Origin of the sequence: Rhodopila globiformis (assembly GCF_002937115.1) — a bacterium.
Taxonomy (GTDB): domain Bacteria; phylum Pseudomonadota; class Alphaproteobacteria; order Acetobacterales; family Acetobacteraceae; genus Rhodopila; species Rhodopila globiformis.
In genome coordinates, this window is record NZ_NHRY01000148.1 from 1 (window position 1) to 57,671 (window position 57,671).

The following is a 57,671-nucleotide window of genomic DNA, read 5'->3' on the forward strand; positions in this document are numbered from 1 at the left end:
GTCTGGCCTGCTGGACGAGGCCAAGTGCTATGAGCTTGTGCGTCAGCATCGTTGGCCGGATGGCGTGCGCTGCCCTGACTGCGACAGTGCCGTGGTCATCCGCAACGGCCATGATGAAGGACAGCGGCACCGACAGCGCTACCTGTGCAAGGCGTGCCATGACCGGTTCGACGATCTCACCGGCACCGTGCTGGCGGGACATCATCAGCCACTGCGCGTGTGGGTTCTGTGCCTCTACCTGATGGGGCTGAACCTCTCCAACCGGCAGATCGCTCAGGAATTGAGCCTGGATGCCTCGGATACGCAGGCGATGACCGAGCAGCTTCGGCAGGGTCTGGTCGCACGTGCTCCTGTCGTGAAGCTGGAAGGTACGGCTGAGATCGACGAGGTCTACATCGTGGCCGGGCATAAGGGCCAACCCGTTGAGGTCGAAAAAAGGGGCGTCCGGGACGGCGTCGCAGGCTTGCAGGCGCGCCGGGACGCGGCACGTTGGAAAAGGAGAAACCGCCAGTGCTCGGCCTGATCCAGCGCGGCGGGCAGGTGATCCTGCACATGCTGCCCAACGTGCGGCAAGCGACGATCAAGCCGATCATCACCCAGACGGTTGCGCCCGGCACGCTGATCAATACCGATGAATATGACATTTATGCCCGACTGCCGGCCTGGGGCTACGGCCACAAGACGGTCTGCCATGCGCACGGCGAGTATGCGCGTGACGAAGACGGCGATGGCTTTTGCGAAGTCCACGTCAACACAATCGAGGGCTTCTGGTCGCTGCTGCGCTCCTGGCTGCGCCCGCACCGCGGCATCTCGCAGGACAAACTGCCGCTGTATCTTGGTTTCTTCCAGTTCGTGCATAACGCACGCCGCCGCGGCAAAGCGCTGCTCGGCGCTCTCGTCGGAGGCTTGGTCGGGTGAGCCATCTCACCACCCTGGAACCCAATAAGAGCCTCGAGAGAATCAAAGAGTCATACCGGGGCATTGTCGGCGCGACTGACGGGCGTGAAGTGCTGGCGCGTGAACATGGGCGGGCTGGCTGGACTGGCTGAGCGGCATAGGCGCTAACTCACGCGGCCGGACGCGGCGCATCGGTCCGCCGTCATGGCGGCCATGATGACCCGCTGAACACCTCCTGAGTCGGCGTCTATAAGGCCGATTGCCCGGCTGGCGTGGCAGGACGGGCCAGATTGCGTTTCGGTGCTTGCGTCCGCCGGTGTTCCCGGCTAGGTGACGGCATCGACGCGCCACTTGCGGACGATTGCATGGAGAGGTGCCGGAGCGGTCGATCGGGGCGGTCTCGAAAACCGTTGTACCTTTATGGGTACCGAGGGTTCGAATCCCTCCCTCTCCGCCACTTCAGTCCCTGAGTGGGCACTGAATTTACGCCATTTTTTCCGGTCAGCACCTGTAGCAGCCGGGACTTCGATCCCATGATGCGGACCTCGCCGTCTGCGACCTCAACGCGCTGGGCGAGCGCGCGAAGATGGTCACGGCGATAGCCACCCCCTTCAAGGCGGATATGGCGCCGCGCGGTTTCGGCGAAGGTGCGCACCATCTGCGGGGTAATGGCCTTGCTGCCGGAGTTCTCAAGCATGGCCTGGGCGCGCTCGGCATCGGCCTTCGCCTGATCGCGGATGGCCTTGAGGCCGTCGATACGGTCCTTGAGCGCCGGGTCGTTCAAGTCGGCGACGCCTGCCTCGATGGCGTCGTAGAGGCGCTTGAGGCGCGCTTCTGACTCCGCCGCCCGCCTGTTCAGTTCGCCAATGTGCTCATGCTGGCGCTCGGATCGCTCCTGCCGCCGATCGAGCACGGTGGCGAGGATCGTTTCCAGCCGCTCGGGTTGAAGTAGGCGTTCCTCCAGATGGTTGGCGACCAGATCGTCCAACTTTTCCATCGGCACCGCCATACCTTCGCAGGCTGTCGGCCCCTGCCGGGCTTTCATCGAACAGGCGTAGTAACGATAGCGCCCGCCCTTCCCGGTGCGAATGGTCATGGCGCCGCCGCACTTGGCGCAGTGGATCAGGCCGGTGAGCATGGTCGGGCCGCTGATGACGGCGGATGGCGTCACCGTGGGATGGCGGGCCCTGAGTAGCGCCTGCACCGCGTCGAAGGTCTCGCGGTCGATAAGCGGCGGGACGGGCACGACCACGATTTCGCTGACGGGTTTCAGCTCTTTGGACTTGGCCCGCTTGTTGAACTCATGCTCGCCCATATAGGTGCGGCGGGTCAGGATGCGGTGGACTTGGCCGATGCCCCAACGGCCGCCGTCGCGCGTGAAGATGCGGTTGCGGTTCAGATGGCTGACGATGTTCTTGACGCCCATCTGGCCCTTGACGCCGTCGCCATGTAGCGCAAGCCGGTAGATCAGGCGCACCGTTTCGGCGTGGAGCGGGTCGATCTCCAGCTTCTTCTTGGTCTTGGCGCCGCGTTGCTCGGCCGCGACCACACGGTAGCCGATGGGCGGTAGCGAGCCGTTCCAGAAGCCCTGCCGGGCGTTCTCCTTCAAGGCGCGGATGACGTGCTTGGCGTTCTCCTTGGATTGATATTCGTCGAACAGCGCCATGATCTGACGCATCATGACGTGCATGGGATCATCGCCCATCTCCTGGGTAATGGAGACGAGCTTCACCCCATTCTTCGCGAGCTTCCGGACGTAGAACTCCAGCTCGAAGTGATCGCGGAAAAAGCGGCTGAACGAATGGACGATCACCACGTCGAACGGCGCGGGCTTCGACGTGCCCGCCTCGATCATCCGCTGGAACTCAGGGCGACGGTCATTGGTCGCAGACGCGCCGGGCTCCACGTACGTCTCGACGAGCTGGTAGCCGCGTGAAGCGCAATAGGCTTCACCCTGACGCTTCTGATCTGGGATCGACACATCATGCTCGGCCTGCCGCGCCGTTGAGACGCGCAAGTAAAGGGCGGCCCGTAGCGGCACGGTCATGTCGTATGTCTCCCTGTCACATCATCGGCACGACCCGAACAACTCATCGAAAAGATCGCCGAACCACGCCTCCAACACGTCCACCTCGGCTTCCGTGACCGGGATATGCTCGGGCCAGTCGTCGGTGACGGTCCAGGTCGAAAGGTCATGCTTCGGCGGCCGGCCCGGAAACGGCCAGGGTTGACCGAGCAACGCTTCAAGTTGCTCCGATGCGGTTGGGGTGCATTCCTTGCGAAGTCTGGCCATTGCGCCAGAATCGCCGAACCTGACACCTGAAAGAATAGCCTTTTCTTACGCTGGAAGCACCCGCGTACCTTGGCGCAAAAAGACTTGCGCGCGGCGGCGCGGGGCTGAAACAGCGTAGGGGGAAAAGCGGTCGTCATAGCGATATCAGGTTCAGCGCCGTCGCCACCGGCAGATAGAGGGTGCGTGGCTGCCGCACCAAGGGCGCGAAGCCGAAGGCCAAATAGAAGGCCGCTGCTTGGTCGTCGATCGCGTCGGCAAAGATGGCGTGGGCGCCGATCGGAGCTGTGGCGACGGTCTTGATGGCGTCAAACAGCAGGGCTTCGCCAAGCCCCTGTCCGGCAAAGTCGCTATGGCGGCCAAGCCAGCCGATCAGCACCGCCGGGACGGTCGGGTATCGCGGCAGTTTCTTCGCCAGTAGCTCAGGAACCTCGGTCAACGGTACGTTGCTGGATGAGAGCGTGTAGAAGCCCGCCACCCGGTCCGTCGCGATCTCCCTGGCAATGAAGCAGGTGGCGTATTTGCGCTTCACGTCCTGCGAGACGGTCTCACGGAAATAGATGTCGATCCGGTCGTTGCCGCAGGTAAAATCTGTCCGCTTGTGCGCCTTCGCCAGCGGTTCGATGGCGAAGCGGGCGCTCACCGGCGCTCGATCAGCTCAGCATGGCGCTTCGCCGCGCGAGCCAGCCGCACGTTCGGCTGGGGCGGATTTATCAGCGCTTCGGCGAAGCGGATTTGGTCCTCGCGCGCGAGGCGCATGATATCAGCGTCTTCGACGACGCGGCGCGCGTCCTCGCCGGCCGTGGAGATGAGATAACCGGTCAGGGTCATGCCGCGCAGGCGAGCGGCGCGCTGCATCTGGTCGTAGACCTGAACTGGGACGCGCGCTTCCAATCGGGCGGTCTCGGCTTCGATTTGGGGCTTGGGCATGGGGGCCTCCTTCCGCTCCATCATATACGGCATATTGCCGTATTGATCAAGGCGCTTTACAGCCCGAGTCCGATCTGCCGCTTGCGGGTAAAGCTCCACTCGATCCCGCCGTCGTCGCGACGGAAGCCGCTGATGTGCTGGTCGAGACGCTTTTCCAGAACGGGCTGCCAGGGCACGAGCTGGAAGCCGAGTCCGTCCTCAAGCATGGCGAAGCGCCCGCTGGCGAGATTGGCGACGCCCGCCAGCCGGCCGGAGACATATTCGCCGGGCCCAGACGGGCTGTAGGTCAGTCCACGCTCGGCGGCCATCTCTTTGCCGACTCGGTCGATCTCCTGGCGCTCCAGCGCGGTGACCGTGCGCCGGGGGATGGAAATGACCCCGTCCTTCACGCTGGCATGGCCCATTTCGACGAGCCGCGCGGCGCGCCGGTCGAGCGCGGCGTTGACCTCCTGGCCAAACCCGGTTCCGGCAAGGGGCAGATGGTCTTTCGCAACAAGCTCCCTGTCGAGCCAGGTCGCGCCGTCGCTGCCAACCTGCCTGTCGAGGTCGAGCGTGGACAATGTGCGGATGCCAAAATCCTTGGGCCGGCCGGGGGCGTCATAGGCCAAGCCCCGCTCGGCGATGTCGCCGGGGATTTTCCAATGGTCGGCGTCGATGCGCTCGACATGCCCGGCGCGGCGCAAGGCTTCCAGCCTGCGCACATGGGAGCGAATGAAGGCGTCCGGGTCGCCGTGGCGCTGCTCGATGATGTCCCGCGTCGCTTCCAGATGCAGGCTCGGCTGGTAGATGCCGCCATTGGCCTCCGCCATGATCTGGATGTTGACATCCGCCGGCCGGGGATCGGCCTTGGTCGGCGCCGGATCGAGCGCGACGATGTGGCCGCGCCTGACCTCGTCCAGGCGGGCAGCGTCCGCCATCTCGACATAGTGGGTGCGTCCGTCCACGCCATCGATGACGAGGTGCAGCCGGTCGCCCATCTCGTCGCCGGCCAAGCCCTTGGCGAGCACGCGGCCCACGATCGGTTCGGTGATCTGCTTGCCGTGGGTGGCATACTGCCCCGGGGCGCGTTCGTCGGCGAGGCCGTGGTCGGCCAATGCTCGGTGCATGGTCTTGATGATGTCGCCGCGCTCGCCCAGTTCGCGCAAGGTCGGCTCGGCCTGTGCTGAGATGGACCAACGGCCAACCTCCACCTCGGTCGCCAGCCCCATGCTCTCCAGCCTGCGGGCGCGGGCGATCAGCAGCGCCCGGTTCCGCCGCGCCGTCTCCAGCATGTCCTGGTCGGGGCGCAGATCGGCGAACGCGTGGCTCGCCTCCTGTTCGGCGATCAGTATGCGGTCCAGGCGGGTGAAGCGCTCGGCGTCCACCTCGCGCTCAAGCTGGCGGCTGACCTCCTGCTCGGTCTGCCGGCCCAGCTCCAGCGTGACGATCTCGCTCGCCCGTTCGCGGATGCCGTGGGCGATGTAGTCGCCGGCGATGTTGAGAATCTTCCCGTCGTCGGTAACGCCGCGCAGCAGGATGTGGGTGTGCGGGTGACCGGTGTTGTGGTGATCGACCGCGATCCAGTCGAGCCTGGTTCCGAGATCGGCCTCCATCGTCTTCATCAGGTCGCGGGTGGTCTCCCGCAAGTCGGCCAGCTCCACGCCTTCCTCGGCGGAGACGATGAAGCGAAACTGGTGGCGGTCGTCTCGGCCCCGGTCGAGGAAGGTGCTGCCGTCCTCGACGTCGCGCTCGGCCGAATAGACCTGTCCCTTCTCGCCGTCGCGGTTGACGCCATCGCGCTCCAAGTAGCGCAGGTGGGCGTCCACCGCCTTTGCACTGACGAACGACCGTCCGCGCGCCGCGCCGCGCTGCGGGTTGAGCTTCACGATCCGCACTTTCACCGTCACGCGCCGTGCGCGGGTCCGCACGCCGCTGGCGTCCCGGCTCCAGGCGCTCCGGCCCTTCAGCCCGGCGGCGGCCGTAGCGCCCCGGCCTCGCGCATTGAACCGGCCGCTTCCCTTCCCGGCCGAGCTCAGCCGATTGGGGTCGCCGCCGGCGCGCCTGATGGCCTGATGCACCTCGGCCAGGAAGGTCTTCGGGCGCTGCCGGACGGCACGCGTGGTGCGTCCGTCAGCCCGGTCGCGGACCCGGCCGGGACGGACACGGAAATGCTCTTCGTCGTTCGCCATGATGCGACGAGTGGAAGATCAAACGGCCGACACAAGGTCGAAAATGACGGCGTAGGGCTGTGGCGTAGAAATACTTGCTGTAGAGTAGACACGGCGGAACCGCGGACGCCGCACGTTGCGGGCGCCATCCAAAATGCCATTGAAAACGTTATGGAAATCGACTTCGCCGACGTCAGCGCACCTTGCGCCGTCTGCGGAAGGTCGCCAAAAAACAATGTGCAGACAAACACTTAGGAACGAAGGTCCGATAGCGAGGAATCTCGCTTTATCTTGCCCTCCTAATTCGCCCTCTTCTTCGGGGCTCATATCAAACTCAAAATGCACCCACGCCCCCCGAATCAAAACCGCAAATGCGCCGTTGCCAAAAGGAGCTATTCTGCCCTAAATGGCTGCATGGATCGCCACAGGATTCGGCCATGAAAACCATGTCGGCGCGCGAGGCGAAGAACGCTTTCGGGCTGATGATCGACACCGCGCGTGCAGGCCCTGTGCTGATCGAAAAGCATGGGCGCGGCGTGGTGGTGGTGGTCGCAGTGGAAGAATATGAGCGACTTTCCGTGCAATCCGGACGCACGGAAAAGGGGGAAACGGGGACCACGCAGGCGTCGAAAAGCGGCCGATGAAGCGATAACCCACGTCAAGATAGATTGGGTTCTGAACGGTCGTCGCCACTGGTATCAGGCGACATTGAATGAGGAGTGGGCGTGAGAACGGGACGATCGGGCATCAAGGATAATCGTAGCAGGGGAGCGGTCCACGAGTTCATCACTGAGCGCGCGGTTCCCGACAGCCGGCTGTCCGTTGTCTCGGCCTATTTCACGACCTTCGCTTACGATGGTCTCCGCAAGACATTGGACGGCGTCGCCCACATGCGCTTCCTCTTCGGCGAGCCGCGGTTCCTGAAGGATACGGACAACGCTGGCCTCGTGCCGCCAGCCTTCTCGTTCGATGAGTCTGGACTGCGCCTCACCGAGCAAATACGGCAGCGCTCTGCCGCGTGGCGCTGCGCCCAATGGATCAAGGATCGCGTCGAAATACGGTCGGTCAAGCGCTCCGGCCTGTTGCACGGAAAGCTGATCCATATCGACGACGGACGCCGCCCACACGCCGTGCTCGGCAGTTCGAACTTCACGATCAACGGGCTCGGACTGGGTGATTCGCCGAACATCGAACTCAATCTGATTGTCGATAGTGATCGCGACCGGGAGGACCTTCTGGCCTGGTTCGACGAGCTATGGAGCGACACCAGCCTGACCGAAGACGTGCGCGACGAAGTGCTGCGCGCGCTCCAAGCTAGCTATGCCCACGCCGCTCCCGAGTTCGTCTATTTCAAGACGCTGCTTCACCTGTTCGGCGACTTCCTGACCGACCAGGCGGCGGAGGATGCGCTGATCCAACAGACCGCGTTCGAGCAGACTGCGATCTGGCGCGCTTTGTTCGATTTCCAGCGTGACGGCCTCCGCGCTGTGCTTGGCAAGATCGGAAAACATGGCGGCTGCATCCTCGCTGACAGCGTCGGTTTGGGCAAAACCTTCACCGCTCTGGCGGTCATCAAGTGGTTCGAGAAGCGCAACAAGAACGTGCTCGTGCTGTGTCCAAAGAAGCTGCGCGAGAACTGGACCGACTACCTCGCCACCAACAACAGCGAGATGAACCCGCTGCGCGAAGACAGGTTCGGCTATACCGTCCTGTCTCATACCGATCTTTCGCGTGAGAAGGGCAAGGTCGGCGACATTGACCTCGCGCGGATAGAATGGGGCAACTACGATCTCGTCGTTATCGACGAGTCCCATAATTTCCGAAGCGCATCGCGCAACAAGACCGCTGGCGGGCGCCGCAGCCGCTACGAGCGGCTAATGGACGAGGTCATCAAGGCCGGCCTGCCGACCAAGGTTCTGCTGCTCTCGGCTACGCCGGTGAACAACGATCTAAGCGACCTCAAAGCGCAACTCGACCTGATTTCTGCCGACAGGGGAGATGGATTCATCGACCTGGGCGTGCCCAACCTGGGCACACTGATCGGCGGGGCACGACGACGCTTTGCCGACTGGGCGAAAAGCGGCAGCCGTGATGCCGGCGAGCTGCTGAACAAGTTGCCGCCTGCGCTGTTCGGTCTGCTCGACGGCGTCACCATCGCGCGTTCGCGCAAACACGTCGAACGCCATTACGCCGCTTCGATGGAAAAGGTCGGCGGGTTTCCGAAACGGGCCGCACCCGAATCCATATTCGCCAACATCGACAGCCAGGGCGGCTTTCCGGCTTTCGAGGACGTAGATGCCGCAATCGGCAAGCTAGAGCTGGCACTCTACGGCCCGTTGACCTTCGTGCTTCCCGAGTATCGCGCCCACTATGATAAGGGTGGGAATTTCGACCAGGCCAATCGCGAAAAATACCTCATCGCGATGATGAAGATCGGCTTCCTCAAGCGCCTGGAAAGCTCGGTCAGCTCTTTCCGCCTGACGATGGATCGTATGATCGCTCGCATCGACCAGCGGCTTGGCGATCTTGACAGCTTCGACGCGACGGCGGCCATCGACACGCCGCCGCCAGATGAGATCGAGTTGGATGACGAATTGGAAGAAGCCTTCGAGGTCGGCGGCGCGCTGAAATATAATCTCGCCCACATCGATCGGGCGGCGTGGAAGGCGGCGTTGACGCGCGATCGCGACCGGATCGCCGCGCTGGCCTCCGAAGCGCGCAATGTTACGCCCGATCGGGACGCCAAGCTGGCGCGGCTTAAGGAGATCATCCGCGCCAAGGCGGATAAGCCCACGACCAACCGAGATGGCGAGGCCAACCGCAAGATCATCCTGTTCACAGCCTTCACCGACACGGCCCGCTATCTCTACGAAGAGTTGCGTCCCCTTGCGCGCGAATGCGGGCTGCAAGCGGCACTGGTGACGGGCGACGGCTGCAAGGCGACTTTTGGCCCGGCGCGCTTTCAGGACGTGCTGGTCAATTTCGCGCCGCGCGCCAAACGCCGTGCCTTGATGCGCGGTGCCGAGACCGGCGGCGAAATCGACCTGCTGATCGCCACCGACTGCATCTCGGAAGGCCAGAATCTCCAGGACGCCGACTTGTTAGTGAATGTCGACATTCACTGGAACCCCGTGCGCCTTATCCAGCGCTTCGGGCGGATCGACCGGATCGGCAGCCGCAACGCCACAATCCGTATGGTCAATTTCTGGCCGACCGAAGACCTGAATAGATATTTGCGCCTCAAGGATCGAGTGGAGGCCCGCATGGCGCTGGTCGATCTCTCGGCCACGGGCGACGACGATCTACTCAATGCGCGGGCCGAGGCCGATGGTGACGCGCGCTGGCGCGACGAGCAACTGCTCCGTCTGAAGGACGAACTGTTCGACCTAGAAGATGCGGGGGGAGGTGTGACGCTCGCCGATTTCGCGCTCGACGATTTCCGAGCGGACCTGCTCGGCTTTGCGCGCACGAACGAGCAGGCGTTGCGCGACGCGCCGCTGGGGCTGCACGCGATTGTCCCAAATGATGTCGACGGCGCCCTCCTCGATCCCGGCGTGATTTTCTGTCTGAGGCGCCGCCCGCCCGAGCCGAGCACGGAGCAGGCAAAGATCAACCCGCTAGACCCCCACTATCTCGTCTATGTGAAGGATGACGGCCCGGTGCGCCTCGGCTTCGGTCAACCCAAGCCGATCCTGGACGCCTATCGCGCGCTTTGCCTGGGGCATGATGAGCCCTTCGAGGTGCTCTGCAATGCATTTGACGACGAGACGGACCACGGCGAGAAGATGGAGCGGTATGACGGGCTGATCCGCGCCGCAGTGGCCTCCATCGGCGAAACCTCCGCGACTCGGACATTGGCGGCGCTCACCAGCTCGCGCGGCGCACGGGTGCCCGACGGGAAAGCACAGGCGCGCGCCAGCCTGGACTATGACCTCATTACCTGGCTCATCGTTCGGCCGACTGCGGGGGCGGCATGAGCCACGCCACAGAACGTCTCGCTGCGATCCGCGACGCGGTTTCGGGGCTTGCCGGCGCGGACCTCGCGGGCGCGGGTCGGAGGCTGCTCGATGTCATGGGCTATCGTAGCCCGAAGACACTGGACACTCCCGCTGCGCCCGCCCAGTTTCTTGCTGCACTGGGCATGGATGCGGCGCGTTTCGAGACGAGCCGCTGGCGCGCGGTACATTTCCTTTTCCAGCTCACCGGCGACGAACTGCCCGCCCTGTCGCGCGGCGGCGATCCGGCGACCGGCGAGGCTTTTCAGCGGGGCGCGATCGATTCCTTCGTCTTCCTCGCCATCGACCTAGACGACGGCGGTTGGTCGCGCCGCCAGCTCGTGGCGATCGTGCGCGCCCTCAATCGCGGGTTCGCCATGCCCGTGATCGTATTGTTCCGCCATGGCGGACAAGCGACGCTGACAGTGATCGACCGCCGCGCCAACCGGCGCGACGCCGCGCGCGACGTGGTCGGCGGGCGGATCAGCCTGATCAAGGACATCAACCTTGCCAGGCCCCACCGCGCCCATGTGGAAATCCTGGCAGACCTGTCTCTCGCCGCACTCGCCGGGCGCAAGGCTCCATCGGATTTCCGCGCGCTCTATGATCTTTGGCTGGAGACGCTGTCGGCTGCCGAACTCAACAAGCGCTTCTATGAGGAACTGGCCGACTGGTTCGCCTGGGCCAGCACCAGCGCGCCGCTCGCCTTCTCCAAGGGGCAAGGCAATGGCGCGGGCGCGAAGGAAATCGCACTGATCCGCCTGCTCACTCGGCTGATGTTCGTCTGGTTCATCAAGGAAAAGGGACTCGTCCCTGAGGCGCTGTTTGATGGACCCTCGCTGGCGAAGCTGCTGAAGGAGCCGCCCGCAGCGACGCCCAGCGGTCACGGCTATTATCTTTCCATTCTACAGAACCTGTTCTTTGCCACCCTCAACACCGAAATGCCCGAACGGCGCTGGCGGCAGGACGATGCTGGACAATCAAGGGATTACCTCGGCCACCACGTCTATCGCCATGCCACCTTGTTCGCAGAGCCGGAGAAGGCGTTGGAAGCCTTTGCCAGCGTGCCATTTCTCAACGGTGGCCTGTTCGAATGCCTGGATACCGAGGTCGCCAGCGACGATCCGCGCGCGGGCGATGCCGAGCGGGAGCGCCAGCGGCTGATCCTGCGCATCGACGGCTTTTCCGATCAGCCGGACAAGCAGCCGCGTTTGCCCAACGCCTTATTTTTCGGCGGTGCGAAGGGCGTCGATCTGTCCGGCTGGTTCGAAAAGGCCAAAGCGCCGCGCGACGTGCCCGGCCTGATCGACCTGTTCGAACGCTACAAATTCACCGTCGAGGAAAACACGCCTCTCGAAGAAGAGGCCGCGCTCGATCCCGAACTGCTGGGCAAAGTGTTCGAGAACCTGCTCGCCTCCTACAACGAGGACACCAAAACCACCGCCCGCAACAAGTCAGGCAGCTTTTACACGCCGCGCGAGGTGGTCGATTTCATGGTCGATGAGGCGCTGGTCGCCTGGCTGCTGCCGAAACTGCCGAGCGAATTGGGATTGGAGTCCGATGGCGGAGACGAAACCCGCCTCCGTGCCCTGCTCAGCTTCGCCAGCCGTTCGCACGATTTCAGCCCTGCCCAGGTGGATGCGCTGATCGCCGCCATCGAGAGCTGCAAAGCGATTGACCCCGCCGTAGGGTCAGGCGCCTTCCCGCTCGGCCTGTTGCAGAAACTGGTTCACATGCTCGACGTGCTGGATCCCGGCGGGGAAAAGTGGAAGGCGCGCAACCGCCTCTATTACGAACGCCGGCTCGCTGAGGCCGAGGCCATTCCGGCCGCCAGTGAGCGCGCCGCTGAGATCGAGAAGGCCCAGGAAGCGCTCGGTGAATTCGACGCCAAGTTCGAAAGCGGCCACTATCCCGACTATACCCGTAAGCTGTTCCTGATCGACCGTTGCCTGCACGGCGTGGATATTCAACCGATCGCTGTACAAATCGCCAAGCTACGCTGCTTCATCAGCCTGGCGGTCGAGCAGAAGGAAAATCCGGGCCGTCCCAATCGCGGAATCACACCATTGCCGAACCTCGAAGCAAAATTTGTCGCCGCCAATACGCTGACGCCGCTGCACCGTCGTGGCCAGGCGGGGCTGGTCAGCCAGGACTTGCTCAGGAAGCAGCGGGCGCTGCGCGAAGCAAATCGCGCCTTCTTTGCCGCCGCGAATAGCGCCGCAAAACGGCGGGAGCAGCGCAGGATCAAGCTGCTGCGCGCGGAAATCGCCGACGAGGTTATGCGCGACCACGCCTTCGCCGGCGACGACGCCAGGAAGCTCGCAGCCTGGGGCCCGTTCGATCCCAATGCGTTCGCACCTTTCTTCGATGCGGAATGGATGTTCGGCTTTGATCCCTCCGCTACCAGCGGTTGGTTTGACATCGCGCTGGCGAACCCGCCTTACATACGTTCTGGCAAGATCGATCCCGTCTTCAAGGTCGCGCTCAAGCGCGACTATCCGGGATTCTTCGCTGGCTCTTCGGACATCCTGACCTATTTCTTCAAGATCACCGAGAGCCTGCTCGTCAAAGGCGGCGTTCTCTCCTTTATAACCTCGAACAACTATATGCGCGCGGGCTATGGTGCGGCCACGCGGGAGTTGCTGAGTAAGCAATTCCAGCCGCTAGTGATCGTCGATTTCGGCGAACTGCCCGTCTTCAAAGCCGCCGTGGACAGCACGGTCTATATTGGTATCGACGGTGCGGGCGCCGACAAGCCCTTTCGTGCGCTCACGATCAAGACTATCGATGATATTTCCCGGCTGGGCGAAATCGTTCGCGAGAGCCCGCCTTCGATCAGGCCGAGCGAACTCGACCCTTCGGGCTGGAGCTTCGCTCCGCCGGAACTTCGAGCGCTTGCGGATCGCATGGACCGCGTTCCGACCAAGGTCAGCAATATCGTCGCCGACCGATTCTACTACGGCATCAAAACGGGCTTTAACGCCGCGTTCCTTATCGATGATGCGTTCCGGCAAAGGCTGCGGGCGGATGGCGCCGACCAAGCGCTCATCCGCCCGTGGATAGACGGTGGCGAGATCGGCCGCTGGGAACACGGCTATTCGGACCAATATCTTATTGCCATAGCGTCGGGCTCCAACATTAAAGGTGGCTGGCCGTGGTCGCGGCGCGGGGAATCGGACGCCGAACGCGTCTTTGCGCGCGAGCACCCAGCATTGTTCCGGCATCTTTCCCAGTGGCGCACGGAGCTAAAGAAGCGTTCCGATAAGGGAGAGTATTGGTGGGAGCTTCGTGCCTGTGCCTATTGGGACGCATTCAAGCAGACCAAGATCGCCTACAATGAAACCTCGGCAGAGTTGCACGCCTTCGTCGATGAAGATGGCTTCTGCTTCAACAAGACCGCCTTCATTCTCCTGCCGGAAGACCCGTGGTCGCTGCTCGCGATTCTGCTCTCCAAGCCGCTCGACTTTTACTACCGGATGCGCTTCCCCAGCCACGGTGATCCATTCAACGGCGGGCGCCCGCAATTCCGTAAAGACCGGATGTTGACTGTGCCAGTGCCAGTGACGACGGCTCAGCAGAGGTCCGGGCTGGCGCTACTGGCGCAGGCGGTAACACGTTGCCACGAGGCGGAGCTTCTCGCAGTTGCGGCGCGGCTTGAAGCCCTGATCAACGCCCTCGTCTACGAGTTGTTTTTCGCCGACGAGTTGCACGCGCGCAATCTGCTCCCCTTCGTCGCCGCGCGCGATGCGGGGCTGATGAACCTCGTGGCCCTTGAAGGCCCTGCGCTCGCCCGCGCCGCCGAAGACTGGTCCCGCTGCCTCGCCGACCCCGCCCACCCCCTCTACGCCACCCTCTTCGACCTGCAATCCATCGACGCGGTCAGGATTATCGAGGGGCGGGCGTGACCGATCCGCTCTGTCAGTTTTCTCGTAGCTTCCCCGATCTGGCCGCGAGCATTCTTCACCGCGACCGCCACAAGCGCCGCAACTTCCGCGAGGAGACGATCACAGACATTTTGATCGCGGGTCTGACGGCGTTCGAGCCCTTCGGCGTGCGGGTCGATTTCCCGGCGGATGAATCGAAGACCGGCGACGACATGGACTGGGAGTTCGTCGCTCCCCGCGCCACTAATGGCCGACGCTATCTTCGCCTACACATCCAGGCCAAACGCGCCATCTTCAAACAACGGACGAGAAAACCATCCTATTGGCTCTATGAACAACTCGATCATGAAGCGCAGCTGCACGCGGGGTACGGTAGCCAGGCGGAGCGGCTGATCAACAGCGCGAGGGCGCAGCCCTGCTGCGTGCCGCTTTACATGTTTTATCATACGCTGGGCGGGCTTCAGCCTTCGGGCAGCGGGCTGCCGGCGATCGAGGGAGTGAACGCGATCTTTGCGGATTTGCTCCGACCGTTGCTTACCGCCAATCCGCCTGCCAGAGGCAACAGTGGCTGGTCAGTAGACGACAAAAAGGTCGAGAAATGGCGCCCCCATTTCATGCCGCTGTCAGATTTGCTCTGTTTTGGCGGCATTGCCGCCCTTCCAGTCTCTTCCAATGACGGGCGTGTGGCCTTTCTCGTGCGATGGATGAATGGGCTCATCTCGCCCGGCATGTTAGCGGACCGGCTGAATGCCCGTAAGCGACGTAGTATTGCTGAAACTGAGCTGGTTGACACCGCCTCCATAGAGGCAGTCGAACAGATTCCACAAGCCACGCTGCGCGCCATCGAAACGCCCGGCGCCGGCCGTGGAGGGGCGGAGATTGAGCGCCCGCGAGCGATCTTCCTTAGCGGCGATGGTGGCTGATCGTGGAGGACGGCGGGAAGTCCGCATCGCAGCCACTCAGGATCGAAAGTCTGTCGCTTCGCGCCTATCGGGCGTTCAGCGCCGAGTTGGAAATCCCGGTGCATGGCCGCAACCTGATCGTCTATGGCGAGAACGGCGCGGGCAAGTCATCGATATACAAAGCGCTTCGCGACCTGTTTGCCCGGCGTCCGCGTCGGGACGCTTTGAAGAGCAATGCCCATGTCCACGCGCTCGACCCGCTCTTGACCCCGCGCGTTAACGTCACCTTCAATGATGGCAGGCCGTCGCTCGAATGGACGGAGACGCGGCATCCCGGCCTGCCGACAGCGGACCCGCGCGTCGCGCTGGCGGCGTTGCGCAGTTCCTTCCTCGACTATCACGCGCTCCTGGAAACCAACGCCTTCCATGGTCAGCACCGTCCGAACCTGTTCGACCTCGCCATCGAAACCCTGCTCGCCGATTTCGCCGACGCTACATCCGGCAAGACCCTCGCCGAACGCTGGACGGAGACCGAACGCGCCAGGCCGCACGTCCATCGCTCGAATACCAATTATCTGACCCACGTCGAGGCGGCCTGCGCGGCCTTCAACGCCGGCCTAGAAGAAGCGCTCGACGCCATGCTGCCGATCATCAACACCCTACTTGCCGATCTCGGCCGTCACGAAATGAGGATCGAGGCCTTCGAGCGCGGAACCGTACGCTACAATAATTCGCGGCTGAAAAAGGATCGCGGTTTCGCGGCGAAGGAACTCTACGCAAAGCTGGAGTTTCGAGGATATTACCCGCAACAGCCGCAGCATTTCCTGAACGAAGCCCGGCTTTCAGCCTTGGCGCTGGCCTTCTATCTCGCCGGCCGTCTTGCCTGCGTTCCCTCGGCGCCCTCGCAGGCGCTCAAGCTGTTGGTGCTGGACGATGTGCTGGTTGGCCTCGACTACGCGAATCGCCGGCCGCTCCTGGCCGTATTGGATAAGCATTTCGCCGATTGGCAGATCGTGTTGCTCACCCACGACCGCCATTGGTTCGAAGTGATCCGAGCCGCCATCCCAACCGATCGCTGGACCTGCCATGAGATGTACGAGATGGTCGCGGTGACGGGCGAGGCCACGCCCTATCTGCGTCCCGTTCCGTCTGACATCGTTAAAGCCACGCTCAAGCAGGCCCGCGATTTCATCGCTCAGAAGCATCTGCCCGCCGCCGCCAATTACGCGCGCTCCGCCTGCGAGTTGTTGCTCCGCAAGCAGTGCGAGGACAAGAAGGTTGCGTTTCCTTACAAGCCTGATCCGAAGAAAATCACGTTCGAACAACTCAAGACCGGCCTTGAGAATAAGTTCGCCGGAGATCAACCGAAACTCGACGCTCTGGCGGCGATCACCCCGCACCAGGCCCGCATACTCAACCCGCTGTCGCACGACCCCACGACCTCGCTCAATGAGGCCGAGGTAGTTGCGGCCATAGACGCGGTCGAAACCCTCACGACGGCGCTGCGAACCCCGTGATCGACTTGGCGCGGAGCGTCATAGGGCTATGGCGTAAACGTAGTGATCATCGCTATCGCTCGCGGCCCGCCAGCGCATTGACCATCATCCCAAACGTCCCACAAGGATAAACCGGTCAAGTCGGCTCAGGCTCTGAGTGGTTGCCGCCCGCGATCGGATCGTCGCAAACCACCCTACCCCGATCTTCAAACCGGCCCGCCGCCAAACCGACGTCCTCCTTGCGCCGCACGAAAAACCGGCGCAAAGAGATTCCCGTTTCGGGGACTGAACACGATGAACGTACAGGCCAGGCCGAAGGCGGCCGATGACCTCCTTCCGCTGATGGGCAACGAGGCCATCGCGCGCGGCGCGTGGGAAGCGGGCGTCAAGGTCGCCGCCGCCTATCCCGGTACCCCCTCGACCGAGATCCTCGAATCCCTCGCCCAGTACCCGGCCTCCGACCTCTACGCCGAATGGTCCACCAACGAAAAGGTCGCGCTCGACGTCGCCATCGGTGCCGCGCTGTCCGGCGTGCGGGCGATCTGCTGCATGAAACATGTCGGACTCAACGTCGCGGCTGACTCCCTGATGTCGCAGTCCTACATCGGCGCGCACGCCGGCCTCGTGCTGGTCGTCTGCGACGATCCCGGCATCCATTCCTCGCAGAACGAGCAGGACACCCGCCTGTTCGCGCGCTTCGCCGGCGTGCCGGTGCTGGAGCCGTCCGACGCGCAGGAAGCCTACGACTTCACGTTCCTCGCCTTCGATCTGTCGGAGCAGTTTGACACGCCGGTGATCGTGCGCTCGACCACCCGCCTGTCGCACACCCGCTCGGTCGTGCGCGTCGGCAACCGGGCCGCGCCGCCGGCCAAAGGCTTCGTCGACGCGCCGGGCAAGACCGTCACCATTCCCGCCAACGCGCGCCGGCTGCACCCGAAAGTCATCGAGCGTGAGGCGAAGCTCGCCGCCTGGCTCGAAACCGCGCCGCTCACCCGTTGGGAAAAGGGCGACACGACCTTCGCCATCGTCACCGGCTCGACGTCGTATCTGTATGTGAAAGAGGTCGCGCCGCGCGCCTCGATCCTGAAGCTCGGCGCGGCCTACCCCCTGCCTGAGGCGACGCTGCGCGCCTTCGCCGCCTCAGCCGATCGGCTGCTCGTCGTCGAGGAGCTTGAACCGGCGCTGGAAACGCAGATCCGCGCGCTCGGCCTGCCCGCCGAGGGCAAAGCGTTCTTCCCGCGCTCCGGCGAACTGTCGCCGGAACTGGTGCGCGCGGGCCTCGCCGCCGCGGGCCTGGCCGAGGCGCCGCCCGAACCCGTCCCGCTCGACATCCAGCCGATGGCGCGCCCGCCGGTGCTGTGCGCCGGCTGCCCGCACACCGGCGCCTTCTTTGCGCTGCGCGGGATCGACGCGCGGGTCGCCGGCGACATCGGCTGCTACACGCTGGCCGCGGTCGAGCCGCTGCGCTCGATCGATACCACCATCTGCATGGGCGCGAGCATCGGCAACGCCGTCGGCATGGCGGCGGCCGGGGAGAAAAAGCCGATCGTCGCCACCATAGGCGATTCGACATTCCTGCACTCCGGCATCCCACCGCTGATCGACGCGGTCTACAACAAGGCGAACATCACCGTCGTCATCCTCGACAACGCCATCACCGCGATGACCGGCGGGCAGGACCATCCGGGCACCGGGCAAAGCCTGCGCGGCGAGCCCGCGCCAAAGGCCGACTACGAGGCGATCTGCCGCGCCGTCGGGGTAACCTGGATCCGCCGCGTCGATCCGTACGACGTCGGCCACATGTACCAGACCCTGCGCGAGGCGATCGTCCACAAGGGCGTCTCGGTCGTCATTTCCGAGCGTCCGTGCGTGCTCGATCCGGTCCGGATCAAGGGCACGCCGCTCGCGGTGAGGCAGGACGGCTGCGTCGCCTGCCAGTCGTGCATGAACCTCGGCTGCCCGGCGCTGCTCTGGTCGGACGAACTCTATGAGGGCCGGCACAAGGTGCGGATCGACGCCGCCGCCTGCATCGGCTGCACGCTGTGCGCCCAGGTCTGCACGTCCGACTGCATCCAGCCGGTGGCCGCCGCATGAGCGCCGCGTCGCACACCGAGACAGCCCCGGCCGCGCTGGACACGACGCGTGGGCTGAACGTGATGGTCGTCGGCGTCGGCGGCCAGGGCGTGCTGATGATCTCGAAGGCGCTGGCGCTGATTGGCCAGAGGCAGGGCCTGCAAGTCAAGCAGAGCGAAGTACACGGCATGGCCAAGCGCGGCGGCGTGGTGTTCAGCCATGTGCGCTTCGGCGCGGAAGTCTGGTCGCCCACCATCGCCAGGGGCGAGGCCGACGTGCTGATCGCGCTGGAATGGGCCGAGGGCCTGCGCTGGCTGGAATTCCTCCGCCCGCAGACCGGCGTGTTCATTGCCGACACCCGCCGCATCGTGCCGCCGTTCGCCTGCCGCTCGCGCCGCCACGGCGCCCCCATGGCCTATGCGCGCGAGACGCCGGCCGAGGTGCTCGACAAGGTTGGCGAAGGCTACGCGCTCGACGCGACCGCGATCGCCCGGGGACTGGGCGAATCCCGGGCGGCCAACACCGTGCTGCTCGGCGTGCTGTCGGCCTCGATGGACGTGTCCGCCGCCGACTGGCTCGCGGTGCTGGAGACGCTGGCGCCGCCGAAGTCGCGGGCGATCAACCTGAAGGCGTTCGAAGCCGGCCGCGCCTGGGCGGACGCGGCGCGCGGCGACCCGTCGCTGAGCTTCGACGCCGGCTTCGACACGCATGTCACACAGGCGGACCTGCCGGACGTGTCGGTCCGGCACACCATCAACGCCGCGTGGTGCAAGGGCTGCGACATCTGCGTGAAGCTCTGCCCGGAACGTTGCCTTGCGCTGAATGAGCATCAGGTCGCGTATCTCAAGGCACCGCAGGCCTGCACCGGCTGCCATGTCTGCGAATGGCTCTGCCCCGACTTCGCGATCGACGTGCAGACGACCCTCGGGACCTGATGCAGAATAGTCGTTCCAATTGCCGCCCGGACGTTTCAACCGTCACGGCGGCCGTTCTCTCATCGTCATGGCCGGGCGTGTCCCGGCCATCCACCCCCTTCCGTCGAAGCGCGGATGGCCGGGACACGCCCGGCCATGACGATGGGGAGACGACCTTGCTCCGTCAGTTCCCCTATCTTGATACGGAAGGGCCTGTGCCCACCATGACGCGGAACGGCCGGTGCCCGCCTCCGGCGAACCGGTTGTTTCTCCCGCAATCCTTGATGTCCCCATGATGGCCTCCCAATGACGACACCCTCGCTCGCCTCGCTGCACGGCAACCGCGCGTGCGCGCTCGGCGCCATCGCCGCCGGCTGCCGGTTCTTCGCCGGCTATCCGATCACGCCTTCCTCTGAAATCGCCGAGCAGATGTCGCGCGAGATGCCGCGCGCCAACGGCGTCTTCGTGCAGATGGAGGACGAGATCAGCTCGCTGGCCGCGGTCATCGGCGCGTCCCTCGGCGGCGCCAAGGCGATGACCGCCACCAGCGGCCCCGGCTTCTCGCTGATGCAGGAGAATCTCGGATATGCCGCGATGACCGAAACCCCCTGCGTCATCGTCAACGTGATGCGCGGCGGACCCTCGACCGGCATGCCGACGCGGCCGTCGCAGGCGGACATCATGCAGGCGCGCTGGGGCACGCACGGCGATCATCCGGTCATCGTCGTCGCGCCCGCCTCGGTGCAGGAGATCTATGACGAGACCATCCGCGCCTTCAACCTGGCGGAGGAGTTCCGCACGCCGGTCATCCTGCTGTACGACGAGGTGATCGCGCACCTGCTGGAGTCCGTCGTGCTGCCGCAGCGTCATACGGTGGCGACGATCACGCGCAAATGGGCGACGGGGGACGAAACGGCGTTCCTGCCCTATGCCGAGACGGAAGATGGCGTGCCGGTCATGGCGCGGCCGGGCGGTGGGCATCGCATCCACGTCACCGGCCTGACGCACACGCAGGATGGCTTCCCGACCCAGAAGCCGGACCTCGCCGCCAGGGCGACGCAGCGCCTGCTCGACAAGATCGAGTTCAACCGCGACCGCATCGAACGGGTTGAAACCTTCGACACCGAGGACGCCGAAATCGTCATCGTCGCCATCGGCATCGTCGCGCGGGCCGCCCGCCGCGCCGCCCAGGACCTGCGTGCCGCCGGGATCCGGGCCGGCCTGTTCCGGCCGATCACGCTGTGGCCGTTCCCCGAGGCGGCGCTGCGCGAGGCCACGGCGAAGGCGCGGCGCGTGCTGGTTCCCGAGATGAACGCCGGCCAGCTTGCGCTGGAAGTCGAGCGGATTCTCGAGCCGGACAAGGTCGCGCGCCTCAACCGTATCGACGGCGAGCCGATCGGCCCGGGCGACATCGTCCGCAGAATTCGGGAGACCGCGGCATGAACGACCTCATGCAACCGTCGTTCGACGTGAAGGACTACCTGCGGCTGCAGATGATGCCGCATTTCATGTGCCCGGGCTGCGGCCACGGCATTGCGCTGCGCAGCCTGCTGTGGGCGGTGCACGAACTCGGCATCGACAAGAACCGGCTCGCGGTCGTGTGCGGCATCGGCTGCTCGGGGCGCGTCGGCGCCTATGTCGACGCCAACACGTTCCACACCACGCACGGCCGCCCGCTGGCCTTCGCGACCGGGTTGAAGCTGGCCCGGCCCGACCTGACGGTGGTGGTTATCACCGGCGACGGCGATTGCCTCGCGATTGGCGGCAACCACCTGATCCATGCCTGCCGCCGCAATCTCGACCTGACGTGCCTGATGCTCAACAACGAGGTCTATGGCATGACCGGCGGCCAGGTGTCGCCGACGACGGCGGTTGACCGCCTGACCACCACCACGCCGCACGGCAACGCCGAGCCAACGTTCGATGCCTGCCGCCTGGCCGACGCCGCCGGGGCGAGCTTCGTCGGACGGGAGGTGACGCGCCAGGCGCCGGCACTGAAGAACGTCATCAAGGCGGGCCTCGCGCATGAGGGCTTCTCGTTCATCGAGGTGATGTCCGACTGCACCGAGATCTACGGCCGCAAGAACGACCTGGGCGAGTCGCCCGAGATGATCCTGTCGCAGAAGAGCGACATGCGCCCCGAGGCGTTTGGCAACGTCGCCGACGAACCGTTCCGCCCCAACCGCCTGCGCGCCGGCGTTCTCGTGCAGCGTGACCGCCCCGAATACGGCCGCATCTACCGCCAGCGTGCGGCGGCCGAGCAGGCGAAAGCGAAGGCAAAGCCATGACTGTCCACGCCCATCGTGCCGAAATACGCCTCGCCGGCAGCGGCGGACAGGGGCTGATCACCGGCATGCATATCCTGTTCCGCGCCCTGGCGATCGAGGGCCGGCGCGCGGCGCAGTCGCAGAGCTACGAGCCGACCTCGCGCGGTGGATTCTGCTATTCGGACCTGGTGGTGTCGGATGAGTCCGGTGATTATCCGCTGGCGACCGGTCTCGACATGGTTGCCGCGCTGTCGCAGGTCGGCCTCGAGCGGTCGCTGCCGCTGATCAGGCCAGGGGCGTTGCTGATCGTCGATGAGCGGCTGGTGCCGGAGCCGCCGGCATCCGGTTTCGACCTGCATGTCCTGCCGATTGCCGCCCGGGCGGTTGAGGTCGGCAGCCCTCGCATCGCCAATGTCGTGGCGCTTGGGGCGCTGGCGCATCTTGGCCGGCTGGTGAGCGAGGAAATGCTGGAAGAGGCGGTGCGGCTGGAGACGCCGCCGAAATTCGCGGACCTCAATCTCGCGGCGGTTCGGCAGGGGTGGGGGTTGGTCGGCGCGCGGGTTGGGGTTCGATGTTTGTCCGCATCGTGTCCGCCTATGTGTATCGGATAGGGCTGATTATACACATGTCGTGCGGCGCGTGGCAACGTCAGCCGTGACAAGCGAGGGGCACCGCGGCGGTTGGACTTCGCAACTGACAATTGCCTGAATGGGCGGGCGTAGCGGTAATGGGGACAGACTTGTAGGTGCGCTCTGCGCCCATGTTGGGCATTCAGGCGGTGGTGGCGGCACCGCCGAAGCGGACTCTGCCCAGCAGCCGTCGGATGGTGGGAGTGGGTAGAGAACTCAGGCATCCCCTCATTTTGGCCATAGCGTGACATTGACATACAAGAATTGGCAGCGCGGTCGGGGATTCTGAAAAGAATCGCAGTCCCAGCGCTGACGCAAGGATCTTGCGTCTTGAGCCGCCCCACTTTCCGGCGCGGCGATCTGGCCGAATCTGCTCTGCAACCATCAACACGGTCCTGCGGAGCGCGCGTCATGACCCTCACCCACCACGTCTCGTTCGACGAGGTTCGCCAGGTTCTTGGCGGCGTGCTTGGCCCGGATCTGCACGCCAAGCGCATCGACAGCCTGTGCGACGCCGCCCTCGGCGTGCTGCGCAGCGGCTCGCTCGCAGTTGCCGCCATCGGCCACGGACTGGCCGCCGCTCGTGGCGCACTGACCAAGCATGCCATCAAACAGGTTGACCGCCTGTTATCCAACCCCGGCATCAAGATCGACGACATCCAGGTCCTGTGGGTGCCCTATGTCGTCGGCGCCCGCACCGCGATCGCGGTCGCCATGGACTGGACCGACCCTGAGACCGGCAATCGACCTGCCCAACGACCCCGGCAGATCCTATGCCAGGACGCCATTGCCGAAGCCGCCGAATTTCCCGGCTCCTGCGTCGCTGGACTACGATCCTTCGAAGCCTGTCGCGACGCGCGAGGCCTACGGATTTGCCCTCAAGCGACTGGGCGCGGTGAATCCGCACATCGTGGCTGTTTCGGGCGACGTGAAGAACTCGACTTTCTCGGAAATATTCGGCGACGCCTTCCCGGATCATTTCTATCAGGGCTACATCGCCGAACAGAATCTCGTCAGCGCGGGTGTGGGACTCGCCGCGCGCGGCAAGGTGCCTTTCCTTGATACCTTTGCGTGCTTTCTGGCTCGCGCCTATGACCAGGTGCGCATGGCAGCCATCAGCCGGAGCAACATCAACCTGTGCGGATCGCATTGCGGCGTTTCCATCGGTGAGGACAGCCGGTCTCATATGGCGCTGGAGGATATTGCGATGTTCCGCGCCGTTCATTCCTCGACGGTTCTTTACCCGGGCGATGCCATCTCCACGGAGAGGCTGGTGGAAACCATGGCGGGGGCGTGCAGGCATCAACTACCTGCGGACGTCCCGGCCGAAATTTCCGATTCTCTGTTCGCAGGACGAGAGGTTCCCGATCCCCGGATTCAAGGTGCTCCGACGATTCTCATCTTGATTGTCGCGCTACACAAAGCACCGATAACGCATCCACCTCGCCCGATCCATCAGCTCGCGCAGGATCAGGCCAACCTCGATTGTCTTGCCGATGTCGGCATCATCTGCGATGAGCAACCGTGGCACTGGCAAGCGAAGGGCCATCAGCAAAGGTACGAGCTGGTAGGCCCGAGGTTCGAATGCAAGTTACGCGGCCGATCTGAAGGGATCTGCGCCGCGACGCAGCGTCGGATGCAATGCATCCGCGAGCAGTGCGGCCTTCGCCTGAACTGCTGTGGAGGCGTCGGCAGGCAGATCAAATCGGGCAGGCTCAACCGGAATGATTTCAAGCTCTGGGAAGGATAACCGTGTCGTTCTCCCCGCCTGAGAGAGGGCGGAGAGCCAGAATGCCGTCTTGCCAGGATGGCAGCGCGACCCACTTGCGCCCACGGGCGCGGACCAGATCTCCGGGGGCAAAGTTCATCGTCACCGGGTCATTCCCTCAAACATCGAGACCATCGCTTCAGGAACGCCCGCAGCAACTGCTTCTGGGAGCCCGAACAGAGACCAGCCTTTGGTTTCCGCCGCCATTCGCGTCGCGTCGCTCAGAGGAGCGACGCAGGCGGCGACAAAATGACTACGCCAGCAAAGGTCATCTCCTGGCCAGAGAAGCTGACGGTAGAGGCATCGGGGGATCAGCTTTCCTCAGCCCATGAAATGGTCCTATGATGTCTTCTGCATTCATCGAAGGCGCTTCAAGGATCCACCCTTAAACAGCAACCGGGAACAGAGATGCCGCTATCTCCGACTGTGACTCCAATAATAAGTGGCGCAGGATTGGGGGCCCGTGGCGTTACGGGATTCCCAACTGGCACCCGCATGGAAAGCTGGACTACCAGCCCCGCCCCCTGGCTGAGTTCCATTCAAACAGCCGCCGCCGTGGCATTGCCCACCGCAAGTGCAGCAACCTCGGCGCTGGGGCCATGGGGGATCGTGGCGGGTACCGGGCTCGGCATGGTTTGCGGCACCATCATGGATGGCGTCGATGCTTACGATACGCAGAACACCGTTGCGCAACTCAAAGAATATCGGAATCTTGTGATCAACTCGCGTCATCTGAACCTGACCGATGACCAACGGACGAGCCTTTTGACGGTGATCAACTTCGCGCTGACGAAAAAGCAGCGCCATTTCAACATCGCCGTCGGCCAGGCCGCAACCCTGCAAGTTGGAAGGATCGGGACAGCCGCCTATCGTGCTGGGCGGGCGGTATACAAGTCCGCCAAAGGTATAAAGGGGGCGGCCCGCGATGACGCAGCGGACATACTCCTTAATCTTGCTCAGCAGCAAGGCGGTGCCGGGACAGTGGCAAGAGCAATAATTCGGGTCATTGCAAAGAGGAATTTCGAGGATATTCTGAAGCACTCCATCAAGGAGTCGCTGAGAAGCTGAACCCTCCTTACTCTCGAACACGACTATTCGCGGCCCTGTAGCCGCGCAGGCGAATTCCTGAAGCGGGCGACACGCCAGGGCAGTAGGCCGGTTTCGGTACTGAAGATCGGCATCATGAACCGCCAGATCGCCACCATCTGGCAGGATGACATGGTCGCCGCCCTTGCCAGGCTGATGCTCGACCGCGGTGTCCCCGCGCCGCCATTCTTTGACGAAGGCGGAACGCTGCTTGGTACGGTCAGCAATATCGACAGACGGCGCATGCTGATCCGTTTTGAATGCGGCAAGGAATGGCGTTCCCGCCTGAAGAGGCGAAGCGGAGCGCATGAACCGCCACGACAAAAAAAACGACCGCAGCTGCCGGGGATGCCGGTCCCTCAGCGGACGGTGCGCGCCGCATTGCCGGCTGCGGCGCTTGCTCCATCCGCGCATGAACAGGATGACACTGCAACCCGACCGGCAGTTGCGCGGCTGCGCCAGTGCCCGACCCAAGATCTCCGCCGAACAGGACGGCCGGCGGCCTGGAGCCTGTGCCCGGGCTTGTCCTGGGTAGCCGCCATGACGAGGGGGGCAGACCGCCGCGCCCCAAGCGCCGTCTCGATCCCTGTGCGGTTCGCTGTCGCACGCGCCGGGGCATCGGCTTGACCGTCTTCTTGATATGACGCGCTGTTGTATCCGGGCTTCACCTTCCGGAAACGAGTTGTCTTCTCGGCTCAACCGAAGGTGCCAACCGGATTTCACGAAGTCGATGAAGCGCTCAGGCAGATCAAGGCAATCATCGCACCGGGGCCACCAGTGCCTATAAACAGATTGTTATCCAACGACCTCCAGCGCAGCCAAGAGCCACCTGTGTCGAAAGCAACCACTTGCAATTACGCATATTTTTGACGCCTTCCCGCCTGCGAACGCCGGTGCGGATTTCGGCTTCATCCCGCCACCGCATTGCTAAAATGGAACGCACGAGGTTTTCTGCGTATGTAACACGTTGATCCGAACGTGACCGGGTTCGGGAGCGGGACGCCCAGTGAACGCCATGAATGCTCGATTGCCGCAACAGGACGCCGAACTCGTCGATGTGGCCCGGCTCGGCGCCGCGATGGCTCCATCATGGACCGTTCGGCTGCGGCGGCTCCGGTGATGAGCCGCATGGTAAACCGATGGCGCAACGGCCCAGCATGATCACAGGCTACGTCGTTCGAACATGCCCGGTCACGATGCTGTCCCGTAACGGAAACGCGGCGCTCGTGCATCGACGACCGGCCCTGAAAAGACAGCGGGCCTGATCATGGTCATATGGTCCCGCGCCAAAGCCACACTTGCCATGACATCGCCACTCGGGGGCGAGGTCCTGATCCCGACTCGCCTGTCCGCTCAGGAAGGTATCAGCCAAACTTTTACATTTGAGGTCCAGGTTGTCAGCCAGGCCGGTGCCGTGGACCCGAATGCGCTGCTCAGTCACGCGGCTTGCGTCACCCTGCAGTCGGATAATCGCCCGATCCGCTACTTCCATGGCATCGTGCATCGCATCAGCAGCGAGGGCATGGTCCGCGGTCGTTCCAACGACGAATATCACGTCTATCGCCTTTTGCTGGTCCCCCGCCTGTGGTTCCTGGATCAAACGACGGATTGCCGTGTCTTTCAGGAACTGTCCGTCCCCGATATCCTGACTCAGCTGTTCAATGATGCCGGATTGAAGGACTTCAGCCTGCCGAGGTCGGACAAGAAGCGCGAGTACACGGTGCAGTTCAACGAAACCGACTTGGCATTTGCAACCAGGTTGATGGAAGAAGAGGGATACTATTATTTCTTTGAACACAGTGCATCCGGCCACAAGCTGATCGTCGCCGACCAGGGTGTCGCATTCAAGGACATTCCGGACGCCGCCCTGCACCTGTCAGGCGCCAACGACCCGGCCACCATAACGGCCTGGTCCCATGTCGCCCGTACGGTCCGGGGCAAGATGCGGCTGAAGGACTATGACCCCGAAAATCCGGATGCCCTGCTGCAGGCCGACAAGAACACAAAGCTGAAGACCAGCGGCAAGGAGCAGAGGGATGATTTCCGTTGGCCGGCATACACCGTCCAGAGCGGCACGCTGGACAACCGGACGCAATGGGAAATGGAAGCGGCCGAGGCCCAGGCCCACCAGTTCCAGGCCACCAGCCACTTCGGAACGCTGGTGCCCGGCGGCAAGTTCAAGCTTTCCAGCCGCCCCGCCAGCCAGTATGACGGAACCTATGTCGTGCGTTCGGTGAACCACGAGGCCACCGACGACAGTTGGCTCACCCAGAACGGCACTGTTTCGTACGAGAACAGTTTTATCTGCTTCCCGGCGACGATTACCTGGCGCCAGCCCATGGTGACGCCGCGCCCGCGCATGCAGGGAATTCATGCCGCCCTGGTCCTCGGCCCGCAGCACACCAGGGGTACCGAAATCAGAAGCCAGGACGGCGAGGAAATCCACACCGACTCCTTGGGGCGGGTGAAGGTCCGCTTCTACTGGGATCACCGGGCTGATGCCGCAGGCGGGCAAGCGATCTGGGCGCGCGTGGTGCAGCCCTGGGCCGGAAAGGGCTGGGGTGCCCAGTTCATCCCCCGTGTGGGGACCGAAGTGGCCGTCTCGTTCGTCAACGGCGACCCGGACTGCCCGATCATCGTTGGGGGCCTGTACAACGGCCGCGATACCCCGATCTTTGCCGAGGGCGAGAAGACCAGGCTTGGCTTTCGGACGCGAAGCACGCTGAAGGGCGGCAAGTCCAACTTCAGCGAATTCAGCATTGACGACAAGTCCGGGCAGGAACTGGTCTTTCTTCATGCCGAAAAGGACCTGACCACCGAAGTCGAAAACGACCAGGCCACCAAGGTCGGACACGATCAGACCCTGACGGTTGACAACTGCCGCATCGTCACGGTCAAGAAGGATGAAACGATCGAGATAACGCAGAACCGCTCGGTTACGATCGACCAGGGCAACGACGCGCTCGACATCCGGATGGGCAACCTGTCGATCAAGGCTGACGCCGGCAAGATCGAGATTTCGGCGTTGCAGTCGGTCACGCTGACAGTCGGCGGAAATTCAATTAAGATCGACCAGGAGGGGGTGGCCATCAACGGCATTATGGTCAAGGTCGCCGGCCAGGCTATGACAGACGTCAGCGCGCCCATGACCAAGATTTCAGGCGATGGCATGCTCACTCTTAAGGGCGGCATCATGATGCTGAACTGACATGTCGGAAACACTGGCGAAGTTCAATGCAACCGATCTGGCCACGCTACTGCCGCGCCTGGCGCTGCCCGCGGATCCGGCGAGCGTGATCCATGACTGCGCCACCGTGCCCAAGGCTCTTGCGGCGCTGGAGGCGGGAGGCTTCCGGATCGAAGCGGTCCGGCTGGTCGCGCATGCACTGCCGCGGCGGGAGGCCGTCTGGTGGGCTTGCATGTGCGCCATTCATACCGCGCCGCCTGACCTGCCCGCAGCTGACCGCGCGGCGCGGGAAGCCGCGGAAGACTGGGTGCGCCAGCCAACGGACCAGGTGCGGCGCACTGCCATGGCGCGCGCGCAGGCCACCGCGTTCGGCACGCCGGAGGCCTGGGCCGCCGTCGCGGCGTTCTGGAGCGGCGACTCCATGGCGCCGGAGAGCCAGCCCGCCGTTCCGCCTCCGCCTCATCTCACCGGCACCGCCGTCGCGGGGTCCGTTGCATTGTCCGCCGTTCGCGGCGATGTATCCCGCCGCCCGGCACGCCTGGAACGCTTCCTGGAAAGCGCCCGCAACATCGCATCCGGCGGGCCCGGCCGCCTGGCCGTTGAAAATGCCTGATCCCAGCCATTGGCAAAGCCTGCGCACCCATCCGGGCAGGAGGCTGCAGCTGTGCAACTGACCCTGAACGTCCTGCGATGCCCGCCGGCGGTGACACCGGAAACCCGTGTCCTGACCGGCGGCGAGTTCTCCCTTGGCCGGGGTCCGGGCGTGGACTGGGTACTGAGCGACGTGAACCAGATGGTTTCCCGCCAGCATTGCACGCTGGCATTTCGTTCCGGCGAATGGCAACTCCTGGACAACAGTGCGAACGGGACCTTCGCGAACAACGATGAGGCGCCGATCGGCAAGGGCAACAAGCGTGTGCTTCGCGACCACGACCGATTGCGCATCGGGCCGTATGAGATCGAGGTGCTGCTCGACCAGGGCGAGCGTCCCGCCGATCCCGGGCCTTTCGTCGCCAGGCGGGAGCCCGGCATCCCGTACGACGATCCGTTCGGCGATCCGCTTTGGCCGGAAGATCCGAAGGCATCCTTCGCAGGTCGGACGCAGGACGACCATTCGTCGGTGCTGGATGACGCGCTCTACCCACCCAGCCCGGTCGAGCAGGTGTCGGTGCCCGGCGGGGGCCTTATCCCGGCCGGTGACCTGTTGCCGGAAGGCTGGGACAATGATCTGCTGCCAGGCGTGCCGGATCCCGAGCCGGCACCATCCGGCACGCTGCAGCCGGAACCGGTGTTCGCGCCGCGCAGCCCGCCCCCCCAGCTGCCATCGCAACCGCCGCCTGTGGTTGCACCGGCGCCGCAGCCGGCCGCCGATGGGTCGCTGCTGGCTGCCTTCCTCGCTGGCGCAGGCTTGCCGAACGCAAATGTCGCCGACCCGGCCCTGGCAATGGAACGCTTGGGTGAGGCCTTTCGCGCTCTTGTCTCCGGGTTGCGCTCTGTCCTGATTGCGCGCGCTTCGATCAAGAGCGAGTTTCGCATCGAACAGACGATGATCCGGGCACGCAACAACAATCCGCTGAAGTTCGCCGCCAACGATGACGACGCGGTATCCGCTCTGCTGAACGCCGGCCGACCGACCGATACGACGCCGGCGCGGGCGGTATCGGACGCGCTGCGCGATATCCGGCTGCATGAACTCGCCACCATGGCGGCGATGCAAACCGCCGTGCGCGCCCTGCTTCAGCGCCTGGACCCGGACAGGATCAGCGCCACCCAAGGGCAGGCCCGGTCCATGCTGCCGGGGCACAGGAAGGTCCGTGCATGGGACATGTATGAGGCCCTGCACGCCGAGATCAGCCAGGCGCTCAGCGACGATTTCGACAGCGTCTTCGGCAAGGCGTTCGCCCGCGCCTATGAAGAAGCGCTGGAAGATCTCGCCCGGGATCGACCAGGGGGACGCAGGTGAACGTCACCGGGAGGAAACCAGGCAAGCGATACGGCGGCTCCCGGGCGCGTCTGTTGGCTGCCCGCCGCGGTCTGCTGCTGATCTGCGTGCAATTGTCCGCATGCTCGTCGGATCAGAAGTCGCCTGAACCGCCTCCGCCACCTGTGGTAATGCTTTCTTTGGCTGGCAGCACGGACCAGAATCCTGACATCAACGGCGCGGCCTCGCCTGTTGACGTGCGCATCATCCAACTGGTCGAGCCGCATCGCTTCGAATACGCCGACGCCTATGCGTTCCTGGACAGCGAGCGGAAGGCACTGGGTTCCGACGAGGCCGCCACCCAGGATGTTTTCGTCAACCCGTCGGAACGGCGCAGCATCAGGATCGACCCGAAGCCGGGGGTCACGGCCATCGGCATCGCGGCACTGTACCGCGACATCGACAATGCGCAATGGCGCGCCGTCGCCCCGATCGCCACCCATGGCACCACGAAGCTGTCGGCCACCATTGGCCGGTTGGCCGTAACCTTGCGGCCTGCGCCATGACGCCTCTGCCGTGCCCACGCCAGGACGCATGCGAGCCTCATGCCGCAATGACGGAGTTCAACGCCGTGATGTCCGCCCCCGAGCCGCCAGAGCGAACCGCAGACAGATTGGGATGCATTGACCGCGCCGCCCTCCCGCCATGGCGCGATTTGTCCGGGCCACCTGTCGCGGTACGTGCCGCGAGAGGTGGCCGGATGCGGCGAACGGCCTGGTCGTCATGGCGGCCGCAGGGCCGCCATCCACGCCCTTCCGCGGCATCAACGCCGCCAGCCGTGGATGCCGGGCCTTCACCCGGCATGATTAAATGGCAGTGCGGCCAGCCCGCTATGTCAGCGCCTATGCGGCTTGTCCGGGCCGCCTGTTCAAGCACTCGTGCTGCGATAGGCGGCCCGGACAAGCCACACCATGACGGTGGAGGAATGCGCCTGGCCTGTTTGCAGCCTTCGGACGATTTCCACCCATGAGCTGGACCAACCGCGTGATCTGGCAGGAAGGCATGTTCCTGCGCACGCAGCACTTCCAGCAGCAAGACCGGTGGACCGAGCAGATCATCCAGGGCTGGGTCAAGGCGCTGCGCCTGCATGGCTGGGGGCTGGTCCAGTACGCGCTGAACCGCGATCTGCTCGCCAGCGGGCGGTTCGCCCTGAGTTCCGCGGCCGGCGTGTTCGAAGACGGCACGCCGTTTTCTCTGCCCGGCGACGCCGATCATCCGCCGCCCCTCGAGGTACCGGAAAATACGCGCAATGTGCTGGTTTACCTCGGCGTGCCCATCCGCCAGGCGGGCGCGATCGAGGTGGGAGACGGCCCCACCATGGGCCGCTATTCCTCCTGCCCATTCGAGGCATACGACACCCATTCCGCCTCGCCCCAACCCGCGGACCTGCAGGTCGGCCGCCTGAACCTGCGCTACCTGCTGGAAACCGACGACCGCGCCGGATTCCTGGGTATCGGACTGGCCCGCGTGACCGAGGTCACCGCCGATCGCCGCGTCGTTCTCGATGAACGCTGGATACCGCCTGCCATCGTATGCTCAGGTGTCACGCCGCTGTCGGGCCTGATCACGGAACTTACGGGCATGCTGAACCAGCGCGGCGAGGCGCTGGCGGCGCGCATGACCGCGCCCGGGCAGGCCGGTGTCGCCCAGGTGGCCGATTTCCTGCTGCTGCAATCCGTCAATGGCTGGCAGAACGTTCTGGCGCACTGGGCCGATGCCGCCAATGTCCACCCGGAAGCGCTGTACACGACCCTGGTGCAGATGGCCGGCGAGTTCGCGACCTTCCTGGAGACGCGGCGGCCGACGAAATACCCGGCCTATCGCCACGACGACCTGCAGCGCAGCTTCGCCCCTGTGGTGGCCGATTTGCGGCGCGCGCTGTCCACCGTGCTGGAGCAGACGGCAATCCCGATCCCGCTGCGGGAAGCCCGCCACGGCGTGCGGGTCGGCCCGATCAGCGACCGCAGCATTCTGCGCGCCTCGGGCTTCGTGCTGACTGTTCAATGCGACATGCCGACCGAAACGCTACGCCGCGCATTCCCGTCACAGGTGAAAATCGGCGCCGTGGAGCACATCCGCGAACTGGTGAATGTCGCCCTTCCCGGCATCGCCGTGCGCGCCCTTCCGGTGGCCCCGCGGCAATTGCCGTTCTACGCCGGCGCCACCTACTTCGAGCTGGATCGCGCCAGCCCGCACTGGCAGCAGATGCAGAATTCCGGTGGCTTCGCGATCCATGTGTCCGGCGATTTCCCCAACCTGCGGCTGGAACTCTGGGCGATCCGAGGATGAGCGACAATCCCTTCGACGAGGACAGCGATCGCACCGTCATCCGTCCGGTACCCGGCGGAATACGCCCGACCCGGACGCCGCCGCCCGATTTGTCGGCGACGCGCGCGCCCCCGTCCGCCGCGCCGCGTTCCGCGGCCGACGCCACATTGGCCGGCCGGCCCGCGACTGCCGCCGTCGATGCCGGTCCGATCGTCCTTGGCCTCAATCCGCTGGTTTCCGCGGCCGGCCCCTTGCTCGCCCTGATTGCCCGGCTTTCGCGCACCTTTTCCCAGCCCGACCCGGCAGACCTGCGGGAACGGACGCTGCGCCAGATCCGCGATTTCGAGCGCGAGGCCCGCACCCACGACCTGCCGCACGACCTGGTCATCAAGGCGCGGTATGTGCTGTGCGCCGCGCTCGATGACGTGGCGCAAAACACGGAATGGGGCAGCAACGGCGAATGGGCGTCGCGCCCATTGCTGGTGGGATTCCGCGAAGGGCTGCGGGGCTACGAGGGCATCCAGAGCGGCGTCGGCTTCTTCCGCCTGCTGGATGATGCCAAGCGCAATCCCGGCGCTGAACTGCCGCTGCTGGAACTGATCTACCTGTGCCTCAGCCTGGGCTTCCTGGGTGAGCTTCGGGTCAGCCAGAGACCCCTGGCGGCTCTCGACCGCGTCCGGCAGGATCTGTACACGGTCATTTCCAATCATCGGAAGCCGGCGGAAGCTGCCCTCTCGCCGCACTGGCAAGGGGTGGGCGTGCCATATGTGCCGCCGCGCCGGGCGGTTCCCGTATGGGTCATCGGCACGGCCGCATTGGCTGCGATCGGCAGCCTGTTCGTCTGGTTCACCACCGACCTGAACGCCGCTTCCAACACGGTATTCGAACGCATGCTGTCCGCCCCTGTCGCGCAGCAGCCGCAGATCGTGCGCGCAAAGCCGGTGCTGCCGCCCGCCCGGGTTGTTGTGAGTCAACCGCAGCCGCCCGAAACGCTGGCGACCCTCCTGAAGCCTGAAATTGACCGCGGCCTGGTCAAGATCCTGGGAGATCATGCCATGCCCGTCATCCGCATCACCAACCGCGGCATGTTCGCCTCGGGCAGCGCCACTGTCGCCGGCGCATACGTTCCCCTGCTGCGGCGGATCGGCCAGGCGCTGAACATGGAACAAGGCCCCGTGCAGGTTGACGGGTACACGGACAACCAGCCAATCCATACGGTGCGCTTTCCGTCGAACTTCCAGCTGTCCGCCGCTCGGGCCGAGGCCGCGGCGGCGATCATCGGGCGTGAGTTCAAGCAACCCGACCGGCTCACCGCGCGCGGCCACGCCGATGCCGACCCGATTGCCTCCAACGACACGCCCGAGGGCCGGGCGGAGAACCGGCGGATCGAAATCGTGCTGCACAGGCAGGACTGACCATGCGGTCGATCGTTCGCATCCTTGGTTCCCGCTGGTTCCTGAGCTTCATCGGTATCGTCCTGCTGGCATTGCTGGTCTGGTGGTTCGGGCCGTTCCTGCCGGCACTGGAGGGCTGGATCCCCCGCGCGGCGATCATCGCCGCCATGGCGCTGGCCTGGGCCGGCGCGAATCTGCTGCTGGACCTGCGCCGGCGCCGCCGGGACGCGGCCCTGGTCGCCGGCGCCACCCAGGCTGAACCCGACCACGGCGCCCTGGCCTCGGCCGAGGAAGAGGCGGCGCTCCACGACAAACTGACCGCCGCCCTGACCATGCTCAGGAAGGCGTCGGGCTCGCGCGGCTATCTGTATGAACAGCCTTGGTATGCCATCATTGGCCCGCCCGGCACCGGCAAGACCACGGCGCTGCTGAATGCTGGCCTGAAGTTCCCCCTGGCGGCGGAGATGGGCCAGAAGGTGGCGGGGTTCGGCGGCACGCGGATGTGCGACTGGTGGTTCACCGATGATGCGGTGCTGATCGATACCGCCGGCCGCTATACCACCCAGGAAGACTCGACGGTGGACAAGGCGGGCTGGAACGCCTTCCTGTCGCTGCTGCGGCGCACCCGCACGCGCCAGCCATTGAACGGATTGATCGTCGTGTTCGCGCTGCAGGATGCGCAGCAGCCGGAGAGCAGCATCGGCGGGTCCACCCCGGCCCAGCGCTCCGCCCATGCCGCCACGATACGCCGCCGCATCAAGGACGTATATGAGCAGCTTGGCGTGCGGGTGCCGGTTTATGCGGTCTTCACCAAGGCCGACCTCGTGGCCGGCTTCGTCGATTTCTTCAGCGACCTGGATCGCGAGAAACTGGGCCAAGTCTGGGGCATGACCTTCCCGCTGGCGGTCTCGAGGGGCGGCGCTGCCAAGGATTTCGCAAACGAATACGCCCTGCTGATGCAGCGCCTGAACGACCGGCTGCTGGACCGGCTGCAGGCCGAGCGCGGCGCCGACCGCCGGCCCCTGATCGCCGACTTCCCGGCGCAGATGGCAAGCCTGCAGCAGCCGCTGAGCGAGTTCATCACGGAGGCCTTTGGCGCCTCTCGCCTGGACGCCGCCCCGATGCTGCGCGGCGTTTATTTCACCTCCGGCACGCAGGAGGGAACGCCGATCGATCGTCTGACGGCGGTGATGGCCCGAAGCTTCGGCATCGATCAGGTGCGCGCCAGGCCACTGACGCCGGAGCGCGGCCGCAGCTATTTCCTGACGCGCCTGCTGAAGGACGTCATCTTCAACGAATCGATGCTGATCTCGCGCAATCCCGCGGCAGTGCGGCGCAACCGCCTGCTGCGCGCGGGCGCCGCTGTGGCCGCCGTGCTGGTGGCCGCAGCCGGCGCCGGCGCATTGTTGCAGACCAGGGCGGTGAATAACGCCGCGACGGCGGATGCCGGCCGGGCGCTGGACGACTACACCGCGGCAGCGCAGGCCTTGCCGCTGGATGCGGTGCGGGATGCCGACCTGCGGCGGATCCTGCCTGTGCTGGACAAAGCCCGGGCTCTGCCGTTCGGCGATCGGGACAGTGACGCATCCGTGATGCAGTTGTTCCCTGGACTGTCCCAGATCCCGAAGCTGCGCGCGGGCGCTGAAACTGTCTATAGGAACGCGTTGCGGAACGTCCTGCTGCCGCGGCTGATCCTGCGCCTGGAAAACCAGATGCGGCAGAACTTCGATAAGCCCACCTTCCTATACGAGGCAACCCGGATCTACATGGAGCTTGGCTCGCTGCATTCGCCGGAGCCAACGTTGATCAAGCAGTGGATGCACTACGATTGGGCTTCTGCCTTCAGCAGCCCGGCTGACAGCGGTGTCCGTCACCGGCTTGAGCAGCATCTGGCCGCGCTGCTGGACGAGCCTTTGCCGAAATACCCGCTGGACGGCGCCCTGATCGACAGTGCCCGCAGCACTTTCAGCCGTGTCAGCCTGGCCGACCGGGTGTACAGCGCGATCCGGACCTCCCCGCAGGCCGCTGCGCTGCCGCCCTGGCGGCCGAGTGATGCGGCTGGCCCGGCGGGTGTGCGCCTGTTCCATCGCCGCTCCGGCCTGCCCATGACCGACGGGATTGCGGGCTTCTTCACCGTCGAGGGCTTCTACAAGGTCTTGCTGCCGCAATTGCCCAGTGCCACCCGCCAGGCCGAGAGCGAAAGCTGGCTGCTCGGCCCCCAGGCGGAAATCGATCCGACGAGCCCGCAGGCGCTGTCGCTGCTGCCCGACGTGATCGCGCTGTATGAAAAGGATTACGAGAAGACCTGGGACGCGCTGCTTGCCGACATCGACATCGATCCGCTCGACAACATGCAGCAGGCCATCCAGGCCCTTTATATCCTGTCCTCGCCGCTGTCGCCGATGCGCGACCTGCTGAACGGCATCGTTCGTCAGTTGACCCTGTCCGTGCCCCCGGCATCCGGTCCCGGCGCCGCGACAGGTGTCGCGGCGGCTGCGAACGCTGTGGATTCGCGCCTGCAGAACCTGTTCAAGAAAGCCGAGCCGTCGGCGGAGCCGCCCGGCAAGGCAGTTGAGACCTACTACGCGCCGCTGATCGCCTATGTTGGCAAGGGGCCCGGCGCGCCCATCGACATGCTGCTGAAGCTGCTGAACGACCTGCAGCAGCAGTTGGCGCGCCTGTCCGCTACGCCACAGGGCGCATCCGTCGCCTCGGTCGTGGGAAGCGACCCTACCCAGCCGCTGCTTGCCGAGGCATCCCGCGCGCCCGAACCGATCCGTCGCTGGATAACTGTTCTGACCGGCGGCGGCGATACGCTGCGCAGCCGCGATGCGCAGAAAAGCGCAACCGCGGCGTTTAACGCCCCCGGCGGTCCCGCTGCGTTGTGCCGGCAGGCGGTGGCCGGGCGTTATCCGTTCTCTCCGTCGTCGCCGAACGGCATTCCGCTGGACGATTTCGCGCGCCTGTTTGCGCCGAACGGCTTGCTGGATCAGTTCTTCACCACCCAATTGCGCCCGTTCGTGGACACGTCCGGGCCCGTGTGGCGGGCCCAGGCGGTGGACGGCGTTGCCCCACCCGTGTCGCCTGGCGCGCTGGCGCAGTTCCAGCGCGCCGCCGCCATCCGCGACCTGTTCTTCGCCAACGGCGGCAGCGAACCAACGGTGCGCTTCGACATCCAGCCATTGACGCTGGACAGCGGCGCCACGCAGGTGACGCTCGATTTCGACGGCAGGGAACTGGTCTATGCGCACGGGCCGTTGCGCGGCATGTCCGTCACCTGGCCGGGGCCGAACCATATGAACAATGTCCGGCTGGTCTTCGATTCGTCCGGGGCCGGCGGTCCCGCCGCGCTGCAGGCCACCGGCCCCTGGGCGTTGTTCCGGCTGTTCGGCCAGGGGCATCTGGCGCGGGCAGGATCTGCTGACGAATACGTCCTGAGCTTTGACGTGGGCGACCACCACGTGACCTATCAGATCCGCGCCAGCTCGGTACTGAATCCGTTCATGCCGGGCGTGCTGCGGGATTTCCGGTGCCCCTCGCTATGACCCTGCCGCTGGCCACGGGGATCTTCGGCAAATTACCGGTGCGGGGCGATTTTGTTCGCCTGGGGTTGCCGCGCGACTGCACGGATGGATGGGACCATTGGCTGTCGGAGATGACGGCGGAGACCCAAAGGCGGGCGGGTGCGGCGTGGCTCGACGCCTTGCAGGATGTCGTGTCACCCGAAGATGCCAGGAGGATGATGGATGTCCCGGACCTTCATCTGGCTGTCGTTTCGGCTTCACGATGGTGGACCGACGGTTCCGCGCTGGTTGAGCCCACCGGGATCACTTTGGACGGTCTGCCGGGCGCCCCGGTTTTCGCGGCCATGCTGGGCTGCCGCCAACCTGGCGCGACCCCACCGGATGAAACGCCCGGGCGGGCCGGGCCGCCGGAACGGCTGCTTCTGAGCGACCGCCCTGAGAACATGTGACACGAGAACATAGGAAACACAACCAAGGCGAAGATGCCAGGAGGAGCCGCCGATATGACAACGCCGCAATTCCTGTCCTGGGCGGCCACGCATCCAAGCGCAGGCCGCTCGTACAACGAGGATGCGTTTGTTGACCGGCCGGCGCTTGGGCTATGGGCGGTCGCTGACGGGGCGGGGGGGCACGAGGGCGGGCAGATGGCCTCGGGCATGCTGCGGAGCGCGCTGGAAGCCATTCCCGAGTCTGTATCGGCCGCGGAACTTCTGGCCGAAGTGCGGGCAGGCATCGAAGCCACGCATATCTCGTTGCGCGCTTTGGCAGAGCGGGACGGGCGGCCGATCCTGGGCGCCTCCACGATTGTCGTGCTGATGCTGCGGGATGAGCATTTTGCCTGTCTTTGGGCCGGGGACTCGCGATGCTACCTGCTGCGCGACGGCGTGCTGCAGCAGATTACCCACGACCACAGCCTTGTGCAGGAACTGGTGGACAGCGGTGCCATCCATCCGGAGGACGCGGAGGCTCATCCGCAGGGGAATGTGATCACCCGCGCTGTTGGTGCCGATATGGACGAACTGGTGCTGGACAAGGCGAGTAACCGGACCCAGCCGGGGGATCGGTTCCTGTTGTGCAGCGATGGGCTGTACAAGAGTGTGCCCGAAGTGGAACTGGCGCGTTTGCTGGCGGAGGATACCGGGGTGCCACCGACGCAAGCGATGATTGCCGCGGCGCTGGCGATGAATGCGAGTGACAATGTGACGGCGGTGGCTATCTTGATCGGCGGAAGACTTGAGTGACCCGGTGTCACCGCCGATGCAGCGTGCCAGTCGGGTACCCTTCACCGCGGGAGAGCAAGTTACGATTGATGCTTTGGAATCCACAGACGAGTATTGGCCAAACAGCTATACGTTGGATGACGTTCCACCAACTCGTGATACATAACCGGATTGAGATTCTACACCTTCGACATCTGCGTCAGATCATAACCCACCGTATCCGGACTCCCCTGCGTCTGCGGTGTCAGCCCTGTATATGTAATCATGATCTTGGTGAAGTTCAGCGACAACGACTCCGTCGGGTTATCACCTCCAGTGGACACGCTGTACCCGCTGATGCCGGTGTTCGACAACTTGTAGGTCAGAAACGTCGTGACCGTATCCTTCGTCGTCGAAGTCATTTTCAACATCACGTCGTTGGCAAGATTGCCCGCAACCGCGTCCTGAAACAATTTATTGGAGGCGACGTCCATCACCTTTGTGACCGTGACCTCGCTGATGCTGGGCTCCGAACCTTCGCGCGATTCGGGTGAGCGTGACGCCGAACCGATCGCACGTCCGACGCCCCATTGCAGCGAGTGCAACTCGATCCACTTTTCGAAGCCCTTCGTGGTGACAGCCCCGTCGATGGATCCGTACTTCATGTAGATCGCCATTGCGCCCCCCCTATCGCCGTAAGATCCAGTCTAGTGAATATCGTAGTAAAACGAACTCCGGCCGTCCACTCCGATCCGTATCATTTGTACGGCGGAGCCCTCGGCCAGCCGAGCCAGAACCAAGGCTGACAGTTCAGGCAGCAGCGTGCGCGACAGTATCTTCTCGATGTTGCGAGCGCCGGACGATGTCTCGGTGCATCGCGCCGCAATCGTGTCCACAACGTCGGGACCCCAGGCCAGGTCGGCCTTGTAGGCCTCCGTCACCCTCTGTCTGACGCGTCCCAACTGCAGCGTGACGATCTGCCTGATGATATCAGGCGAAAGCGGGAAATAGGGCACCAGCGTCACGCGCCCCAGGAAGGCCGGTTTGAAGTGTTTCATCAGTTCCGGCATCAGGGCATCCGCCAATCCGTCCGCATCAGGCGCCGTGTCCGGGTCCGCGCACAGCCGGCCAATCAGGTCCGTAGCCGCATTCGACGTCATGATGATAACGGTGTTCTTAAAGTCGATGTCGCGGCCTTCGCCGTCCTTCATGTTGCCCTTGTCGAACACCTGGAAGAACACATCCTGCACCCCGGGATGCGCCTTCTCCATCTCATCCAGCAGGATCACCGAGTATGGCCGCCGCCGCACCGCTTCGGTCAGAATTCCGCCTTCGCCGTAGCCGACGTAACCGGGAGGACTTCCCATCAGCAGGCTGACTTTGTGTTCCTCCTTGAACTCCGTCATGTTGATCGTCGTCAGGTTCTGTTCGCCGCCATACAGCAGATCGGCCAGCGCCAGGGCGGTTTCCGTCTTTCCGGTGCCTGATGTGCCAACCATCAGAAAAACCCCGACCGGCTTTCGCGGATCCGTCAGCCCCGCGCGGCTTGTTCGGATCGATTGCGAAACAGCCTCCAACGCATGAGGCTGCCCGACGATCCGCCGCTCCATCGCCTCCTTCAACTGCAGCACCGTGCGGATTTCATTGGATCGCATCCGTCCGGCCGGGATGCCGGTCCAGCTTGCGACAACCTCTGCCACCGCCTGTTCGTCCACAACCGGATGAATCAGCGGTTCCTCGCCCTGCAACGCATGCAGTGACCGGACAGTCTCGATCAGCCGGTTCCTCGTCGCGTCGGCCGTTCCCACGTCCGTATCGTTTTCGATAGTCCGGCGCAGTTCGGCCATCTGCGCAACCAGCGCCTTTTCCTGTTGCCAGCGATCGTACAGCGCGGCGCGGACATCGGAGAGTTCCGCCCGCTCCGTCTTCAGCGCCGCGCGCCTGTCTGCGTGGTCCTCGCCCGCCGCGGTCTCTCGCTCCAGGATACCCAGTTCCGTGTCGATCAGGCCAATCCGCCGCTCGCGGTCCTCGATCGGCGCCGGCACGGCGGCCTGGCTCATGGCCACGCGGGCACAGGCGGTATCGATCAGGCCGACAGCCTTGTCCGGAAGCTGCCGCGAGGGGATATAGCGTGCCGAAAGACGCACGGCGGCACTGACGGCGTCGTCCAGGATGCGGACCTTGTGGTGCTGTTCAAGCGTTTCGACCAGGCCGCGGATCATTGCCGTCGCAACCGGCTCCGACGGTTCCTCCACCTTCACCACCTGGAAGCGACGTGTCAGCGCCGCATCCTTTTCCACATACTTCTTGTACTCGGCCCAGGTGGTGGCGGCGATCGTCCGCAATTCCCCACGGGCCAGGGCGGGCTTCAGCAGATTGGCCGCGTCGCCTTGTCCGGCCGCGCCGCCCGCGCCGATCAGCGTGTGCGCCTCATCGATGAACAGGATGATCGGCCGTGGGCTTGCCTTCACTTCGTCGATAACATTGCGCAGACGGTTCTCAAATTCTCCCTTTACACCGGCGCCTGCCTGCAGAAGGCCGAGATCGAGGCTGCGCACCGCGACGTCCTTCAGCGCGGGAGGCACATCGCCCTGGGCAATCCGCAGCGCAAAACCTTCCACTACGGCGGTCTTTCCGACCCCGGCCTCGCCCGTCAGCATCGGATTGTTCTGCCGCCGCCGGGTCAGGATGTCGATCACCTGCCTTATTTCCGTGTCCCGGCCCAGGATCGGGTCGATCCTTCCGGCCGCCGCCTGGGCGGTCAGATCGGTGGTGAACTGGTCCAGCGCCCCTGTGGCGGGCCGCGCCATGGCGTCGGACCCGCCGATCTCCGGTCCTGCAGCCTCCGGTCGTTGGCCGGTTGGCGCGGCCTCGGCACTGTTGGCGGTGATGGCGGCGAAATCACGCTTCAGCAGATCGGGCGGAATCTTCAGCAACTGGCTGGAGGCATCCCGCGCCCGGCGCGCCAAGGTTTCGTCGGCAAGCAAGGCCCAGATCAGATGCCCGGACCGGATCATCGTCTGCCCGAACTCCACCGAAGCCAGCAGCCACGCCTGCTTCGTGAGTTCCACCAGTTCCGGCGCCAGCGACGGCGCGCGGCCATTGCCGGTCCGCATCCTGTCCAGCGCTTTGTTCAGATCCGCCGACAGCCGGCCGGAATCCACTTCGTAATGGCGCAGGATCGCGGCCACATCGCCGTCGGTCCGGTCCCACAACGTATGCAGCCAGTGTTCTATTTCGACATTGTAATGTGTGCGCGACAGGGTCAACCCGGCTGCGGCTTCCAGCGCCCGGCGGCAGGGCTCGTTTAGTCTGGAAACCAGCTGTTTCAGGTCGATGCCGGCCATGTCGCTTCCCGTTCCACGGCAGTGATGCCAGATGACGGCATCTGGTCGCTCTTCTCAGTGATCTACACTATGTGCTAGGTGAAGAAGTTGTCCAGTGCCGAGTCACGCTGGCCGTCCCGGCATCCAGCCCGGTGGACCCAGCCTCGTGAACCCAGTCCAGTGAACCGGTTCCGGAACGCGCGAACACATAGTCTGTGGAAGCACGTGGCCCTGTCGATCAGGATGAAACGGCTTCGAGACAGGGGACGAAAGGACCAGGGATTTTGAACCTGCCGGAGGGATTCGATCTCGATGCGCTGTTGGCGCCGATCTCGCCGGACGCCCCGCAGGGTATCGACGTCCGGGAAGATCGTTCCGCACAATTGCTCTATAATCGGATGCGCGATGCCCGATCCGAAGCGCGCGCCGTGGAACGTGAGCTTGAATCCTACGATACCGGGATGTCCGCCTCGCCACCGGACCCCGCGCCTCTGTGGCGCATGTTGCGCGACCTTGGCACGCAATTGCTGACAGAGCGGACCAAGGACCTGGAAATCGCGGCCTGGCTTACCGAATCCTTGGTCCGCAGCAACGGCTTGCGTGGCCTTGCCGCCGGCAGCCATCTGATCGAAGGCCTGGCGACCCGCTACTGGGATGTTCTGTATCCTTCGCCGGACGAATACGGCATGGAAACGCGCGTCGCGCCGTTGGCAGGGCTCTGTGGCCGTGGCGGCGCCGGTACGCTCGCCGCGCCGTTGTTCCGGCTTGTGCTGTTCCGGCGGCCGGACGGCTCCCCGGTGGCACTTTATCAATACCAGGCGTCCGCAAGACTGCCGACGATGGAACCGGCGGTGCGCCAGCAACGGATCGACGCCGGCATAATACCCTTTGAGGACCTCGAGAACGACGCGCGCACCGTCGGCCGAGCCTCGCTCGCCGAACTTTCCTCGGATGCCGCCGTGGCTCTCGCGTCCTGGAGCGCGATGGCCGCCGTCATCGACGCGAAGGCGGGCGCCGACGCGCCCGCGATGTCAAGTGTCCGTGACATCATCCAGGAGCTTGGCCAGATCGCAGGCCGATACGTACCGCAGGTTGCCCACGCGGACAGCTCCGCCGTCATGGACGTAAATGCGCATGCCGAAGCGCCGGATCAGCCGGCGTTGCCGTCATTGTCCTCGCAATTATCTTCGCCGCAAAATCTGACGCGGGACAGCGCACTGCAGATTCTCGATACGATTTCGGACTTTTTCCGGCGGACCGAACCGCACTCCCCGCTTTCCTACACCCTGGCCGAGGCGGTGCGCAGGGCCCGAATGCCCTGGCTGGAACTGCTTGATGAGGTCATCGCGGATCGCAGCAGCCGTGATGCTTTCCTGACAAACCTTGGCATCCGGCCACCGCCGTCGAACGAATGAAACCGCCAGACGGCCTGCCGCCGGACTGCGGGATGACACATTTTCGCGTTTCTGCTCCGCGTCACTTGAATTTTCGATTTTCTTCCGTTGTTGACCGCATTGCATCACCCGCTAGTATCCTGCCACCTGGGAAAAAATGTGCCCCTAGCGGGCTGAACCATGGGAAATGGGCATGAGTGGAAGCGTCCACGATAAACTGAGCCGGGTGCGCAAGCCGCGGGTTCACATCACTTATGAAGTGGAAACTGAAGGCGCTCAGGTTGAGCGGGAACTGCCCTTCGTGATGGGCGTCATGGGCGATTTTTCCGGTGACCCAACCGCGCCGCTGCGCCCATTGGCGGACCGGAAGTTCATCCAGATCGACCGGGACAACTTCGACGATGTCATGGCCAGCATGATGCCCGGACTCAAGCTGAAGGTGGACAACAAACTGTCCGACGACGGCACGCAGATGGCGGTCGAACTCGCCTTCCGCTCGATCGAGGATTTCGAACCCGCGCGCGTCGCCCAGCAGGTTCCGGCGTTGCGCACACTTCTGGAGACGCGTGCCAAGCTGCGCGACCTGATGTCCAAGGTGGACCGCTCAGAGGAGCTTGAAAATCTCCTTGAGCAGGTTTTGCAGAACGACAACGAAATGAAGGCGCTTTCCAGCCAGCTCGGCCTCGACAAGCAGGGGGATTGAAGCAGTGTCGGGAACCCAGTCCGTACCCTCTGCAGCCGGCGCTCCGGCCGCCGAGACCGTCTCCATACTCGATCAGGTCGTATCTGCAACGAAGCAGACAGCCCCGGACCAGGCCCAGGATCTGGTCAGGAACCTGCTGGAACAGGCGATGGCCGGGACGGTCACGTTCGACAAGAATCTGACCCGTACCTTCGACAAGGCTATCGCCGCCATCGATCACAAGTTGTCGGCGCAGCTCAACGCGATCATGCACGATCCGAAGTTCACGCAGTTGGAAGGAAGCTGGCGTGGGCTGCATCACCTTGTGCAGAACAGCGAAACCGGCACCAGCCTGAAGATCAAGGTGCTGAACATTTCCAAGCGTGACTTGTCCCGCGACCTGCAGCGCGCCGTGGAATTCGATCAAAGCCAATTGTTCAAGAAAATCTATGAGAATGAGTTCGGAACCCCTGGCGGCGAGCCGTATGGTGCGCTGATCGGCGATTATGAGTGGAGCCAGCATCCGGATGATATCGAAACCCTGCGCCTGATATCCAACGTCGCGGCGAGCGCCTTCGCACCGTTCATCTCCGCGGCCGGACCGGGAATGTTCGGCTTTGAGTCCTGGACCGAGCTGTCCCGCCCGCGCGACCTCGCCAAGATCTTCGAGTCCGCTGACTATACGAAATGGCGCAGCTTTCGCGACAGCGAGGACTCCCGCTTTGTCAGTCTTGTCATGCCTCGCACCCTGGCACGGCTTCCATACGGAAGGGCGACGAAACAGATCGACGAGTTCGATTATGAGGAAGCGCCTCGGGACACATCCGGCGCGGCCAAGCCCTTGCAGCACGATGAATATTGCTGGATGAACGCCGCCTACGCCATGGGCGCAAGAATGACCGACGCATTTGCCAGGTACGGCTTCTGTACCGCCATTCGCGGCGCGGAAGGCGGCGGCAAGGTCGAAAACCTGCCAACCCATGTCTTCATGTCGGACGATGGCGATCTGGACACCAAGTGCCCGACCGAAATCGCCATTACCGATCGCAGGGAATTCGAACTGTCGAACCTCGGCTTCCTGCCGCTCTGTCACTACAAGAATACGGACTATTCAGTTTTCTTCGGTGCGGCGTCGGTACAGAAGCCCAAGAAATATGATCGTCCCGAAGCCACCGCCAATGCCGCCATCTCCGCTCGCCTGCCATATCTGATGGCCTCCGGCCGCTTCGCGCACTACCTGAAGGTCATGGCCCGCGACAAGATCGGCAGCTTTCAGGAAGCCGCCGATGTCGAAATGATGCTGAACCGCTGGATCGCCAATTATGTGAACACCAATCCAAATGCGGGCCAGGAGATGAAGGCGCAATACCCGCTGCGCGAAGCCCGCGTCGAAGTCAGGGAAATCCCTGGCCGGCCCGGGTCATACAACGCCATAGCCCATATCCGCCCCTGGCTGCAAATGGAAGAATTGACGACCAGCCTACGCATGGTGGCCCGAATCCCGTCCGCCGCAGCCTGAGCCCCGGCTTGCCGCCGGTGGGGCAGAGGATATGAACAAGGCGTCAGCTTCCAGTCACAAAGCGCCAGCCGAGCAAGGCGCCACCACGCGGCTTCGCGCATCCGTGCTGGCCGGGACGTTTGTCGGCCGTGCCGACGAAGATCTGGCAGAAATCTTCGCCACTTTCCTGTCTGCGGATCACCACGCCGCGCTGAAGCTATGGTTCGGCACCGAGCGGCCTGATGTCGATACAGTGGCAGTGCGAGGCGCCCTGGATCGCGACATTGCCGCGATCGACGCAATGCTGTCGGAACAGATCGATGCCATCCTGCATCATCCCGGCATGCTGCGACTGGAAGGCAGGTGGCGCGGCCTGTCCTGGCTGGTGAACGGCGCGGACCTGAACGCCCGGCTGAAGATCAAGCTGCTCAATGTCACCTGGCCGGAAATCTGCCGCGACCTCGATCTGGCGTTGGAATTCGACCAAAGCCAGCTGTTTCGCAAGATTTACGAGGAAGAATTCGGCTCCCCCGGCGGCGAGCCCTATGGGCTGATCATCATCGACCACGAAGTCCGTCATCAGGCCGGTGGCCACGCACGCAGTGACGATGTCAGCGCACTGGCATCGCTTTCCAGCGTCGCCGCCGCCGCCTTTTCACCGATGATCCTTGGTGCCTCGCCGGCACTGCTGGAAGTCGATCACTTTTACGAACTAGCCAATGTTCTGGATGTCACCGCGCCTTTACGCAATACCGACCACGCCCGCTGGCGCGGCCTGGGGACCCGAACCGACATGCGCTTCGTCGGCGTCGCCCTGCCGCGGATGCTCGCGCGTCCGCCCTGGCAGGATGACGGAACACGCGACGACGGCTTCCGTTACGCCGAATACGCGCCGGGCCCGGAACATCGCGTCTGGTCCAATGCGGCCTACGGGTTCGGGGCCGTCGTCGCCCGCGCGTTCGCCACTTATGCCTGGCCTGCCGACCTGCGCGGCGTGGAAGTCGACCGGATCGGCGGTGGGCTCGTGCAGCACGCACCGGCGGAACCGTTCCGGACGGAATTCGATCTGGTCTGGCCTCGCATCCCGCTCGAGATTGTCTGGAACGATCGCCAGGAACGTGAGTTTGCCGCGAACGGCCTGATCCCGCTGGCATCCGTGCCCAACACCGAGGAACTGGTCTTCGGTGCCGTCGGCAGCCTGCTGATCCCGCCGCGCCGAACCGGCAGGAATGCGGCGCCGGTCAATGCCAACGCCCACGTCTCCTCGCAGCTCAATTCGATCTTGTGCGCATCCCGTTTCGCCCATTACCTGAAGCTGATGGGCCGGCAGATGGTCGGTTCGTTCCGGACTGCCGACGAAATCGAGCGCCAGCTGCAGGGCTGGCTTACCCGCTACGTCAATGGCAACCTGTCCGCCGCCGCGGAAAGCCGGGCGCGGCATCCCTTGGTCGCGGCACAGGTAGAGGTCCGGGAACAGATCGGCAGGCCCGGCAGCTTCGGCTGCATCGTGCGCCTCCAGCCGCACTATCAGCTCGATGATCTCGCGGCGACGTTCCAGCTCGTGACGGATTTCGGCGGGGCACGACTATGAGACCGGCCACTCTGGCATTTGACCGTCGGACCGCAGGCTTCCTGGTGTCACGGCGGGTGCAGGCCGTTGCTGCAATGTCATGCCGGGCGCAGGCCCGGCATCCACACCTTGCGGTGCCGATACCGGCAGAAGGCGTGGATGGCGGCCTTCCCGACCTTCGCTGGGGACAGGATTCATCCACCATGACGAATTGGCAGCGGCCGGGATCAACGGCTGTTGGTATGAGAGAGCAGGATATCGTTCCATGAGCGATGAGACCGTCGCATCGTTGCTGCGGCAGGGCCGGCTGGCTGACGCCATCGGCGCGGCGCAGGCCACCGTTCGCAAGGCGCCCACCAATCTCGACGCCCGGGTGCTGCTGGCCGAACTGCTGCTGGCGGCTGGTAATCTGGAACGGGCCGATGTGCTGATGGACGCAGCCGCGGCGGTGGATGCGACCGCGTCGCTGGTTGCCGCCGAGTTCCGCCAGCTCATCCGTGCCGAAACCGCGCGCCGGCAATTGTTCCAGGATGGCCGCTTGCCGGAATTCCTGTCCGGTCCAACGCCCGCGCAGCGGCTTCAGCTTGCCGCCATTGTCGCGATGCAGGCCGGGGATGGAACCGAAGCCGCCCGTCAGTCGGACCTGGCCGAGGCGACGCGCCCGCGCGTTCCGGGCTACGCGGGCGACGCCACGTTCGACGATTTCCGGGATGCCGATGACCTTCTGGCGGGCAGCCTGGAAGTGCTGACCACGACAGGCAAATACTTCTGGATCCCGACCGAGAGGGTCACCAGCGCGGTCTTCCATCCGCCGGCCCGGTTGCGGGACCTGATCTGGCGCCGCGTGTCCATGGCCGTGGCCGAGGGGCCGGAGGGCGATGTCTATATGCCTGTCATCTACCCGGTCGCCGATGCGGTTTCCGATCTGCAGCGTCTCGGGCGGGAAACCGATTGGCGCGAAATGCCCGGCGGCCTTGTGCGCGGGGTAGGCCAGAAACTGTTTCTCGCCGGAGAGGACGGCATTGATGCCATGGCCCTGACAGCCCTGCGGTTCGGCGCATGAGCCGCCGCCCGGGCATGGATCCGCGGAATCAATCGCTGCGCTTCCAGGCGCCATTGCTGGACCGTCTGATCGATCTCAACCCCGGCCAGCGCAGCGACGGGGTTTCGTTTCCCGGCGATTCGCTGACCGCGCTGCGCAATGCCGTGCGGCGCGATCTTGAAGCCCTGCTGAATGCCCGCCGCCGCTGGCGTTCCTGGCCGGCGTCCCTCAGGCACCTCGCCGTTTCGCCCATCGGCTACGGTCTTCCCGATTTCAGTGCCGGCGCTTTCAACGATCCCCGGCAGCGGGAAGAACTCCGGTTTGAGGTCGAGGACACGATCCGCCGGTTCGAGCCCAGGTTCCTGTCGCTCACCGTGTCCCTGCAGAACGCCGATGCACCGCTCGACTCGGCGTTGCGACTACGCATCGACGCCGTCCTGCATGCCGATCCGGCCCCCGAGCCGATTTCATTCGATACATTCGTGGATCCGTCGGCCGACGAGGTGATCGTGGTCGCCCGCGATGCGCCCTGAGGACAGGGCCTGTGTCTGAAACGCTGCTGCCCTATTACGATCGCGAGCTGAACGCCATCAAGCAGCTGGCAGGCGAGTTCGCCGAGGCGCATCCGAAGATCGCCGGACGCCTGCGCCTTTCGCCCGATGGCGTGGACGATCCGCACGTCTTGCGGCTGCTGGAAGGCATGGCGTTTCTCGCGGCGCGCGTTCAGCATCGCCTGGACGATGAATTTCCGGAACTCACCGACGCCCTGCTTGGGCTTCTGTACCCGCATTATCTGGCCCCGGTGCCGTCCTGCATGGTCGCGCAACTGGCCTGCCAGCCGGACCTGCTGACGCCGGCCCGGTTGCCCGCCGGTCTTGCCGTCGATACGGAACCGGTGCGGGGCGAAACCCTTCGCTATCGCACCACGACCCCGGTGACGCTATGGCCGGTCACGGTCGAAGCCGTCCGCCTGTCCGGACAGCCCATCGTTGCGCCCGCCAATCCCGCCGCGGCGGGCGCTGCCGCTGTGCTGCGCATCACCCTGGCGTGCCTGGTTCCAGAGGTAACCTTTTCGCAGCTTGCCATCGACCGTCTGCGTTTCTTCCTGCGCGGCCCGCCGAACCAGACCCTGCCGCTGTACGAACTCGTCTGTGGACACGTGATCTCGGTCGCCCTCGCCGACACCGCCGCCGATGCCAGCCCGGTCATTCTCCCGCCCGGTGCGGTGCAACCCGGCGGCTTCGGCCCCGACGAAGCCCTGCTTCCCTGGTCGGCCCGTGGGTTTTCCGGATTCCGGCTGATGACAGAATACTTCGCCTTTCCCGAGAAGTTCCTGTTCATCGACATCGGCGAACTCGATCGCAAGACGCTGCTGCCCTGCGGCAACCGCCTGGAAATCTTCCTCTATCTCGACCGCCCCGCGCCAGAACTTGAACGCACAGTCGGCCAGCAATCGCTGGCCCTTGGCTGCACGCCGCTCGTCAACCTGTTCCCGCAACGCTGCGAGCCCATCCCCCTGACGCACACCGATATCGAATACCGGCTGGAACCGGACGCTCGCCGCCCTCGCGCGACCGAGGTATGGGGGGTGGAGCGGGTGCGTGAAACGCTGCCCGATGGCACCCAGCGCCCCTGGTATCCGTTCCATCGGCTGACGGAGTCCGCCATCCGGACCGAAATCGCGGGCGGCCACTACCACGTCGCCCGGCGCGAGGCCGCGTTCGGCGTCCCGGGAACCGAGGTCTTCCTGGCTCCGCATGACCCGGGTTTCGATCCCGCCGCCGCCGCGGACACCGTGCTGTCCGTCGATGCGCTCTGCCTGAATCGTGACCTGCCCACTGATCTTCCTTTTGGTGGCGGCCATCCGACGCTTCGCCTCGTGGAAGGCATCGCCGCGGTTTCCGCGATCACGGCAGTTTCGCCTGCAACGAATACCTTGCGCCCACCGCTGCGCGACAGGAAATTCTGGCACCTTATCTCCCACTTGTCCCTGGGCCATCTGTCGGTCACCGGCGGCCCCGATGGCGCGGCGGTGCTGAAGGAGATTCTGCGGCTGTATGACCTGCGCAACACGGCGGAAACGCGGGCCGCGATCGATGCAATCACCGCGATCAGCAGCCAGCCTGGCGTGGCGCGCGCGCCCGAACCGCCGCAAACCGGTCAACATCGGCGTCGTGTCCCCCCTGTGTTCTGCCGCGGCCTCGACATTACCCTGGAACTGGAGCCCCGGGCATGGCAGGTCGGAGGACTTTTTCTGCTGGCATCGATTCTGGAGCGGTTCTTTGCCCTGAATGCGACGATCAACAGTTTCACGCGTACCCGGATCGTGCTCCGTGGCCGCCCGGGGGACGCCGCGTCCTGGCCGGCGCGCAGCGGGACACGGCTGCTGGGATGACCGCCGATCCGGCTGAACCCGCTCCCCTGGTCCGGCGGCCACGCAACGCGCCGCTCGCCCGCTTGCAGCGGCAGCCGCGCCGCTTCACCTTCGATGCGATGGTGCGCGTGCTGATGCGCGCGGCATCGACGGACGAGCCATCGTCCGCAGTCCGCTTCCGCACCCCGCCGGGCCTCGCTTTCCCGGCAGCGGACGTGCAGGAGGTACGAGACGCCGCATCCAGGCGGGACGTGGTCGTCGGCGTGATGGGCCTGACCGGTCCATCCGGGGTGCTGCCGCGATATTATTCTGAAATGATTGTGCAGACGCTGCGCGGCGGTTCGACTGCGCTGCATCAGTTCCTCGATCTGCTCGGCGAGCGCTTCGTCGGTTTTTTCGCGATGGCCGCGACGAAGTACCGCCCCTCCCGTGCCGCGGATGTTGCCCGGTTGCGGCGAACCCCGCAACCTGACGCCATTTCCCAGGTGCTGCTGGCGCTGACCGGGCATGCAACACCGCATATCGCGCCTCGCCTCGCCACCGGCGTCAACCCGCTGCTGCACTACGCCGGGCTGTTCGCCATGCGGCCTCGTTCAGCCGAACGCCTGGGTGCCATGCTGACGGACTGGCTCGGCACATCGGTGCAGATCATCGAATTTGCCGGCGCCTGGCTCTGGCTGCCTCCCGACCAACGCAGCCGTGTCGGCGTCGCCGGCAGTTTCCGTCAACTCGGGATCGATGCCGCGCTCGGCGTGCGTGCCTTCAGCCCGGAGGCACGGATGCTGCTGCGCATCGGCCCGCTCAGCCGGGCGGATTTCGACCGGATGTTGCCCGACCGGGAAATTCTGCAAAGTCTGGTATCCCTGGTCCGCGCATTTGTCGGGCCCGAGCTCGGCTTCGCGGTCAATCCCGTCCTTGCCGCCGCCGACGTGTCTCGCGCGGATACGCCCGGTGCCCTGCAACTTTCCCTCGACGCGGCTGTCCGGCCGCGCCTGGGCTGGAACACGTGGCTGCCCATCGACAGCGGCAGCTTCCTGCCGCAGCGCGACGCGGCCGATGCCATTTTCGATGCCGATGCGATCGAGGCGCAGCAAGCCCGAAGCAGCACGGCTCATACCAACCAGCGTACAGTCTGACCGTTGGGCGTCGGCGCCTGATCGTCATGGCCTGGCTTGTCCGCATAGGCGCCAACATAGCGGGTGCCGGGCCATGACAGGAGGGCAACGGTCACTCTCAATGCCGACTGGTATCAAAAGGAGCGTAGCATGAACGGCTGGAACAGCGGCTATGTCACCGACGTTCCCTACACGGCCGGGTGGTACAGCCAGCAATCGCCGGTGATGATGGCGCTGGCCTGCCAGTTGTGCGGCGTCGCTGTTCCGTTTCCGCGGGATGCAGACCCGGTGCATCTTCTGGAACTCGGTTGCGGTCAGGGCTACGGCGCACTCGTGCAGGCGGCAAGCAACCCGGGGTGGCGGGTCACCGCCATCGACTTCAATCCGACCCATATCGCTGCCGCGCGGGCGTGGGCGGTGGAGGCCGGCTTGACGAATATTTGCTTCATCGAAGCCGACCTTGCGACATTTGCCGAAGATCCGGTGGGGCGGGACATCCCCGAAGCCGATTTCGTCACCATGCACGGCGTCTGGAGCTGGGTGCCCGATTCCGTGCAGTCCGGCATCGTTCGCCTCTTGCGGCAAAAGCTGCGCGCCGGCGGTGTGCTGCACCTCAGCTACAACGGGCTGCCCGCCTGGGGTCCGGTCCTTGGCATGCAGCGCCTGTTGCGCGAAGCCGGCCGCCGCCTCGCCTGGCGCAGCGACCATCAGGCCGAGGAGGGCATGGCGGTGGTGAAGGCGTTGCTGGCGGCTGAGGCGCGCCATCTCGATCGTGCGCCCATGGTCAAGGCGCTGCTTGCGCGTCTAGAGGACGTGCCGCGTGGCTATCTCGCCCATGAATACATGAATGAATTCTGGCGCCCCTGCTTCCTGGCCGATGTCGCGGCGGCGCTGTCGGGTGCGAAACTGGAATGGATTGGTTCCTCGCAGCTGATCGAGAACTTTCCGGCGCTGACCATGACCGATGCCCAGCGGGCGATTGCCAACAGGTTCGAGGACCCGCTGATGCGCGAAATGGTCAAGGACCTGTGCGTGGAACGGTCACTGCGGCACGATCTGTTCGTCCGCGGCGCCCGGCGCGTCGGCAATGCAACCCGCGACGAGATGTTGATGGACGTCGTCATCGGCATGGGCGTCCATCCCGACGAGCTGCCGGCGGAGGTCGAGGTTCCGACCGGGCAGGCGCGGTTCAACGCGGCGTTCTACGGACCCGTGGTCGAAGCCGCGAGCCGGCAGGCCAGCCGCGTCGGCGACCTGCTGCGGTTGGCGGAGGTCGAGGGCAATCGCGACAATCCCGCAGAATTGCTGGGCATGTTGGTCGGCGCAAACCTGGCCTATCCGGTCCTGCGGCCGGATGCCGATCCCGATCCTGGCGCCATGCACTTCAACCGGATCGCCGCGCGCCGCCTTGCCCGCTCGGAAAGCCTGAACCGAGTCGTGGGCCTGGCGAGTCATCGCCTTGGCGCCGGGGCGCATGGCAGCCTTCTGGATCTGCTCGTGCTCGACCGGCTCGACGCCGGAGATGCGGTCGTACCGGACCTGCTTCGGCTGATCGCGCCTCCGTCCAACGCCGTCTCCGCGCTGCGGCAGGCGATCGAGCACAGCCTTCACCGCAGAATGCCGATCCTGCGCGCGGCCGGCGTTTACTGACGGCGACAGCAAAGCCGCACGCAGTTTGGGATTGGTGGACGGCGTATCTTCCGCGTCATGGCCGGCGCAGGCCCGCCATCCAGGCATTTGCCGTGATCGGCATCGCAAGGCGTGGACGGTCCGCCTTCGCGGACCATGACAAGGAGAGGACGGTGCCCTGCACCCAATCAGGCGGTGATTCCCGGATGGGCCCAAGGGGCGTCCCAACCTGCTTGCGGTTTGCTGTCACCAGTGTCGCGCACAACGGCCCGACGGCGGCATGTTGCGACGGGAGACTGTCCGCGCAGGCGCCGAACTGGCAAATTTCCGCGGCTTCGTCCAAAGTCACCGGAATTCAGCGAGAAGCGGGCGGGTGGCGATGGGCCTGAGGACAAAGTTCAATGTGGCTATCGTGGCGGCTTTCCTGATCGGTTTCGCCGCCGCGGGCTTCTTCCTGCGGAACCTGTTCATTGAGGATGCACGCCAGCAGGTGCTGCAAGAGGCCGGCATCATGATGAGCGCGGCCAATGCGATCCGGAAGTTCACGGATACCTATATCGGACCGCTGGCGGCACAGCAGAACAACTCCGGCCAGCAGTTCGTCGCTGCGTCCGTCCCGTCCTTCGTCGCGCAGACGACGTTCAAGACGCTGCGGGCACAGTACCCCGATTTCACCTACCGGGAACCCGCGTTGAATCCCACCAATCCCACGGACCGGCCAACCGACTGGGAAGCCGACTTCATCAATGCATTCCGCGACAAGTCCGGATTGAAGCAACTGACCGGCGACCGGGAAACCCCGACCGGACGCGTGCTGAGCCTCGCGCGGCCGATCCCGATCGACAGTCCCGCCTGTCTGCGATGCCACAGCACGCCGGCGGAAGCGCCGCCGGCCATGCTGGCCACCTATGGCCGCGACAACGGGTTCGGCTGGAAACTGCATGAGGTTGTCGGCGCGCAGGTCGTGTCGGTGCCAATGTCGCTGCCAATGCAACGGGCGGAAGCCAGGTTCATGGCCTTCATGATCATCCTGTTCGGGGTGTTCCTGCTGGTTTTGATCATCCTGAACGTATTGTTGCACTACACCGTCATCCGGCCCGTGCTAACGCTATCCCACATCGCCAACGCGGTCAGCCTGGGTGATTCAAGCGTGGAGGAGTATGAGCGGAAGGGTCGGGATGAAATCGCCATCCTGTCCAGTGCGTTCAACCGGATGCGTCGCAGCCTGGACAGCGCCATGAGGATGCTCGAGTGATGACCGGTCAGCTTCCATGAACGGCCCCGGCAAGCCGTCGGCGATCGGCCGATACCGGGTCGTGGATGTCCTTGGCCGTGGTTCGATGGGCGTGGTTTACCGGGCGCATGATCCGGTCATCGACCGCGATGTCGCGATCAAGCTGGTGCATCTCGATGCGGAGGATGCAGAGCAGCAAGCAGACTCGCTCCTTCGCTTCCGCAACGAAGTTCAGGCGGCAGGCCGGTGCGCTCATCCGAGCATCGTCGCGGTCTATGACTTTCTGGAACAGGATGGCGACCCGGCCATCGTGATGGAACTGGTGGAGGGCGGCAGCCTGCATCGCCTTCTGCGCGATCCCGGCCGGCGCGCAACGCTGTCACCGCAGGACGTCTTGCTTCCGGTGCTCGACGCACTGGGACACGCGCACGGGCTGGGCATCATCCATCGCGACATCAAGCCGGCGAACATTCTGCTCACGGCAGACGGCAAGGCGAAGATCACCGATTTCGGCATTGCCCGCGTTGCAGGAGGCGTCCACGCCACGCGGTATGGCATGATGCTGGGAACCCCGAGCTATATGGCGCCCGAGCAGGTGGAGGGCGACAAGGTCGATGCCCGTACGGACCTGTTTTCCATCGGCGCTGTACTGTTCGAAATGGTGTCGGGCAAGCCGCCGTTCGCAGGTTCGACCCTGACCGAAACGATTCTGCGCCTTTCCGGGCCCGATCCGGTGGATTTGCAACCGGTTCTGGTGGCCGGGGCCTACGCCTATATCGACATCCTGCGATGTGCGCTGGCCAAGAATCCGGCGCATCGGTTTCAGAGATCCGACGAATTTGGCGCTGCGTTGCGGGCAGTTGCCGGCGATCAGCCGGACGTTTCACAGGAAACCGTGATTTTCTCGCACCGGACAGGGCGTTCCTGGGATCCCGCTTTTCTGCAACAGGTCGAGCGGCAACTGGCTACGCTCACCGGGCCTATCGCGAGAACGGCCGTCTTGCGTGCCGCCGCGAGTTCCAACAGTAACGACGAGCTCTATGCGACGCTGGCACGCGGCCTGCCCAATCCGTCCGATCGCGTGCGATTCCTGCGCGCCGTCGGAGGCGGCCGCCGCGAGCCGACATTGGGCGCGACATTGGGCGCGACACTCGGTGCGCCGCTGAGCGGCAATACGTCCTTCGGAACAGCCGCATCGCAGGCGCCACGGCCGCCATCGGCAGTGTGCCCGCAGGCATGGACTATTTCCCGCGAGGCGATGGCGGCGGCGCAGGCTGTCTTGGTCGTCTATACCGGCCCGATTGCCCGCATGCTGGTGCGGAAGGCGGCAGCCGAGGCTGTCTCAAGCAAGGATTTCATTGAGCGCCTGTGCGCCCATGTCACCCGGTCGGATGAGCAGGCAAAGCTCCGTCGCCAGTTGCGGTCGGAAGTCGAGCCAAAGCTGAACTGATCGCCTGTCGGAGATGATCTGGAATGCAGGCAACCGGATGCAAAGATTCCGGAAACGGTTCGCCGCGACCGTAGCTCATACCGTCCTGACGATAAGGCAACGTCTACGCAGTCTGCCCGGTCTGCGATATGTTGTAAGTTGGTGCCTTCGGCTCGCCCTGGCTATTACGGCTAATAGATATTCCCGGCCATCGGGCAAGAGCCTGATTTTGCGGTCGTTTCCGAGATCTGTGCATCCGGTGGGGGATACAGGCAGCCGCGCCGCTTCATGACGTTGTTGATCACGTCGTGCGAACTGGCGGCGCTTCCATCTCCGGTCCAGGCGCCATTCCGCCGTCGCGTGACAAGAACAGGGGGCGCTATGGCCGGTAAAGGTTCGTGCGGCTTCGCGCCGGCAGCGTACCGCGCGCACGCGCCATCCCCAACGGGTACCTGAAGACACATCTTGGTGAACGAGCACTGCTACTTTTACGTTGTCTGGCTTTTTGGCTATGAGTGGCTGTTTTAGTCGAATGATAAGCTTAGGTTTGGTGGCAGCCGGACGCGAGCAGCGCGGGTTGTCGGCGAACAATCGGCCAACTGCCAGTGTTGCCAGGGGAAAATGCGTACAACAATCGAACGTATCGGCAAATATGAGTTGAAAGCCCCCCTTGCGCGCACCCCCACGAGCACGGTTTACGAAGCCTGGGACACCGTCATCGCCCGTCGTGTCGCCTTGAAGCTGATGCCGCTGTCCGCCGTGGAAGAGTTCGATGAGCGGGAGGCGTTTGCCCGGTTCAAGCGCGGCGCACAAGCCGCCGGGCAACTCAATCACTCGAATATCGTCGCAGTCTATGACTTTGGCGAGACCGACTCCTATGCCTATCTGGTGATGGAGTTCGTTAGCGGCACGACACTGAAGAATGTCTTCGATGGCAACCAACGCTTCGCCTTGCCGGAGATCTGCAGGATTATCGGATCGGTTCTGGACGCCCTTCAGTACAGCCACGACCGCGGTGTGGTCCATCGGGACGTCAAGCCCGCCAACATCATGCTGACCAAGGAAAAGCAGGTCAAAATCACCGATTTCGGCATCGCGCGCCTGGAGGACAGCCAGATAACCCAGGCGGGGATGGTCATCGGCACGCCCGCGTACATGTCCCCCGAGCAGTTTCTTGGCGAAAACATCGACTGGCGCACGGATATCTATTCCGCCGGCGTGGTGCTGTACCAGATGCTTACCGGGGAGCGCCCGTACGAAGGCAACCTGGCGACGATCATGCATAAAGTCCTTTATGGATCGCCGCTTCCGCCATCCCGGGTGTCCACGCTGGTGACGCCAGCACTCGATGCAGTTGTCACCAAAGCAATGGCCCGCGACCGGGAGAACCGTTTCAAAACAGCAAGCGAGTTCCATGAGGCGTTGCTGACGGCCGCGATGCCTGCCGCGCCGGATGCCGGGAAAGCTGCCCCGATCCCGCTCCGCCCGAATGGTCAGGCCCGTCCGCAGCGGGCGAAAAAGTCTGCACCGGCCATCGGCGTCGTTGC

The 57,671-nt window shown here is 64.4% G+C and carries 44 protein-coding genes and 1 tRNA gene (1 of these 45 running past the window's edge); 37 read left to right on the forward strand and 8 right to left on the reverse strand.

The features are described from left to right. The 3 genes from CCS01_RS34680 to CCS01_RS14670 all read left to right on the forward strand — a co-directional run. Window positions 1–523 (forward strand): transposase (locus CCS01_RS34680; RefSeq protein ID WP_204848285.1); only part of this gene is annotated, 523 nt, incomplete at its 5' end. Beyond that, window positions 490–918, forward strand: a complete 429-nt coding sequence (locus CCS01_RS14665; RefSeq protein ID WP_239992165.1) for an IS1595 family transposase — start codon at window positions 490–492, stop codon at window positions 916–918. The genes CCS01_RS34680 and CCS01_RS14665, both read left to right, overlap by 34 nt. A gap of 346 nt (window positions 919–1,264) precedes the next feature. Further along, a tRNA-Ser gene (locus tag CCS01_RS14670) sits at window positions 1,265–1,354 on the forward strand. Here the strand turns inward: CCS01_RS14670 and CCS01_RS14675 are convergent. The 5 genes from CCS01_RS14675 to CCS01_RS14695 form a co-directional block, all read right to left on the reverse strand. After that, window positions 1,316–2,944 (reverse strand): recombinase family protein, encoded by a 1,629-nt coding sequence (locus tag CCS01_RS14675; RefSeq protein ID WP_104519551.1) that lies wholly within the window; start codon window positions 2,942–2,944, stop codon window positions 1,316–1,318. The two genes, CCS01_RS14670 and CCS01_RS14675, sit on opposite strands and share 39 nt — an antisense overlap. A gap of 21 nt (window positions 2,945–2,965) precedes the next feature. Further along, on the reverse strand, window positions 2,966–3,190 hold the full coding sequence (locus CCS01_RS14680; protein WP_104519552.1) for a hypothetical protein: 225 nt from the start codon (window positions 3,188–3,190) through the stop codon (window positions 2,966–2,968). A 133-nt stretch (window positions 3,191–3,323) separates the two neighbouring features. Next, window positions 3,324–3,830: a GNAT family N-acetyltransferase gene (locus CCS01_RS14685; protein ID WP_104519553.1), complete on the reverse strand. Its 507-nt coding sequence runs from the start codon at window positions 3,828–3,830 to the stop codon at window positions 3,324–3,326. After that, entirely contained in the window at window positions 3,827–4,117 is a 291-nt protein-coding gene (locus CCS01_RS14690) for a type II toxin-antitoxin system TacA family antitoxin (RefSeq protein ID WP_104519586.1), read from the reverse strand. Before CCS01_RS14690 ends, CCS01_RS14685 begins: the two co-directional genes overlap by 4 nt. Window positions 4,118–4,173: 56 nt before the next feature. Continuing rightward, the gene (locus CCS01_RS14695) at window positions 4,174–5,922 is read right to left on the reverse strand and encodes a DUF3363 domain-containing protein (RefSeq protein ID WP_204848286.1); all 1,749 of its coding nucleotides are present in this window, start codon (window positions 5,920–5,922) and stop codon (window positions 4,174–4,176) included. 779 nt (window positions 5,923–6,701) lie between these two features. On the opposite strand from CCS01_RS14695, the gene CCS01_RS14700 reads away from it, so the two are divergent. The 10 genes from CCS01_RS14700 to CCS01_RS14745 all read left to right on the forward strand — a co-directional run bounded on the left by CCS01_RS14700 (window position 6,702) and on the right by CCS01_RS14745 (window position 22,406). Beyond that, window positions 6,702–6,908 carry a type II toxin-antitoxin system prevent-host-death family antitoxin gene (locus CCS01_RS14700; RefSeq protein ID WP_035229069.1) on the forward strand — a complete coding sequence of 69 codons (207 nt, stop codon included), beginning with the start codon at window positions 6,702–6,704 and terminating at the stop codon, window positions 6,906–6,908. Window positions 6,909–6,989: 81 nt separating this feature from the next. Next, window positions 6,990–10,241 carry a helicase-related protein gene (locus CCS01_RS14705; protein ID WP_204848287.1) on the forward strand — a complete coding sequence of 1,084 codons (3,252 nt, stop codon included), beginning with the start codon at window positions 6,990–6,992 and terminating at the stop codon, window positions 10,239–10,241. Further along, window positions 10,238–14,164 (forward strand): Eco57I restriction-modification methylase domain-containing protein, encoded by a 3,927-nt coding sequence (locus CCS01_RS14710; protein ID WP_104519555.1) that lies wholly within the window; start codon window positions 10,238–10,240, stop codon window positions 14,162–14,164. Before CCS01_RS14705 ends, CCS01_RS14710 begins: the two co-directional genes overlap by 4 nt. Continuing rightward, complete coding sequence (locus CCS01_RS14715; RefSeq protein WP_104519556.1) at window positions 14,161–15,066, forward strand: DUF6615 family protein; 906 nt, start codon at window positions 14,161–14,163, stop codon at window positions 15,064–15,066. The genes CCS01_RS14710 and CCS01_RS14715 overlap by 4 nt, the downstream gene beginning before the upstream one ends. A 2-nt stretch (window positions 15,067–15,068) precedes the next feature. Further along, window positions 15,069–16,562 carry an AAA family ATPase gene (locus CCS01_RS14720; protein WP_104519557.1) on the forward strand — a complete coding sequence of 498 codons (1,494 nt, stop codon included), beginning with the start codon at window positions 15,069–15,071 and terminating at the stop codon, window positions 16,560–16,562. Window positions 16,563–16,835: 273 nt separating this feature from the next. Then, window positions 16,836–18,635, forward strand: coding sequence for an indolepyruvate ferredoxin oxidoreductase subunit alpha (iorA, locus tag CCS01_RS14725; RefSeq protein WP_104519558.1), 1,800 nt, complete (start codon window positions 16,836–16,838; stop codon window positions 18,633–18,635). Next, window positions 18,632–19,549, forward strand: coding sequence for a 2-oxoacid:acceptor oxidoreductase family protein (locus CCS01_RS14730; protein WP_104519559.1), 918 nt, complete (start codon window positions 18,632–18,634; stop codon window positions 19,547–19,549). Before iorA ends, CCS01_RS14730 begins: the two co-directional genes overlap by 4 nt. A gap of 285 nt (window positions 19,550–19,834) precedes the next feature. Further along, complete coding sequence (locus CCS01_RS14735; RefSeq protein ID WP_104519560.1) at window positions 19,835–20,971, forward strand: 2-oxoacid:acceptor oxidoreductase subunit alpha; 1,137 nt, start codon at window positions 19,835–19,837, stop codon at window positions 20,969–20,971. Then, entirely contained in the window at window positions 20,968–21,816 is an 849-nt protein-coding gene (locus tag CCS01_RS14740) for a 2-oxoacid:ferredoxin oxidoreductase subunit beta (RefSeq protein ID WP_204848288.1), read from the forward strand. Before CCS01_RS14735 ends, CCS01_RS14740 begins: the two co-directional genes overlap by 4 nt. Further along, a complete protein-coding gene (locus tag CCS01_RS14745; RefSeq protein WP_104519561.1) occupies window positions 21,813–22,406 on the forward strand; it encodes a 2-oxoacid:acceptor oxidoreductase family protein in 594 nt (197 codons plus the stop codon). Before CCS01_RS14740 ends, CCS01_RS14745 begins: the two co-directional genes overlap by 4 nt. A 402-nt stretch (window positions 22,407–22,808) precedes the next feature. Here CCS01_RS14745 and CCS01_RS14750 read toward each other — a convergent pair whose 3' ends face one another. Beyond that, complete coding sequence (locus CCS01_RS14750; protein WP_146101772.1) at window positions 22,809–22,991, reverse strand: hypothetical protein; 183 nt, start codon at window positions 22,989–22,991, stop codon at window positions 22,809–22,811. Between the two features lie 112 nt (window positions 22,992–23,103). Between CCS01_RS14750 and CCS01_RS34685 the strand changes: the two genes are divergently transcribed. From CCS01_RS34685 to CCS01_RS14810, 12 genes are all read left to right on the forward strand, one after another. After that, window positions 23,104–24,174: a hypothetical protein gene (locus CCS01_RS34685; RefSeq protein WP_239992166.1), complete on the forward strand. Its 1,071-nt coding sequence runs from the start codon at window positions 23,104–23,106 to the stop codon at window positions 24,172–24,174. A gap of 513 nt (window positions 24,175–24,687) precedes the next feature. Continuing rightward, window positions 24,688–25,260, forward strand: coding sequence for a hypothetical protein (locus CCS01_RS14765; RefSeq protein WP_104519563.1), 573 nt, complete (start codon window positions 24,688–24,690; stop codon window positions 25,258–25,260). Window positions 25,261–25,374: 114 nt separating this feature from the next. Then, window positions 25,375–25,905, forward strand: a complete 531-nt coding sequence (locus tag CCS01_RS32860; RefSeq protein WP_146101773.1) for a CBS domain-containing protein — start codon at window positions 25,375–25,377, stop codon at window positions 25,903–25,905. Window positions 25,906–26,581: 676 nt separating this feature from the next. Beyond that, on the forward strand, window positions 26,582–28,486 hold the full coding sequence (locus tag CCS01_RS14770; RefSeq protein WP_158258401.1) for a type VI secretion system Vgr family protein: 1,905 nt from the start codon (window positions 26,582–26,584) through the stop codon (window positions 28,484–28,486). A gap of 1 nt (window position 28,487) precedes the next feature. Beyond that, the gene (locus CCS01_RS14775) at window positions 28,488–29,078 is read left to right on the forward strand and encodes a DUF6931 family protein (protein WP_104519565.1); all 591 of its coding nucleotides are present in this window, start codon (window positions 28,488–28,490) and stop codon (window positions 29,076–29,078) included. A gap of 51 nt (window positions 29,079–29,129) precedes the next feature. Beyond that, window positions 29,130–30,428, forward strand: coding sequence for a type VI secretion system-associated FHA domain protein TagH (tagH, locus tag CCS01_RS14780; protein WP_104519566.1), 1,299 nt, complete (start codon window positions 29,130–29,132; stop codon window positions 30,426–30,428). Beyond that, window positions 30,425–30,952 carry a type VI secretion system lipoprotein TssJ gene (gene tssJ / locus CCS01_RS14785; RefSeq protein WP_104519567.1) on the forward strand — a complete coding sequence of 176 codons (528 nt, stop codon included), beginning with the start codon at window positions 30,425–30,427 and terminating at the stop codon, window positions 30,950–30,952. The genes tagH and tssJ overlap by 4 nt, the downstream gene beginning before the upstream one ends. Window positions 30,953–31,412: 460 nt before the next feature. Continuing rightward, complete coding sequence (gene tssK, locus CCS01_RS14790) at window positions 31,413–32,735, forward strand: type VI secretion system baseplate subunit TssK (protein WP_104519568.1); 1,323 nt, start codon at window positions 31,413–31,415, stop codon at window positions 32,733–32,735. Beyond that, entirely contained in the window at window positions 32,732–34,129 is a 1,398-nt protein-coding gene (tssL, locus tag CCS01_RS14795; RefSeq protein ID WP_104519569.1) for a type VI secretion system protein TssL, long form, read from the forward strand. The genes tssK and tssL overlap by 4 nt, the downstream gene beginning before the upstream one ends. A 2-nt stretch (window positions 34,130–34,131) precedes the next feature. Then, window positions 34,132–37,653 (forward strand): type VI secretion system membrane subunit TssM, encoded by a 3,522-nt coding sequence (gene tssM / locus CCS01_RS14800; protein WP_104519570.1) that lies wholly within the window; start codon window positions 34,132–34,134, stop codon window positions 37,651–37,653. Then, window positions 37,650–38,081, forward strand: coding sequence for a type VI secretion system-associated protein TagF (tagF, locus tag CCS01_RS14805; RefSeq protein ID WP_146101774.1), 432 nt, complete (start codon window positions 37,650–37,652; stop codon window positions 38,079–38,081). The genes tssM and tagF overlap by 4 nt, the downstream gene beginning before the upstream one ends. A gap of 54 nt (window positions 38,082–38,135) precedes the next feature. After that, entirely contained in the window at window positions 38,136–38,873 is a 738-nt protein-coding gene (locus CCS01_RS14810) for a PP2C family protein-serine/threonine phosphatase (protein WP_104519572.1), read from the forward strand. A 158-nt stretch (window positions 38,874–39,031) separates the two neighbouring features. Here CCS01_RS14810 and CCS01_RS14815 read toward each other — a convergent pair whose 3' ends face one another. Continuing rightward, window positions 39,032–39,508, reverse strand: coding sequence for an Hcp family type VI secretion system effector (locus CCS01_RS14815; RefSeq protein WP_104519573.1), 477 nt, complete (start codon window positions 39,506–39,508; stop codon window positions 39,032–39,034). A gap of 30 nt (window positions 39,509–39,538) precedes the next feature. Continuing rightward, window positions 39,539–42,178: a type VI secretion system ATPase TssH gene (gene tssH, locus CCS01_RS14820; protein WP_104519574.1), complete on the reverse strand. Its 2,640-nt coding sequence runs from the start codon at window positions 42,176–42,178 to the stop codon at window positions 39,539–39,541. A 263-nt stretch (window positions 42,179–42,441) separates the two neighbouring features. On the opposite strand from tssH, the gene tssA reads away from it, so the two are divergent. The 12 genes from tssA to CCS01_RS14880 all read left to right on the forward strand — a co-directional run. Beyond that, window positions 42,442–43,572 carry a type VI secretion system protein TssA gene (gene tssA, locus CCS01_RS14825; RefSeq protein ID WP_158258402.1) on the forward strand — a complete coding sequence of 377 codons (1,131 nt, stop codon included), beginning with the start codon at window positions 42,442–42,444 and terminating at the stop codon, window positions 43,570–43,572. Window positions 43,573–43,744: 172 nt separating this feature from the next. After that, window positions 43,745–44,254, forward strand: a complete 510-nt coding sequence (gene tssB / locus CCS01_RS14830; RefSeq protein ID WP_104519589.1) for a type VI secretion system contractile sheath small subunit — start codon at window positions 43,745–43,747, stop codon at window positions 44,252–44,254. A gap of 4 nt (window positions 44,255–44,258) precedes the next feature. Further along, on the forward strand, window positions 44,259–45,752 hold the full coding sequence (tssC, locus tag CCS01_RS14835; RefSeq protein ID WP_104519576.1) for a type VI secretion system contractile sheath large subunit: 1,494 nt from the start codon (window positions 44,259–44,261) through the stop codon (window positions 45,750–45,752). A gap of 31 nt (window positions 45,753–45,783) precedes the next feature. Further along, a complete protein-coding gene (tssC, locus tag CCS01_RS14840; RefSeq protein ID WP_104519577.1) occupies window positions 45,784–47,322 on the forward strand; it encodes a type VI secretion system contractile sheath large subunit in 1,539 nt (512 codons plus the stop codon). A 244-nt stretch (window positions 47,323–47,566) separates the two neighbouring features. Further along, window positions 47,567–48,364 carry a type VI secretion system accessory protein TagJ gene (locus tag CCS01_RS14845; protein ID WP_104519578.1) on the forward strand — a complete coding sequence of 266 codons (798 nt, stop codon included), beginning with the start codon at window positions 47,567–47,569 and terminating at the stop codon, window positions 48,362–48,364. Next, the gene (gene tssE / locus CCS01_RS14850; RefSeq protein WP_239992167.1) at window positions 48,361–48,876 is read left to right on the forward strand and encodes a type VI secretion system baseplate subunit TssE; all 516 of its coding nucleotides are present in this window, start codon (window positions 48,361–48,363) and stop codon (window positions 48,874–48,876) included. The genes CCS01_RS14845 and tssE overlap by 4 nt, the downstream gene beginning before the upstream one ends. Window positions 48,877–48,887: 11 nt before the next feature. Further along, a complete protein-coding gene (gene tssF / locus CCS01_RS14855; protein WP_104519580.1) occupies window positions 48,888–50,738 on the forward strand; it encodes a type VI secretion system baseplate subunit TssF in 1,851 nt (616 codons plus the stop codon). Beyond that, window positions 50,735–51,853 carry a type VI secretion system baseplate subunit TssG gene (gene tssG, locus CCS01_RS14860; RefSeq protein WP_104519581.1) on the forward strand — a complete coding sequence of 373 codons (1,119 nt, stop codon included), beginning with the start codon at window positions 50,735–50,737 and terminating at the stop codon, window positions 51,851–51,853. The genes tssF and tssG overlap by 4 nt, the downstream gene beginning before the upstream one ends. A gap of 129 nt (window positions 51,854–51,982) precedes the next feature. Next, a complete protein-coding gene (locus CCS01_RS14865; protein ID WP_104519582.1) occupies window positions 51,983–53,482 on the forward strand; it encodes a class I SAM-dependent methyltransferase in 1,500 nt (499 codons plus the stop codon). Between the two features lie 391 nt (window positions 53,483–53,873). Further along, entirely contained in the window at window positions 53,874–54,716 is an 843-nt protein-coding gene (locus CCS01_RS14870; RefSeq protein WP_239992168.1) for a c-type heme family protein, read from the forward strand. Between the two features lie 16 nt (window positions 54,717–54,732). Further along, window positions 54,733–56,145 (forward strand): serine/threonine-protein kinase, encoded by a 1,413-nt coding sequence (locus CCS01_RS14875; protein WP_104519584.1) that lies wholly within the window; start codon window positions 54,733–54,735, stop codon window positions 56,143–56,145. Between the two features lie 600 nt (window positions 56,146–56,745). Further along, a protein-coding gene (locus tag CCS01_RS14880) for a protein kinase domain-containing protein (protein ID WP_104519585.1) crosses the window boundary here: on the forward strand, window positions 56,746–57,671 show its 5' portion. Its footprint extends 922 nt past the window's final position; 926 of the gene's 1,848 nt are visible here — the first part of the coding sequence; the start codon lies at window positions 56,746–56,748; the stop codon falls past the right edge of the window.

Bases quoted from the DNA above. Each gene is read 5' to 3' on its own strand.
- CCS01_RS14675 (WP_104519551.1), bottom strand. From the start codon at position 2,944: ATGACCGTGCCGCTACGGGCCGCCCTTTACTTGCGCGTCTCAACGGCG.
- CCS01_RS14680 (WP_104519552.1), bottom strand. From the start codon at position 3,190: ATGGCCAGACTTCGCAAGGAATGCACCCCAACCGCATCGGAGCAACTT.
- CCS01_RS14690 (WP_104519586.1), bottom strand. From the start codon at position 4,117: ATGCCCAAGCCCCAAATCGAAGCCGAGACCGCCCGATTGGAAGCGCGC.
- CCS01_RS14700 (WP_035229069.1), top strand. From the start codon at position 6,702: ATGAAAACCATGTCGGCGCGCGAGGCGAAGAACGCTTTCGGGCTGATG.
- CCS01_RS14710 (WP_104519555.1), top strand. From the start codon at position 10,238: ATGAGCCACGCCACAGAACGTCTCGCTGCGATCCGCGACGCGGTTTCG.
- iorA (WP_104519558.1), top strand. From the start codon at position 16,836: ATGAACGTACAGGCCAGGCCGAAGGCGGCCGATGACCTCCTTCCGCTG.
- CCS01_RS14730 (WP_104519559.1), top strand. From the start codon at position 18,632: ATGAGCGCCGCGTCGCACACCGAGACAGCCCCGGCCGCGCTGGACACG.
- CCS01_RS14735 (WP_104519560.1), top strand. From the start codon at position 19,835: ATGACGACACCCTCGCTCGCCTCGCTGCACGGCAACCGCGCGTGCGCG.
- CCS01_RS14740 (WP_204848288.1), top strand. From the start codon at position 20,968: ATGAACGACCTCATGCAACCGTCGTTCGACGTGAAGGACTACCTGCGG.
- CCS01_RS14745 (WP_104519561.1), top strand. From the start codon at position 21,813: ATGACTGTCCACGCCCATCGTGCCGAAATACGCCTCGCCGGCAGCGGC.
- CCS01_RS34685 (WP_239992166.1), top strand. From the start codon at position 23,104: ATGTCGTCGGCGCCCGCACCGCGATCGCGGTCGCCATGGACTGGACCG.
- CCS01_RS14765 (WP_104519563.1), top strand. From the start codon at position 24,688: ATGGAAAGCTGGACTACCAGCCCCGCCCCCTGGCTGAGTTCCATTCAA.
- CCS01_RS32860 (WP_146101773.1), top strand. From the start codon at position 25,375: ATGAACCGCCAGATCGCCACCATCTGGCAGGATGACATGGTCGCCGCC.
- CCS01_RS14770 (WP_158258401.1), top strand. From the start codon at position 26,582: ATGACATCGCCACTCGGGGGCGAGGTCCTGATCCCGACTCGCCTGTCC.
- CCS01_RS14775 (WP_104519565.1), top strand. From the start codon at position 28,488: ATGTCGGAAACACTGGCGAAGTTCAATGCAACCGATCTGGCCACGCTA.
- tssK (WP_104519568.1), top strand. From the start codon at position 31,413: ATGAGCTGGACCAACCGCGTGATCTGGCAGGAAGGCATGTTCCTGCGC.
- tssL (WP_104519569.1), top strand. From the start codon at position 32,732: ATGAGCGACAATCCCTTCGACGAGGACAGCGATCGCACCGTCATCCGT.
- tssM (WP_104519570.1), top strand. From the start codon at position 34,132: ATGCGGTCGATCGTTCGCATCCTTGGTTCCCGCTGGTTCCTGAGCTTC.
- tagF (WP_146101774.1), top strand. From the start codon at position 37,650: ATGACCCTGCCGCTGGCCACGGGGATCTTCGGCAAATTACCGGTGCGG.
- CCS01_RS14810 (WP_104519572.1), top strand. From the start codon at position 38,136: ATGACAACGCCGCAATTCCTGTCCTGGGCGGCCACGCATCCAAGCGCA.
- CCS01_RS14815 (WP_104519573.1), bottom strand. From the start codon at position 39,508: ATGGCGATCTACATGAAGTACGGATCCATCGACGGGGCTGTCACCACG.
- tssH (WP_104519574.1), bottom strand. From the start codon at position 42,178: ATGGCCGGCATCGACCTGAAACAGCTGGTTTCCAGACTAAACGAGCCC.
- tssB (WP_104519589.1), top strand. From the start codon at position 43,745: ATGAGTGGAAGCGTCCACGATAAACTGAGCCGGGTGCGCAAGCCGCGG.
- tssC (WP_104519577.1), top strand. From the start codon at position 45,784: ATGAACAAGGCGTCAGCTTCCAGTCACAAAGCGCCAGCCGAGCAAGGC.
- CCS01_RS14845 (WP_104519578.1), top strand. From the start codon at position 47,567: ATGAGCGATGAGACCGTCGCATCGTTGCTGCGGCAGGGCCGGCTGGCT.
- tssE (WP_239992167.1), top strand. From the start codon at position 48,361: ATGAGCCGCCGCCCGGGCATGGATCCGCGGAATCAATCGCTGCGCTTC.
- tssG (WP_104519581.1), top strand. From the start codon at position 50,735: ATGACCGCCGATCCGGCTGAACCCGCTCCCCTGGTCCGGCGGCCACGC.
- CCS01_RS14865 (WP_104519582.1), top strand. From the start codon at position 51,983: ATGAACGGCTGGAACAGCGGCTATGTCACCGACGTTCCCTACACGGCC.
- CCS01_RS14875 (WP_104519584.1), top strand. From the start codon at position 54,733: ATGAACGGCCCCGGCAAGCCGTCGGCGATCGGCCGATACCGGGTCGTG.